We start from the raw sequence: 54,740 nt of genomic DNA, 5'->3' as shown, positions 1-54,740 counted from the left end.
GCGCGGTCAGCACGCCCTGCTCGGTGTGGTCGGCGGTGACCGCCGACAGCGGCCACCACTCCTTGTCCGGATCGCCCAGGCAGCCCAGGTACAGCCGCTTGGCCGAGTACGGGCAGGTGGCCTCCACCGGGCAGTCGAGGCAGTTGGCCGTGGCGCCGGCCGGGGCCTGCTCCTCGCGGAAATAGACGAGATCGCCGAAGGAGGACACCCGTTGCGGCAGACTGCCCTTGATGTAGGCCATCCAGTCGAGGTCGTGGCAGGCCTTGGCCAGCAGCAGCGGAGCAGACTCGGCCTCGTTGCGCCAGTTCCCGCGGACGAAGGAGTGCGCCTGGTGCCACCAGCCGACCTGCTCCAGGTGCTGGATGTTCATGATCTGGCCGACGGCGCCCTCGTCGACGAGCGACTTGAGCGCGCGGGTGTAGTGCGTGTACCGCATGACGTGGCAGACCGCCAGGATGACCCCGTTGCGCTCGGCGGCCTCGGTGATGCGCCCGGCCTCCTCCTCGGTGGGGGCCATCGGCTTCTCCAGCAGGATGTGGTAGCCGAGGTCGGCCGCGGCGACCGCGGGCTCGACGTGCATGCGGTCCTGGGTGCCGATGATCATGGCGTCGGCCAGCCTGCCCGCGGCCAGGAGGTCGGTCCAGTCGGCGAAGACGTTGCCGGGCGCGATGCCGTGCTCGGCGGCGAAGGCGGCGCGGCGGCGCGGATCAGGTTCGGCGACGGCCACGACCCTCGCGCGGCCGGTCGCCAGGGCCCGGCGGGCGTACAGGGTGCTCCGCAGCCCAGCGCCCGCGACGGCGAGCGTGACGTCGGGTTCCGACATCGATGTCCTTCCGGTTTGCCACATAGTAATTAAAGCTGTTTTTATTAGTCCCTGTTTGTATTGGTCGCCAGGCAGCACTGTCAAGGGGGGTCCATGCGGAAGGTCGCGCTCCAGGGAAGCGACGCACATCGCTTGCGGCGGATCAACATGATCGCGACGCTGCGGGCGATCCGCGCGGCGGGCGTCGTCCCGCTCACCGACCTGGCCCGTCGTGCCGGGCTGTCCAGGCCGACCGTGGAGGGCCTGGTCGAGGAGCTGCACACGCACGGCTGGCTGGAGGAGGTCGCGCCCGAGGCCGGCCAGATGGGCAGGCCGGCCCGCCTCTACCGGTTCCGGGCCGCGACCGGCTACGTCGTCGGCGTCGACATCGGCTCCTCCAGCGTCCGCGCGCAGGTGACCGACCTGGAGGGCCACGCCGTCGGCCTCGGCTTCACCCGCGTCCAGGCCGATTACGGCAGGGCCGAGCGGCTGGCGGCCGTACGCGCGACGATGGCGGCCGCGCTGCGGGAGGCCGGCGTCACCGCGGACCAGGTGCTGTCGGTGGCGGTGGGCACCACCGGCGTGGTGAGCCCGTCCGGGACGGTCCGCCTGTGCGTGGGGCTGCCCGAGTGGACGGGCCTCGACCTGGCGGCGGAGGTGGGCCGCGACTACCCCTGCCGGATCCTGGTGGAGAACGACTGCAACCTCGCGGCCCTGGCCGAACGGTGGGCCGGGGTGGCCCGCGAGGTGGACGACGTGGTGTTCGTGCTGTCCGGCGTGCGCACCGGCGCGGGCATGCTGGTGCGCGGCGAGCTGCACCGCGGCGGGCGCGGCATGGCCGGGGAGATCGGCGCGCTGCACCTGGTCGGCTGGCACCGCGCCCCCGACCACCTGGCGCGCTTCGCCCCCGAGGCCGCGCCGGAGGAGGTGGCCGGGCTGGTCTTCGCCGCGGCCAGGGAGGGCGACCCCGCCGCCCGGTGGGCCGTCGAGCAGTACGCGCACGACCTGGCCGAGGGCATCGCCGCCATCGTCCTGACCGTGGACCCCGACCTCGTGGTGGTGGGCGGCGGCGTCTCGCGCTCCGGCGACGTGCTCATGGAGCCGCTGCGGCGGCACCTGGACCCGCTCTGCCTCGAACCGCCCGCCCTCGCCATCTCCACGCTCGCCGACCAGGCCGTCGTGCTCGGCGCCGTACGGCACGCGCTCAACCACGTGGACGAGCTTCTCTACGACGTGGATCTCCCTCTTGACCTGACCCTCTTCAGGCAAGATATTAAAGCTTGATTAATTAGTAACTCGGGCGCCCGACCGTCATCTCCCAAGGAGTTGCCGTGTTCCGAGTTCTCTTACCGTGCGCCGCACTGGTCCTGACCTTCGTGGCCGCGCCCACCCCCGCCTATGCCGCCACCTCCTACTACGTCGACCCCGCCGGCGACGACTCCGCCGACGGGCACTCCCCGTCCACCGCCTGGCGCACCCTGGACAAGGTCAACGCCCAGACGTTCCAGCCCGGCGACACCGTCCGCTTCAAGGCCGGCGGCCAGTGGACCGGCCGTCTCGCGCCGCGCGGCTCGGGCACGGCCGGCAGCCCGGTCACCTTCACCTCCTACGGCGCCGGATCCCGGCCGTCCATCGCGGGCGGCGGCGTCGTGGACGCGGCCGTCAAGCTCGCCGACCTGCACGACGTCGTCCTCGACGGGTTCGAGGTGACCAACACCGGATCGGGAAGCACGCCGCGCATCGGCATCGCGGTCACCGCGACCGACCTCGGCGCCGTCCCCCGGATCACCGTGCGCGGCAACTACGTGCACGCGATCCAGGGCGCCGCCTCCGGCTCGCAGTCCTCCAACCCGTCCGCGGGCGGCATCATCGTCAGCGCCCTGGGCAAGAACACCGCCACCTACTACCAGGACCTGCTCATCGAGGGCAACGAGGTCGCCGACTCCCGCTCGTACGGGATCGTCACCTGGTCGCAGTGGATGCAGCGCGAAGGCTGGACGTCCCTGTGGAGCGACCTCATGGGCATCCCCGCCGCCGACTACCGGCCCTGGACGCCGAGCACGGGCGTGGTCGTCCGCGGCAACGACGTGCACGACATCTCGGCGGGCGGCATCACCGTCATGCAGGCCCAGGGCGCGCTCATCGAGCGCAACCGGGTCGCCAGGACCGCGCAGAACCACGGCAACGTCGGCATCTGGTGGGCCGGGGCCGACGACACCGTGGTCCAGTTCAACGAGGTGTCCGGGACGGAGTACTGGGGCCTGTCCAGCGACGGCAACGCCTTCGACGCCGACGCCTCCGTCCACCGCAGCCTGGTCCAGTACAACTTCAGCCACGACAACGAGGGCGGCTTCTTCATCGCCGTCTCGACCGGCACCGGACCGGCCGAGGCGACCATCCGCTACAACGTCAGCCAGAACGACGCCAACCAGGTCTTCGCCTTCTCCACCAACACCAGGAACATCGACGCCCACAACAACACCATCTGGGTGCCGCTGACGCCGTTCATCCAGAACCACCCGGACCGGGCGTCGTTCAGCCTGGTCAAGGTGTGGAGCAGCTCGGTGAGCAACATCCGGCTGCGCAACAACGTCATCCACAACGGCGCCAACCTCCCCTACAACGACAGCGGCGTCGTGCAGTACGACCGCAACCTCTACCACTCCGGCCCGGTCCCCGGCGGCGACAAGGCCGCCCTGTCCGGCAACCCGCAGCTGACCGCCCCCGGCACCGCCAGCTCACTGTCCGACCTGTCCGGATACCTTCCGTCCGCGTCGTCCCCGGTCCTGCGGCAGGGCCTGGAGATCGCCTCCGACGGCGGCCGTGACGTCTCGGGCACGGCCCTGCCCTCGGGCATGCCCGACCTCGGCGCCGTCCAGCGGACGGCGGGCGCGGGCCTGTCGGAGCCGGCCGCCACCGCGACCACCTCCTTCGGCAACGGCCAGAGCACCATGCCCGCCGCCCTCACCGACGGCTGGGACTACGCGACCTGGGCCAGCCCGTCCTCCGGCGTCACCTATCCGGGCACCATCACCCTCACCTTCCCCAACCCCAGAACGGTCGGCGAGGTCGTGCTGGCCACCCACTTCGGCCAGGGCCAGGGCATCACCTCCCTCGACGTCCAGACCTGGAACGGCTCGGCCTGGGTGACCCAGGCGGCCGGCGCGGCGATCACCTGGGCGAGCAACACCGCCACGGTCGAACGCCGCCCGGTGCCGCTGCCCGCCCCGGTCACGACCACCCAGGTGCGCCTGGTCGTCAAGGCCGCCAACCACACCTGGGGCAACCTGTCCGTCAGCGAGATCACGACCCGCTGAGCCCGCCGCTCACGAAGGTGGGGGGGGGGGGGGGGGGGGGGGGGGGGGGGGCGCCGGGGGCGCCCGCGGCGGGGGGGGGGGGGGGGGGCGCGGGGGGCGGGCGCGCCGGGGGGCGGCGTCGTGGCCCCGGGCCCCCCCCCCCCCGGCCGCCCGCGGGGGGGGGGGGGCCCCCGGGCCGGGGCGCCCCCCCCCCCCGCCCCCCCCCCCCCCCCCCCCCCCCCCCCCCCCCCCCGCCCGGTTGACCTCAACCGCGGTTGAGAATGCACGATGTCCTGGACCCCTATGATTTCCCGACCTGGGCAGGACGTTCATGAAGCTTGAGATCTACGCCGATGTGCTGTGTCCCTGGTGCTACATCGGCAAAAGACGCCTGTCCCGCGCGCTGGCCGGGCACCCCGCCCGCGACGGCGTCGAGGTGATCTGGCGCGGCCACGAACTCGCGCCCGAGGAAGGCCGGACCCCGGGCCCGACCGCCGCCGAGGCCATGGCGGGCTGGTGGGGCGAGCAGGCCCCCGCCCGCGTCGCCCACATCCGGGCGCTGGGCGCGGCGGAGGGCCTGGAGCTGAACCTGCACCTGGCCCGCCCGGTGAACACCTTCGACGCCCACCGGCTGGTCAAGCTGGCCGCCGACCACGGCCGGGCCGACGAGGTGATGGAGGCTCTGCTGTACGCCTACCACACCGAAGGGCTCAACGTGGCCGACGAGCAGGTCCTGCGACGCGTGGGCGGCGCGGCCGGCCTGGACGACGACGAGGTGTCCGCCGTCCTGGCCGGTGACGCGTACGCCGACCAGGTGCGCGCCGACCGCCGCCGCGGGGCCGAGAACGGCGTCACCGGCGTGCCCAGCCTGGTGATCGACGGGCGCCCGCCGGTCTCCGGGGTCCAGCCGGTCGCCGACCTGCGACGGCTGCTCGACCCGACCGGCTGAGGCCGTCCCTGCCCTCAGCGACTGGGTTCCATGGCCGGTTCGTTCTCCTTGTGGCGAGTCGCCCAGAGGAAGACCAGCGCGCCGGCGAACAGCACGATCGAGGTCCACTGGTTGATCCGCAGGCCGAGCAGGGTCACCGCGTGGTCCACCCCGCCGACCGGGTCGATCCGCAGGCCCTCGATCCAGAACCGTCCCGTGGTGTAACCGGCGACGTAGAGGGCGAACAGCCGTCCGTGGGTCAGCTTCAGCCGCCGGCCGGCCAGGATCAGGGCGAAGCCCAGAGCCACGTCCCACAGGGATTCGTACAGGAACGTCGGGTGGTAGAGCGTGCCGGGCTGCCCGCCGTGCGCCTGGTCGATCTCCAGGCCCCACGGCAGGGTGGTCGGGCTGCCGTACAGCTCCTGGTTGAACCAGTTGCCCCAACGGGCGATGGCCTGCCCGAACGCGATGCCCGGTGCGATCGTGTCGGCCACGGCGCCGAGGGGCAGCCCCCGCCGGCGGCAGGCCAGCCACACGCCGACGCCGCCCAGGGCGACCGCGCCCCAGATGCCGAGCCCGCCCTCCCAGACGAACAACGCCTGGTACGGCTCCTTGATCGCACGCGGGCCGAAGTAGGTCTGCCAGTCGACGGCGACGTGGTAGAGGCGGCCGCCGATCAGCCCGAAGATCACCGCGGGCATCGCGATGTCGCCGATCGCGCCCCGCTCGCCGCCCCGGGCGCGCCAGCGGCGCTCGCTCAGCCAGATGCCGAAACCGATGGCGACGATGAAGCACAACGCGTAGGCCCGGATCGGGACGAATCCGAGATACCAGACTCCTTGGGAAGGGCTGGGTATCGAGGCGAGGGGCATGGCGGTGAGGCTAGCCAACGCAAAGCCGCCTGGCGGGCATCGTGACCTGATCGCGAGACTCCGGCCGAATTCGTGATCCGATCGCCTCGACGTCCGCGGCGGCCAGAACTATCTGCCTCGTCGGACCGTGAGGCCGGCGCTAGGGTGTCGCGAAAAACGGAGATCATTCGTGTCACGATTAACCCTGTTCGCCTGGCTGGCCTCGCTCACCGCCGCCGCGTATCCCACCTGGGACATGCACCAGGCCGAGGGCGGGGCCTCCGCCGTTCTCGGCTGTATCGGCATGCCCCTCTGGTTCCGCTTCGAGCTCATCGACCTGGTCTCGCCTCCGCTGTCGGACGCCTCCGCTCTCGCCCGTTCGGCCCTCCAGTGGGGGGTGCCCGCGATCATCGTCCTCACCGGGCTGCTCGCGTCGGTCGGGACCGGCAACGGGGGCGTGATCGGCCGCCGCGTGGCCGGGCTGCTCACCCTGCTCGCGGTCGCGGGGCCGCTCACCCCGTTGTACATGTCCGACGACGGATGCTCGATGATCCCCGTCCTCAGCAACAGATGGTTCGCGAGCGTGCTGAACGCCTACGGACCGTACGAATCGGCCCTTCTGCTCTCCGCGCTGCTGGTCCTGCTGGCCACCAGGACCGGTGGGCATCCCGGTCCCGGCGGGTTCACCGGTCGCCGGGCGGCGGCCTTCGCGATCGACTACCTGTTCCTCGTGACCTTCCTGGCCGCCTTCGAGCCCGGGCTGAGCCGCCTGGACTTCGGGCTGCTGAACTGGCTCCGCCTCGACGAGCCGACACCCCTGCTCGCCGTCGTGGTCATGTTCCTGTACGTCCTGCCCGGGCGGACGTTCGGCAAGCAGTTGATGCGCCTCCGCGTCGTCTCCGACGTCACGGGGCACTGGCCGGGCGGCCGCGGGGCCGCCGTCCGGGCACTCGTGTTCCCCGTGCTTGTCTGTCTGCCGGAGTTCGGGCTGATCGTCCTGCTGGTGGACGGTCTGTGGGCGGTGTGCGATCCGGCCGCCCGCACCCTGCGCGACCGTCTGGCGGGCACCAGGGTCGCCGTCGATCTCGTCCGAATGAATGAATCTACATTGTAAAGGCGTCGGGCCGTATCAAGCACCGTCCGGCGCGTCTCCAGGACAGGGCAGGGCACCCGAGCAGGGTGCGGGCACCAGGAGGAGACGCCCCATGCCGATCGACTACACGTTCGTGAGACTGCAGGGACTGCGACTGCCGCAGCCCCTGAACGCCGACGTCGCCGCGTCCATGGTCAAGACGAGCGGCCTCGCCTCGACGGACGTCACCTTCCCGGACGGCGCCCTGACCGAACCGGAACGGCACGCCCTGACGTGGCTGCTCGCCGCGTACGCCCCACAGCCGTACAGCAAGCAGACCAATCACCAGATCATGCCCCTCACGGCCACCACCGTCGGACAGGTGATCCTCACCTACGGCGACAACGGCCACGCGACCGCGACCCTGGCCGGGCGCGGCATGCCGGCCGGTGTCGAGCCGCCGAGCCGCGATCCGGCCCAGTTGAAGCAGTCGCTCAAGGACACCTACGGCCTCGCCGCGATCACCGGCGTCTGGACCGCCGAACAGCTGGTCAGGCTGTACGACGCGCTGCGGCTCGTCCCCGTCGCCGACCGTCCGGCGCTGCAGGGCGTCGAGATCCAGCGAGTGGGGACGCTCACGGGCCCGGACGGTCACAACAAGGGCAGGTTCTCCTACGAAAGAGGCCCGTGGACCGGGTCGCTCGGCACGCTCAAGCTGGCGGACGCGATCTTCCAGGAGGACGAGATCGGCTTCTACGGCGGTGTCACCTCGCGCGCCTGCCCGCCGAGCGTGCGCGACATCCTGCACGAGGTCGGTCACGCCGTGGAGAGCGCCCCGTGCCGGACCGACTCCCGGAACAACGCGGCCTGGGCCGTCGAGAGCACCGGCGGGCAGCGGTACCGCTCGCCCGAACGCGTCCCGCAGGATTTGGTGACGGAGGCCGTCCAGCTCCGCACGGACAACGACGCGCTGAACCGGCTCGGCACCCAGCTCCCGAACTCCGCCGCCACGGCCGAGTACAACGCCCTGTGCGATGCGATCGAGAAGGTCCAGGAGTGGATCGTGGACGGTGAGAAGGGGACGTACCAGCAGGAGGACGCGCTCGTCCGGTTCAAGAACGACGTGACGAGCAAGGTGGCCCAGGCGACCTGGCGGAGCTTCCGGGAGGAGGTCGTCCGGTGGTGCGACGCGCAGATCCTGGAGGTCCGCTGGCGGGCGAAGTACAAGACGCCGCAGGGGCGCGACATCACGCCGTGCCTGCGGAACTTCGTCACGTTCGTGAGCAAGGAGAACGTGGGCACGGACCTCACCCCGTACTCGCGGACGTCGTACGGGGAGCTGTTCGCGGAGGCGTACGCGTTCTGGATCGTCGATCCGGGTGCCGTGGAGAGGCACGATCCGCGGCTTCGTGCCTTCTTCGACGATTCCCGGTACCGCCGCGGAGACTGACTCCGCCCGCCGCCGGCCTCCTTCCTCGACCCGGGGCGACCCGGCGGACTCGCAGTCGCCGACCGGGCCGATGCCTGTCTGCCCGTGACGTGTACCCGTGGCAAGGGCGCCGCCAGCGACCAGCGGCGGGCGACCGAGATCCGCACCCGACAAGGACGCTCACCGTCGAGCAACGCGCGGTCTTCTCGAAGGGGGCGGCGCCAGCCCCCTTCGAGAAGACCGCGTAGCCATGGAGGGGCGCCGCGACGGCAGGGGCGCTTCCTCCACCCGCGGTTCGTCGTGTTACGCCAGGTGCCGCGTTCGCGGCGGATCTTCGGGAGGGACGCGCATGGGGACCCTGACATCATGGGGATCATTTCCCGAAATATCACCCACTCGGAGACAAAAGCTGTGCGTATCGCGCTCGCCGGGCTCGCCACCAGCCATCCGTACACCGACGCCCGCACCCTGACCCGCCACGCCGAGCTGGCCGTCTGGGAGCCGGACCCCGATCGGTTGCGCCGCTTCACCGACGAGCACCCCGACGCGAAGGTGGCGAACGACCTCGACGAGCTCCTGGCGGCCGAGCCCGACGGAGTCGTGCTGACAGTGCCCAACCCGCAGGTGCCCGCCGTCCTCGAACGCGTGCTGGAGACCGGCGCGCCCTGTTTCGTCAACAAGCCCGCCGCCGCGACGAGGGAGCAGCTCGACGCCCTGCGCCGATTGCCGGTGCACGAGCGGGTGATGTCGGGTTCCGTACTGCGCTTCGCACCCGCCTTCGCCGCGCTCCGCCCCGACACGCAGGACGTGCTGTCGGTACGCGCGACGATCCGGCACGACGTGGGCCAGTGGGCCGACGGCTACAACGCCTGGCAGGACACGCCCGGCGAGGGCGGCGGCACGATGGTGACCATAGGCATCCACGGCGTGGAGTTGCTGGTCGCCCTGCTGGGCCCGGACGTCCGCCTGGTGGGCGCCGCCGGAACCAGAAGGCACTACCGGACGTTGCGCTCGGAGGACACCGGCGTGCTGGCGCTGCAGTGGGCGAACGGGATCGTCGGCACGGTCGAGATCCTGGGAGTGTCGGAGGACGACGCGTACACGGTGACGCTGCACAGGCGGCACGGCAGCGAGTCAGTGGTGATCCAAGGCGGCCCCGACCCGGCCCAGACCCTCGGGTACACCGGCACGATCGAGGCATTCCTCAACATGGTGCACGGCGGCCCCAACCCGGTGCCATGGGCCCAAACCCTGGCAATCCTGGAAATCCTGGTCTCCGCCCGAGAACACACCACCACCAACTGACCCCCACCCAACAGCCCCGCCCCAGATCGACGCGACAGCCAAGGCCACACCCCCGGCTGAGAACGGGTGCGGTGGCCGTGGCAAGGCCACCCGGCTCAGGCGCGATGCGCAGCCGAGGCGACGTCGGCGCGGCGTACGTCACCGCCGCAGCGGCTCCGCGCCGCCGCCCCTACACAAGCCGCGAGGACGGACGGCGGGAGAGGCGGTGGTGTGTCGCCCACGCCGAGGAGCGCCCGCACCCCACCCGCATCTCCACCACCGCCATCACCTAGCCCCCGAGCAGGTCAGGCCACCGCAGCAGGATCAGCCAGCCTCCCGGACGGCCGCCGCAGCCGGCTTCCCGGACAGCCGTCCGAGCAGCCTCCCCAGCAGAATCAAACCGCCATCCCGACAACCGCCCCCAGCAGGTTCAAGCTGCCATCCCGACAGATACCCCAGCGGGTTCAGGCCGCCATCCAAACAGCCGCATGAGCGGGTTCAGGCCGCCTCCCAACAGCCGCCCGGCCGGGCTCAGGGCGCCATCCAACAGACCCCTGGGCCAGTCGAGGCGGCCACTCGGCACAAATCCGCCAGCACCGCCACGACCGCGTCCCTCCACCATCGGCTCCAGGTATCAGCAGTCCCGGAACGTCGGTACCGACACCCCCAAGACGTGGCTCTGTCGTGGTTTGTCGGCGAACACCCACCGGTTGGTGGCCAAGGCGTCGTCCGGTTCGGGGAGGGGGCCTCGGCCGTGCCGGCGGGCGAAGTCGTAGGGAGTGTGCACGGTGGCGGACCACCCCCGTGCCCTCAGCAGCCCGATGGAGTCAGGCCGCGGATTCCCGTCGAACAACGCGAGCAGATCCACGCCGATCTGCGCCTTGGCCGCCGCATAGATCGGGCCGACGCGCACCGCCGGTGTCCCCAGCCCGAGCTTGGCCTCGAAGGCCAGGACGCTGCCTTCGGCGCTCAGGACGTCGATGGTCCGCAGGAGCCGCCGTTCGACCTCCGGGTGCAGGTAGAGCAGAAGCCCCTCGGCCAGCCAGGCGGCCGGGACGGTCGGGTCGAAGCCCGCGGCCACCAGCGACCTGGCCCAGTCGTCGCCCACGTCGGCCGCGACCACCCGGCGCCGGGCCGCCGGGACGACCGGAACCGGGGGAGACGGCTCCATGGCGAGGCAGGCGAGCACGTCCTCCTTGAACGCCAGGACGCCCGCCCGGTCGATCTCGTGCACGACCTGTCCCGGCGGCCACCCGAGCCGGAAGGCCCGCGTGTCGAGCCCCGCGCCGAGCAGGACCACCTGCCGGATGCCCGCCTTGGCCGCGCGCGACAGGAAGTCGTCGAGCACCCGGGTACGCAGACCGAAGTAGCGCCCCAGCCTTCCCCAAAGGGGGTTGGCGTCACCATCGGGCACGTCCTGCGGACGGGTCGGCCAGGCGGCCGACGACGCGGCGGCGCGTACGAAGTGCTCGGCGTAGGGATCGGCGGCCAGGGAGTCGGGACGATGGGTCTCGATCGCGCGCGCGGCGGCGACCATGAGAGCGGTCAGGCCGACGCCGTGCTCGATTTCGAGCTGTCGGTTGTCCGGCACGTGCTCTCCTCTCGGGCCGTTCGACCGGCGGCTGGCACCGCGGCGGTCTCCTGTTCCGGGATCCACGAGCCGGGGGCGTCGTGGGAGGTGAGGTGGGCGCCGTAGAGGGCCGCCATGAAGCGCAGGATCTCCGCGTCGGGCAGGTAGCGGCCGGTGGTGCAGTCGGTCAGCACCGTGATGTGGAAGCCCTTCTGGAAGGCGGTGCGGGCGGTGGTGTCCACGCAGACGTCGGTGTAGAGACCGGCGAACACCAGGCGGGCGATGCCGCGCCCGCGCAGGTGCCGTTCGAAGCCCTCGCTGAGGAAGGCGTCGAAGCAGGCCCACTTGGTGAAGACCGGCTCCCCGGGCGCGGGCGCGACCTTGTGGAACTGCGCGCCCCAGGTGCCCTCCAGGCATTTGAGGGCCTTGCCCTGCTCAAGGTCGCGCCGCCGCCAGCTCGGCCCCTGATGCTCGACGTCACCGACGAACCGGACGAAGACCACGTCCATGCCGCAGGCTCGGGCCGATTCGAGGGCTTTGGCGGTGTTCGTCACGGCGGCTTCCAGGGTCGCCAGGTCACCGGCGTACCGGGCGCGGGCGGTCGGGCCGGTGCAGAAGTCGTTCTGCAGGTCGACGACGACCAGGGCCGCGCGCTCGGGGGCGCTGCGGTGCTCGTCGGCCACCGGGGCGGGTAGATGCTCGTCGGCCACCGGGGTGGGCCGGTGCTGCCCGACGGTCATGAGTCCGCCATCAGGACCGGCCGGGCCACCGGCTCCAGCGCGTCGAGCAGGGCGTCGACCACGGCGGTGGTGGAGTGTCGTCCGCCGGCGTCGGGGGTGGCGATGCCGTGGTGGTCGAGCGTCGTCAGGCCGCGTTCGACCATCCGGACCGCTCCGGCGCACCCCGCGTGCCGCTCGGCGATGGCCGCCGCGGCACGGATGGTGGCCATCGGGTTGACCCTGCCGGTGCCCGCCAGGTCGTCGGCGGAGCCGTGCACGGTCTGGTACTCGACCAGGCCGCACGCGTCGGGATGCAGGTAGACGTTCTCGGTGCAGCGGTTCTCCTGCCGCTCGGAGCCGAAGCGGTCGAGCAGCACCACGTGCATGATGTCGGCCCACTCGTTGCTCGCGATGATCACCGTGCGGGGGCGGGGGCCGCGTTCGATGAGGTTGCGGTTGACCGTGTCCGGCTGGAACAGGCCGATCTGCACGCCGTGCCGCGCGGCGCTCTCGGCCACCCACCCGTCGAGCGCCCCGTCGAGCAGGTGGAACTTGTAGGCCATGACGATCTCGTCGATGTGGCCGTCGGGCCACTCCTGCCGCGCCCGCCGCACGGCCAGGGCGATGACCTTCTCGGTGATCTCCTTGCTGAAGGTCATCGTACGGACGAGCGCGCCGGGAAGATGCACGTTCTCGCCCGTGTAGAAGCCCTGGGCCTGGTCCCTGACCATCAGCAGCGACGCCCCGGGCGCGGTGATGGTGTCGATCTTCACCGCCTGGAGGCGCTGGCGGACCAGGTAGAGCGACTGGGCGTTGATCGCCGTGCGGAAGACGGCGCGGACGCCGGAGGCCGCCAGTGTGCGGCAGAACTGCGTGTAGTGGTCGGCGTCCTCTCGCGTGCTCTCGCGGATCCTCTCGGCCTCGGCACCGGCCTTCAGGGACACGTAGGAGTGATAGATCCGCTCCGAGCGCGTGAGGGCGACCTTCGCCCCGCAGACGTCGGCGATGCCGCCCAGCACCCGCTCGAAGACGGCCGCGAGCTCGGGGCCCGTTCCCCGGCCGATGGCAAGTCCGATGACTGGTTCCACTACTGCTCCCTTTTCGTCGTCGAAGGCCGGACGCATCGGCTCGTGTCGGTCGTCAGCTCGACTCGCCGAGCAGGAGGTCGCCCGCGATGTCCGCCTTCTCGGGGCTGTAGTACTCCTTGATGCCCTCGGCCCAGACCGGGACCTTGACCTGGTCGTCCTGCGACGGGCCGAACGCGTCGAAGAGGGTGTCGACGTTGCGCCGCTTGAAGCCGATGGCGGTCATGAGCGCCATGAAGTCGGTGCGGTGGATGAGGCCGTCGCCGTCGGGGTCACCCAGCTCGGCCAGCGCGTCGGCGAAGTCGGTCAGCGCGTCGTCGAAACGCTCGGGGGACAGCACGCACGCGCAGTACTCCTCGAAACTGATGCGCCCGTCCTTGTCCTGGTCCAGCTCCTCGACAAGGGTCGTCCAGTAACGGCGGAAAGCATCACTGATTGCGCTTTTGGCGGCTTCGGTGGAACGTGGGGAAGCCGCCAATACGCGGTTGGCCATACGATCGAAGTCTTCGACCTCAAGGTAACCGGTGCCGTCGGCGTCGAACAGGGTGAAGATCAGTTTTACTCGGTCGAGGGCCGCGTCTTGCATGCCTGTCACCTTTCTTCCGCGGGTACGGGTGCAGACTCTATAACGGAACCTGACTCGCGAGTGACCAGGTCTTGGGCGACCAGAGAAACGCAAAAACCATCATCTGGAATAAGTCGCCAGAAAGCCTCGTTGGGCGACAAAGGCGGAGAACTCAGGTGATTTCTACGCCCGTCGCCCTCGAAGGGTGTCGGTAAGTTGGGGATATTTCCGGTTATGAGGGGATTTGTGACTCCCGATTCGGGGGCGCCAGCTTTTCCTATCTCGGTGGCTACTTTTTTATTGCTTGGCGTGATGGCGGGGGGAGGAGCGTCCCGATTGGGGGTACCCTTTGCGCCTTTGTGATCGTCAGGCGCCGGGACGTCGTCGTCAGCGTCGCGTCGAGGGGTTGGCACGTTCCCGCTCGGCGGACATCGTCGAGCGACCGCTTCTCGCCGAGCGGGGCCCGACGGCTCGTCCCGGGCCTCCGCGGTGGCCTCGCACGTGGTCCAGGACGAAGTCCGCGGTGCGCAGGCCGCCCGTCGTCTCGACGGGACGGGCGGCGACGTGCCGCCTCAGCCGGCTCCGAACAGCTTGGCCGCCTCCCGCCCGTGCCGCTGGTTGACGGTGACGTACGGACGGACCTGGCGCTCGTAGGCGGCGAAGGCGGCGGCGTGGTCGCCGTCCGACTCGGCCAGCCGCAGGGCGAGCGCGCGGGCGCCGATGAGGGCCTGGGAGGTGCCCATGCCGGACGTCGGCGCGGCGCAGTAGCCGGCGTCGCCGACCAGCACGACGCGGCCCGCGGACCAGCGGTCCATCTCGACCTGGCAGGACGACGACAACAGCAGGTCCGGCGCGGCCGACATCTTCTTCAGCAGTCGTGGCACCTCCCAGCCGCGCCGTCGAAGGCCACCCGGACGATGTCCTCCTGCCGATCGCGGCCCAGCAGGTCCAGCTCCGCGGAGTCGGTGGAGAACGACAGGCTGACGGTCACCCGCCCGGCGTCGGCGGCGCTGAACGCGTACACGGCCCGGCCCGGCGCGCTCTGCAGGACGCCGCGGCGGTCCAGGCCCAGGTAGTTGTCCGTGGTGAAGCCGACGCCGGACATGCCCAGGTGCCGGATGAAATGCTCGTCGGGCCGAAGGCGAGCCGCCGGACGGTCGAGTAGCTGCCGTCCGCGCCGACGACCAGGTCGAAGGTGGCGTCGGGCCCTGTTCGAAGGTCACGCGCACTCCTGTCCGGTCCTGGTCCAGGGTGCGGATGGAATCGCCGAAGACGTACCGGACGTCGTGCTCGGTCAGGCGGTGCAGGATGGCCGTCAGGTCGCGCTTGGGCACCTCCAGGTCGCCCCTCCGGACGCCGTCGCCGTCCACCAGGTCGGTGCCGCGCATGCGGGTGTCGCAGGCGCGGACCTCGTCCAGGAGCCCATGTCGGCCAGGACGTCGAAGGCGTCACCGCGGAAGCCGACCGCGTACCCGCTGTCGCGCAGGGCGGGCGCTCGCGTCCAAGGCGCGGTGGGTACGGGCGTCGCCCGGCGGCGGCACCGAGGAGGGGCCGGTCGAGGCCGAGCGACGGGCGCGGCGGGCTCTGACGGATGCCCAGGTGGTACGGCTGGTGCGGTTGGGCCGCCGGATCGTGGCGCACCGCACGCCCCTCAAGGCCGTCCCGTGCCTCGCGGCCCGCGTGAAGGAGGGGCCGACCCCTGAAGAGAACGTTCGCCGGGGGACCCCCTCAGTTTCACTTTATATCTGATCCGCGCGCCTCATGAGACCTCGGAAAGTCCTTCATACTGCCCGGTGCGAACCAACTCCGACGAAGGATGGAGCGACGGAAATTGGGCTACGTCATGGGCTTCGGGCAGATCGACTCGACGAATCTCGCGGACGTCGGCGGCAAGGGGGTGGCTCTGGGCGAGCTCGCGCGGATCGACGGCGTCCGCGTCCCGGACGGCTTCTGCGTCACGACGGACGCCTTCCAGCGGGTCGTGTCCGCGGCGCCGTCGTTCGACGCCGAACTCGACCTGCTGTCCCGGGTGGACCCGGACGACCACGCGGCGGTCCGTGCGCTGAGCGCGGACATCCGTGCCGTCATCGAGGGCGCGGCGGTGCCTGACGAGCTGGTGGCGGCGATCGGGGAGGCGCTGGGCCGGCTCGGGGAGCAGGCTGCCTGCGCGGTGCGGTCCAGCGCGACGGCCGAGGATCTGCCGACCGCGTCCTTCGCCGGTCAGCAGGACTCGTACCTGAACGTCGTGGGCCTGGCGGAGGTGGTCAGGCATGTGCGGCGGTGCTGGGCCTCGCTGTTCACCGAGCGGGCGGTGGTCTACCGGCGTCGTAACGGGTTCGATCACCGCAGGGTGCGCATGGCCGTGGTCGTGCAGCGGATGGTGTTCCCGGACGCGGCGGGGATCCTGTTCACGGCCGATCCGGTGACGTCGAACCGGAAGCTCGCCGCCGTGGAGGCGGGCTGGGGGCTGGGGGAGGCGCTGGTCTCGGGCGTGGTGTCGGGGGACGTCTACACGGTCCGTGACGACCAGGTCGTGAGCGTGTCGGTGGGGTCCAAGGCGCGGTGGGTACGGGCGTCGCCCGGCGGCGGCACCGAGGAGGGGCCGGTCGAGGCCGAGCGGCGGGCGCGGCGGGCTCTGACGGATGCCCAGGTGGTACGGCTGGCCCGGTTGGGCCGCCGGATCGAGGCGCATTTCGGCTGTCCGCAGGACATCGAGTGGTGTCTGACGGGCGAGGACTTCCATATTGTCCAGAGCCGGCCGATCACCACGCTGTTCCCGGTTCCGGTGGCCGGCGACGAGGAGAACCACGTCTACGTCTCCGTCGGCCATCAGCAGATGATGACGGACGCGATGAAGCCGCTGGGTCTGTCCATGTGGCAGTTGACGACGCCGCGGCCGATGGCGGAGGCGGGCGGGCGGTTGTTCGTGGACGTGGCTCCGGTCCTGGCGACGTCGGCCGGCCGGGCGAACCTCATCGGGACCCTGGGGAAGTCCGATCCGCTCATCCGGGACGCGCTGCAGACGCTGGTGGACCGCGGTGACTTCCTGCGCCTGGTTCCGGAGGAGGAGTCCGGTGTCGCGCCCGCCGGCGCCGCGCGGGTGCCGATCGAGACCGATCCGGAGGTGGTCGCCGAGCTCGTCCGGGACGGTCAGGCGTCCGTGGCCACTTTGCGGCGCACAATCGAGGGTTTGTCCGGGCCCGCGTTGTTCGAGTTCATTCTCGCCGACATCGAGGAGCTGAGGCGGCTGCTGTTCGGTCCGCGCAGCTTCCAGGCGATCATGGCGGGGATGGAGGCGGCCTGGTGGCTGAACGATCACCTGGAGACGTGGCTGGGGGAGAAGAACGCGGCCGACGTGCTCACGCAGTCCGTCCCGGACAATGTCACGTCGGAGATGGGGCTGGCGCTCCTGGACGTGGCCGACGCGATCCGTCCGCATCCGGAGGTGGTGGCGTTCCTGCGTCGGGTGGCGGAGGAGGGCCGGGAGGGCGACGGCTTCCTGGAGGAGCTGGGCGAGCTGCCCGGCGGGCGGGAGGCGGCCGAGGCCGTCCGGGGCTATCTCGATCGGTACGGCATGCGTTGCGCGGGGGAGATCGACATCACCAGGACGCGGTGGAGCGAGCGGCCCGCCATGCTCGTGCCCGCCATCCTCGGAAATGTCAGAAACTTCGAGCCGGGGGCCGGTGGGCGGCGTTTCGAGCAGGGACGTCAGGAGTCGCTGCGCAAGGAGCGGGAGCTGCTGACGCGCCTGCGTGCCCTGCCCGACGGGGAGAGCAAGGCCGAGGAGACCCGGCGGATGATCGAGCGGGTGCGGACTTTCGCGGGATATCGGGAGTATCCCAAGTACGGCATGGTCTGCCGCTATTTCGCGTACAAGCAGGCGTTGTTGCGGGAGGCCGACCGGCTCGTCAGGTCGGGCACGTTGCGGGACAGGGAGGACGTCTTCTTCCTGCGGTTCGAGGAGCTGCGGGAGGTCGTGCGCACGGGCGAGGCCGACGGTGAGCTCGTTCTACGCAGACGGGAGGCTTTCCGGACTTATGAGACGCTCACGCCGCCGCGGGTGCTGACGTCGGACGGCGAGGTGCTCGCCGGCCAGTACCGGAACGCGGACGCGCCGCCCGGCGCGCTGGCCGGTCTGGCGGTCTCGGCCGGGACGGTCGAGGGCCGTGCCCGGGTGGTGACGGACATGGCGCGGGCCGACCTGGCGGCGGGAGACGTCCTGGTCACGGCTTACACGGACCCGAGCTGGACCCCCTTGTTCGTGGGCATCGCCGGACTGGTGACGGAGGTGGGCGGCCTGATGACGCACGGAGCGGTGATCGCGCGTGAGTACGGGCTGCCGGCGGTGGTGGGGGTGGAGGGGGCCACCCGGCTGATCCGGGACGGGCAGCGGATCCGCGTTCACGGGACCGACGGGTACGTGGAGATCCTCGGCTGAACGACCGGCCGTCCGACCTCGACGCGGCCTCGGCGCTCCGGGGTCAGAGTGCCGGTACGCTCTCGGGCTGCCGTACGCTCCCGGCCTGTTCGGCGGGAACCTGGATGCGGGGCGGCGGTGCGGGGGCGGGGCAGCGGCCCTGGCAGTAGCCGTTGACGACGACGAGGCGGCCGCGGGCGGCCGTGTAGTCGCTGCGCTGCCGTCCGGGGAGGACCCCCTTGCAGGTGGGGCAGCAGATGGGCTGGTCGGCTGTCATCAGGGCCTTCCGACGTCGTGGATGTCGTGGCGCTGGTGCTCCGGGCCGATGGCGGTGCCGGAGCATCAGGCCGGCGCGGGTGCCGGATGAATCTTCATCTCTTCACCGCGCGCCTCCTGCAGTATGGCGAGCGTGCGTGGCGAGCGGCGCGCCGGGGCGGCGGGACGGGCTGAGGATCGTTCCTCGCGGGGTTGTTTCCTTCATCCTGCTTGGAAGGGGGTTCGCCCGTGGCGTAGGTGTTCACGCGGTCGGCTCTCCGCAGACGGTGGACGAGAGAGGCAGCAATGGAACAAGGCACCCGTGGCGAGCTCATCAGCCGGCTGGCCGAGGCGGTCAGCTCCGTCACGATCGCGCACCCGCTGCGGGTCGCCATCGACGGGCCGCCGGCCGCCGGCAAGACCACCCTGGCCGACGAGCTCGCCGTCGTCCTGCGTGCGCAGGACCGCGACGTCGTCCGCGCGTGCATCGACGACTTCCTCTTCCCCAGTGCACAGCGTTACCGGCGCGGCCGGTACTCGGCCGAAGCCTGCTACTTCGACGCCCATGACAACGCCGCGCTGTGCCGGGTCCTGCTCGATCCGCTGGGCCCGGGCGGAGACCGGAGGTTCCGGCACGCGGTCTACGACAGGGACAGCGACACTCAGTCGCTACCGCCGGCCATGACCGCCGCCGCGGACGCCGTACTGCTCTTCGACGGCGTCTTCCTCCTGCGTCCGGAACTCGTCGACCGGTGGGACCTGCGCATCTTCGTGTCCGTCCCCTTCGAGCAGACGGTGGATCGTGCCCGGGACCGAGCCGCGGCGCTGACCGGCTCCTCCGCCGACACCGCCGAGATCGAACGGTCCTGGCACAACCGGTACATCCCCTCCCAGCAGCTCTACTTCGCCACAGCCCGCCCGACCGACCACGCCGACATCATCGTGTACAACGATCAGATCCAACGGCCGGCCTGGGACGTCCGACCACACTGAGATCGGCCTGGAGGGCGCTGCGATGGGGGCAAAAGCCTACCGGCCGGCGTGGACGACGTTCGCCTTGCGCGCGTCGCACGTCCAGGCCGGAGGCCCCATCGACAGGGGCGCCACCTCAGTGGGGTGGCGCCCCTGTTCCGTTGTCATGGTCGGCCTGATGTGACGTCGAGCGGCGGTGTGTGGTCCGCTCATGACCGTCCTGGCCGTGTCCGTGTGCCAGGAGGCTTCAGGTCGTCGGGGTCACGGGGATGCATATGGCGTACACCGTGTAGGTGCCCGTGGTGCTCGCCGAGTTGTTGAAGGACACAGTCCACGTGTTCTCGGCGGAGGGGAAGGACTCGTGCACCTGGACGGTGAGGTTGTTGCCGCCGAGGGGCGTCACCAGTCCGCCGCCTGTGATGGCGGTTCCCGCCGGGCAGGTCGAGGTGCCGGTGTTGAGGCCGGACGTCAGCGTGTGCGGGGTCCGGATGATCTGGGTCGGCTCGGGCGGTCCGGGAGGGCCGGGGCGTCCCGGTGGGCAGGCGTGCGGGCAGGGGCCCTTTCCGCCGCCGTCGCCGCCGGTCGCCGCCTGGGCCGCCGAAGCGGCTCCCATCAGCAGTGCCGTGGCCAGCATCGGTATGGCGGCACCTCGTAGAAGGGCTGCGCGTCTCATGGTGTCCTCCGTGAACTGTTCGCCTCCTGGCGCCTGCTGCACGTCAAAGGCCAGGAAGGCTGCGGCAGCGTCGACCGCAAAGACTTGACCATGGCGAATCGCCCAAGGGCCGGGATGGCTCAGTGGACGGCGCTTCGCGAAGCACCGTCCAGCGAAAGTGGCCCGATCGGCTGATCCATACCGTACGGCGCAGACTGCACGATTATCACGGAGAGTAATGAATTGTTTGCGCGTGTGACGTGGTGCAGGTCGGCGAATCCGATGGCATCGCCGCCGGCGATCGGATGATCACGAGTCGTCACTTATTGTGAGATCTTTCATAACTACCGCATAACAGAGATCATTTCTGACTAGGGTGATCTTGTGATTCTGACTAGATCAACAAGTCGTCCGAGGCGAGTCATGTCCGGGCTCGCCGCCACAGCCGTGCTCCTGGGTGGCCTCGTCGTGTCGAACCCTGCGAATGCGGAGGCGGACAACAGCTCAGGAAGCGTGCTGGCGCACTTCCTGCAACAGGCGCTCGGCCGTCAGCAGTTCGAGCAGGTCCTGGATACCAGCCCGCCGACGAGTGCGACGGACCTGAACGCGCTGCGGCGGGAGGGTGCCGCCAAGGAGGCGAAGCAGGTCCCGCAGAAGGCGGACCTTCGCGCGGCCGCCGCGGCCGCCGCGCCGATCACGCAGCAGCCGCAGATCGACCTGACCGTCATCGAGCTGGACAGGCTCGGCCGCCCCCTGTCCTCCGGCACCGTGCTGATGAGCCCGCAGTACCCGGAGGGCAAGATCGTCCCGATGGACGACAAGTTGCGTACTTCGGCCGTCCGCTGGAGGCAGTGGGACGACGCCGGCTGGTACGCCAACCGCGGCCAAGGCAGCATCGACATCGTGCCGGGCCGCGAGAACGCCGCCATCGACTTCATGAGCCCCTACCCCGCCTCCGTCCTGAAGCTGATGGTGGGCTTCGGGGTGCTGCGACTGGTGGACGCGGGCCAGATCTCGCTCGACGACACCTACGCCTACCAGCCGGTCACGGTCAGCTCGTTGTGCGGCCCCGCCCGCAGCGACACGGTCCGTAACTTCCTCGACGCCGCGCTCACCTGGTCGTCCAACGCCTCCGCCTGCGCCATGGTCAAGCTGCTGCACGACAAGGGCGCGGTGAACGGCCTCAACCAGACCTTCCAGGACCTCGGCCTGGAGACGCTCCAGCTCAAGAACACCAACCCCGACAACGGCGCGCGATGGGGCAACCCCGTCACCATGACGTCGCTCGACACGGCGAAGCTGCTGACGCTGGTCAACGGCGGGGCGGGCACCTTGTGGAAGACCCCGGGCGGCACCGCGGTCACGGCCGACGTCCTGAGCGACGCCTCCCGCACGTTCTTCAGGAGCAGGCTGGCCGAGCAGGGCATGAACGTCACCCTCTCCACCACGAACTGGTGCGGCGCGGACTATCCCGCCCCCGGCATCCCGCAGCTCACGCCCTCGCGGTGGCTCGGCGCCGACGGCACCGTGACGATTCCCGGCCAGGGCATCTCCTATGGCCGCGACGTGCGACCGTGCGACCAGAAGGCCGAGGTGACCTACGCCCACAAGAACGGCTGGGTGAACAACTCCGGCGCCGACGCGGGGATCGTGAAGGCCCTGCCCGGCAAGGGCGGCCGCACGTACGTCGTCGCCCTGTTCTCCAACCTCGGCTACCAGTACGTCGACCCGAACCGGCCCGCGACAGGCGCGGAGAACGTCTGGTTCACTGAGCGCCTGGCGAAGCTGGGCAAGGCCATCGACGAGTACGAGAAGCGCCGCTTCGGCTGACCCCGCGGCAAGCCGAGCCGGTCAGGTCGCCGTGGTACCCGGCAGCCTGACCGGCGACGACCTCTGATCACACGCCTGTCCCGGCCGGGCCCCCGCGCGGCGGCTGTCAGCTCGCCGCCCACCGCCCGCTTCGCAGAGCGGCCGCGACCGAGCGCTCATGTTCGTCGGTCCATTCCACCTCGGGGTCGGCTTCCAGCAGGCCGAGCACCACGGACGTGATCGCCAGCGCGGGCTCCGACCATTCGGCGGGCTCGGGCGCCCCGAACGGATTGGCCTGGAACCGCCGGGTGACGATCTCCGGATTGCCGGGGGCCATCAGGATCAGCCCGCGCAATGTGGCGACGGCCAGGCGGGCCACCGTCTCGAACGTGACGCCGGCGCACGGACGCAGGCCGATCAGTCTCGCCCCCCAGGAGTAGGCGGTCGCCACGCCTGCGACCATCGAGCGTTCCGACTCGGTGAGAGCCTGCTGGACCTCGGCGCGCAGGTCACCGTCCGGCAGGCTGCGGAAGGTGGCCTGCAACGCGAGATAGGTACGCCAGGCCGATGACCGGTGGAAGATCCCGAACTCGCCGAGCGCGCCCTCCCGCAGCACCTCCGCGGCCAGCGCGCGGCGCAGACCCGGCCTGCGGGCCCAGCCGAGATGGGCGAGCACGGTGCGGGCCGCCGCCTGCGACGCGCCGGGGTTGGCCTCGGTGATGGCCGGGCTGGCGCCTTTGGCCAGCTCGCGCAGCAGATCGCTGAAGAACAGATCCTTGTACGGCCAGCGGCGGTAGACGGCGCTGCGGGCGACGCCGGCGTCCCGGATGATCTCTTCGAAGCTGATGTGCTCCAGGCTCACCGTCAGCCCGGCCTCTTCGACCGTGGCGGTCGCGGCGTCGAGCATCCGCCGTGCGGTCTCTTCGTCGGACAGTCGCTTGCGGCGTCGCGCCAGGCCGCTCTCCGGGGTCTCTCGTGTCACCATCGTAGTCTATGGTACTTGGGATATCGTGTCTCAACTTGTGATGGTGAATCCATGAGAATGTCGGCGACCAGCAGTCCACCGCGCGACCGGACCGGACACCCGGTGCGGTTCTTCGTCCTCGTCACCGTGTTGTCGGTGCCGTTCTACGTCCTGGGGGCGGTGTCGCCCGCCGTCCGCATCGGAGCCCTCGACCTGCCCGCGAGCGCGACCATGTTCGTGCTGCCGGTGCTGGCCGCCGCGATCCTGGCCCGCCGTTACGGCGGCCGGGGCGCCGTCACGGCGCTGCTGGCCCGCGTCGTCGACCGGCCCGCGGGACGAACCCGCTGGTATGCCGCCGCGGCATTGCTGCCGGCCGCGATCGGCGCCCTCTCGTGGATCTTCGGGTGGCTCGGCGGCCAAGCGGGCTCGACCCTTCCTACGTCGCCGGCGGCCTTGCCGCTGCTGCTCGCCGCGGCGCTGGCGGCGGCCGCGTGCGAGGAGCTGGGCTGGACCGGTTACGCCTCCGACCCGCTGCAACGCCGGTTCGGTACGGCCGGAGCCGGGCTGCTCCTCGGGCTCTTCTGCGGTGCGTGGCATGTGATCCCGCTTGTGCAGGCCGGTCATGGTGCGGCTTGGATCGGAGGCTGGTTCCTCGGTACGGTCGCGGGCCGCGTGGTCATCCTCGGCCTGCGCAACGCCTCCGGAGGTGTGTCGGCGGCGATCCTGGCGCACGCGATGGTCAATGTCACCGCCGCCTACGTCCCCGACTACGACGACCCCGTCGTCTCGACGGCGTCCGGCCTGCTCACCGCCGCGGCCGCCGCGGGCATCCTGTTCATCGCATCATGCCGGGCCACCGCGACTCAGCCCGAGGGCCGGCGAGGTTGAGCCCCACGTACGCGACGCACCGTCGTCGAGCGCTCAGTCGTCAGCGGCGACCAGGAGCGACAGGACCTTGGCGGGGCGGTCGACGAGGACGAGCTCGTGAAAGTCGCTGTGAACCCGGCCCCAGTCGTGAAAGGCCTCGTGGCCGAGGTCTGCGAGCCGGTATCTGTCGGTGGCTCCTGTGATCAGCGGATGAACGTCGTGGTCCAGCTGGGCGGACAGAGCCGCAGGAAGAGGGCCGAACTGTGCCGCCCAGTCGCGCAGAAGGGCGCTCGCGGTCATCTCGTCCACGTGCCCGTATGTGGTCGGGGTCACGTTCCGCAGCCAGTAGGGGCCGTGGCGAAGCCCGTCGACCTCGACTCCCCCTCCGGCGTAGTCGTCCCGGAACTGCTCGTGGCCAATCAGCTCGGTCAGTAGGCAGGCGTCGCCGACGTCCGGGTGAGACACGCCGAAGCGCTTGATGTCGACCCAGCGATATGCGTGATCACCGAAGGGGAACTCACGGAAGTTGATGAATGTCTGATCCAGATACGTGAGCGCCTTCTGCACCTCTCAACGGTAAGGGCATGCTTCGGCGACGCATCCATCCACGATGCTCATTTCGAGCTCGCCGGCGGTCGCCAAGTCGGGCGCGAGTGGGTGTTAAGAGCAGCCCAAGTGGTGGCCTGTTTCATCAGCGGCATGAGAAACCTCTTCGCGGCCCGGGGCATGCGCCGGGCGATGGCCCTGGTCCTGCTGTCCGTCTCCACCGTGTTCACGATCAGCATGACGAGCACTCCCGCCTACGCGTGGAATCCTGCGAACGACGGCTGGTACAAGTGCTACATCGAAGGCAAGTGGATGTGGTGCAAGGACCTGTAGACCAAGCAGAAAGCCGCCCCCTCTGTGCGAGGAGGGCGGCTTCATCGTGTGGCTGTGATCGTCGTCGAGGTGAGGACGTAGATCTGGTCGGCCGCTCTGGCCGGAGTGAGGTCCGGACGCAGGGCCCCGAGCGCGTGCAGGTGGTGGGCCGGCCCCTGGCTGCCCTTCAGCCTTTCACGTTCGATGTCGGCCAGAACCTCCTGGAGCCCCGCGTCGGTCGGAGAGGCAGCGGCGGCCGCGCGCAGGACGCGGTGCACGGGCTGGACGCGCCGGAGGATCGCGGTGGCCATGGCGGCGTACCGGGCCAGCTTGCGGGCGGGGTCGGGCTCGTCGAGGATCGACTGGACCTCGGGGCGGTCGCTCCGCGGCACGGGCCGGGCGTCGCCGGCCAGCGTGATGTCGTAGACGAGCTTGGCCAGGGCGGGTTTGCCGCCGGGGGAGGACGGGTACAGCGTCTGGAGCGCCACGCCGGCCTCGCGGGCGACCTCGGCTCTGATCGTCGTGACCGCCCTGATCCTGGTGATCCTCACCGTCGTCCTCACGCTGGCGGGCCTGGAGCCCCTCAACCGGATGGCGGACGCCTGGGATCCCGACCTCCTGCCCGCCGACTGGCAGGAGATCCGTGGTCGATGGCAGAACCTGCACCTGGTCCGGACCGGGCTCGCGCTCGCGGCGTTCGCCTGCCTGCTCATCGTCCAGACCTTCGACCGCGTCTGAACAATGGCCGTTCGGGAGCGGCCCGATTCCTTTGCGCGGTGGCCGGGGTCTACATGAGAGATCGGCCCGCACGCCGGGCCGGTCTCTCATGTACGCCGACGAAGAAGAGCCGATCGCCAATGAGCATCCCCGCGACCATGCGCGCGCTGCAGCAGACCTCACTCAACGGACCGCAGGACATGCGCCTGATCACCGACGCGCCGGTGCCGAGCCCCGGCCGGGGCGAGGTCCTGGTCCGTGTCGCCGCCGCCGGGGTCAACTTCGCCGACGTCTCCAAGGCGCACGGCACGTTCGCGGGCGGCCCCCGACCGCCGTACCTGGCGGGTTTCGAGGCCGCCGGTGAGGTCGTCGCGGTGGGCGAGGGGGTGACCGACCTCCGGCCGGGGGACCGGGTCGCCGGCATCGGGGACGGCGCTTTCGCCGAGTACATGGTGCTGCCTGCCGCTGCCGCGGTGCCGGTGCCTTCGGGCTGGACGGAGCGGCAGGCGCTGGGGCTGGTCGTGAACTGGCCCACCGCGCTGGCCGCGCTCAGGCCTCTGGGCGGCGTCGCCGCCGGGCACGTCGTGCTGATCCAGGCCGCGGCGGGTGCGACCGGCCAGGCCGCGGTGAGGATGGCCAAGCACTACGGCGCGACGGTCATCGCCACCGCATCGCCGGGCAAGCACGAGACGGTGCTGGCACTGGGAGCCGACCACGTCCTGGACTCCCGCGGCGGGAACCTCGCCGCCGAGGTGCTGCGGCTGACCAGTGGTTCCGGTGCCGACCTCGTGCTGGAGTCGGCCGGCGGCGCCGCCTTCGAGGACGGCCTGGCCGCGGCCAAGCGGGTCACCGGCCGGGTCGTCGTCTACGGCGTCGCGGGCGGCGAGGCTCCGATCACGAACTGGGACCTGGTGTACAGGCACCAGGTCCACGTCATCGGCCTCAATGTCAGGGTGCTGATCCAGGCGGCACCGCAGATCTTCGGCGAGATCATGGGGGAGCTGTCCACGCTGATCGCGGCCGGCGTGCTCGTCCCCGGCCTGCCCACCGCGTACGAGCTGGCCGACGGCCCGAAGGCGCTCACGGAACTGGAGGCCAGGGCCACCGTCGGCAAGCTGGCCCTGCTGCCCTGAGCCGGCATGACCCTGCGACTGGACGAGGTGTGATCATGGGAGCGTGCCCGCGCCGCCCCTGGAACGTGGGCCATGACACCCGTAGGCTCGCGGCGTGACGGCGCATCCGCGGGCCGCGCCGGATCAGGACCGGTTCACCGCCGAGACCGAGGGGTTCCGCCGGGAGCTGCTGGCACACTGCTACCGCATGGCCGGCTCGGCGCACGACGCCGAGGACCTGGTGCAGGAGACGTACCTGCGGGCGTGGCGGTCCTACTCCGGGTTCGAGGGCCGGGCGTCGATCCGGTCGTGGCTGTACACGATCGCCACCAACGTCTGCCTGACGGCGTTGAAGTCGCGCCCGATCAGGGTGCTGCCCTCAGGTCTGACGGGTCCGTACGACGGAGCCGACCGCCCGCCGAGCCCCGTCGCGCCGGGCGAGGTCTCGTGGCTGGAACCGCTGCCGGACGCCTGGATCGCCCCGGCCGCCGACGATCCGGCCGCGGTGGCGGTCGAACGCGAGTCGCTGCGGTTGGCGCTCATCGCCAGCCTCCAGCACCTGCCCGCCCGCCAGCGCGCGATCCTCATCCTGCGCGAGGTGCTGGCGTTCTCGGCGGCCGAGACCGCGGAGATCCTCGACACCACCATCGCGGCGGTCAAGAGTGGTCTCCAGCGTGCCCGCGCCCGGCTCGACGAGCTGGAACCCGAGCCCGCGGAACTGCTCGAACCGACCGACCGGCGGGCCCGCGCGCTGCTCGACGGCTACATCGCGGCCTTCGAACGCTCCGACGTCGGCCTGCTGGAACAGGTGCTGCGCGCGGACGCCACGCTGGAGGCGACGCCGTTCCGCGACTGGCGGTCGGGCCGGAGGAGGTGCCTCCACCTGCTCGACGCGTACGTGCTGGGCTCGCCGGGCGACTGGCGGATGATCGCGACCACCGCCAACGGCCAGCCCTCCGCCGTCGTCTACCACCGGGACGCGGACGGCGCGCTGCGGGCCGACGGCGTCGTGGTGCTGGCCTCCATCGCCACCGGCGTCTCCCGCGTGATCAAGTTCCACGATCCCGCCCTGGTCACGACGTTCGGATACCCGGACGTGCTCACGCACTGACCCGCCGGCGGCGGACGCGCGGTCAGCCGGCGGCGGGACGGTCGGCGGACTCGCGGGCGAGGGCGACGATCCGCTCCAGGGCCGCCGCGTGCCGCTGGAAGGCCAGCCGTCCCTGCGGGGTGAGCTGCACGTACGTCCGCCGCGCCCGCTTGTCCTGGTCCTTGCGGACGGTGACGTACCCGGCGGCGGCCAGCGCCGAGACCTGCTTGGACAGCGCCGAGTCGCTGGTGCCGACCGAGTCCCTGAGAAAGCCGAAGTCCACCCATTCGGCCGGAGCCAGCAGCGCCACGACCGACAGCCGCGCCGGGACGTGCAGGAACTCGTCGAAGAGCGGATCCATCAGGCGGCCCCGCCGCTCCGCCGGACGATCGACGTCAGGACGGAGCGGTTCACGGGCGTGGCCGCGACGTACGCCACGGCCGCCACGACCGCGCCCACGACGGACTGTGACAGCAGCCCGTGAGACGGCAGGTCGAACAGTGCGAACGCGACGATCCGGCCGATGGTGAAGGCCACCATGACGTAGGCCAGCAGCCCGCCGTGGAACAGGACCTCCATGCTGGTGGCCTTCCGGCGGACCGAGGCCCGGTGCTCGTAGACGATACCCACGCCCACGTACACGAGCATCCCGAGCGCCGCGACGACGAAGTGCCAGGGACTGGGGAGATCGATGGCCGCCAGGGTGCCGAAGAGGCCGAGCGCGGAGACGGCCACGCGCGGAGGCGCGAAGCTCTGCTGGACGATCTGCTTCCGGGTCCTGTCCTGGAGGCGGTGGATGTCGTCGAGTGAGAACTGGGCGTCGTGCTGGTTCATGGGGTCTTCCCGGAGGTCGATTGCTGCTTTCCTGTAAGGAAAGTACCATCTGTTTTCCTCGCGGGAAAATGGTAGCTGCGTCACATGCCGGCCGGACCGCACGGGCCGGGAGGCGCGCGATCGCCTGCCGGTGGACATGCGTCCCTGGGGTACCGGGGGCACGAACCTCGACTTCGCCGTGGCGGTCAGGAGGCCGGGTCGCCCAGTGGCCTCGCGTCCTGGTTCGCCTGCGCGTTGGACTGCCGCATCAGCAGATCGGTCGCCAGCTCCACCTCCACCTCGACCTGCCGCAACGCGCGCAGCGCGGCGCCCAGGTCGGGGAAGTCCGCTCCCAGGGCCGCGGCGGCGTCCCTGACGGGCCGGAGAACGTCGGGGATGCTCTGGCGGTGCTCGTCCATGATGTGACGGTATGACACCCGCGGCCGGGTCGTCACCAGGGCCCCTGGCCCAGCCCGGCGCGCCGGGGTCAGGGCATCGCCTTCAGGGCGCGTTCGATCTTCTCGCCCGGGTACGCCGTCGTCCGGCTGGTGCCGTAGAAGTCCCAGTGGAAGTCGTTCATGGCCGTCGCCACGGGGGCGTACCGGCGGATCATCGTGGCCACCGCCGGCGGCGCACCGGTGGGGTCGGCGCCCTCCGCGCACGCGCGGATGTACGCGTTGCGCTCCTCCGGCACGCCGTCCGGCGGCACCTTCACCCCGCAGATGTCGGTGACGAGCCAGTTGACCAGCCGTGCCATCGCGTACGCGGTGTCGTGGGTCCGGTTGTGCTCCAGGAACTCGATCTCCGGCCCGGACAGGTCGAACCGGGAGGAGGTCGCCAGCCCGAGGTCGGCGATGTACAGGCGTTCGCCGTCGGTGAGCATGTTGCCGAAGTGCCCGTCGAAGTGCGTCAGGTGGCGGCTGTTCATGAAGGCCACGGCGGGGAGCAGGCGCGATTCGAGCAGGACGGCCGCCGTCGTCGCGGCGTCCTGACCGGCGGCGACCTGGGCGGCCAGCCAGTGGTCGAGGTCGTGCGGGATGTACTCCTGGAACAGCACGACGGAGGCCGAGGCGCGGGCCAGGGCGCGCAGCCGCTCGCCCACCGCCGGGGAGCCCTCCCAGTACTCCATGGCCGCCTCGACGTCGGCGTGCTCGTCGGCGGGCGGTGGCGCGCCCGGCAGCACCCGCCAGTGGTAGAGCAGCGGGAAGGCCGGGCTGTGTCCGGCCAGCACCCAGTTGGTCGTCATGACGGCGGCCGCGAGCTCGCGCCACGCGCCGAAGCCGGGGGCGCCGATGGCGGCGATCCCGTACTGGCAGAACGGCGGCAGCTCGAACAGGTTCGCGGTGGACAGCGCGTTGGCCGGGCCGCGTTCCAGATCGGTCAGCGGGATGCGCTTGGCGAAGACCGGCACGCCGTCGACGTCCAGCAGCGCCGAGGTGCCGCCGATGCCGGAGCCCAGCACCCGGGCCTGCTCCAGCGCCTGGCCGAGCCGCCTGTCGCTGTGCAGCGCCAGCGCGGTCGCGACGTCGCCGTACCTGCCGGCCCGCGCGTTCCTGGACATGTCCGACCGTTCCGCCACTGGGCCCCCTTGATCGACTTCGTGGGTCAGACGCTACCCCGCCGCGTCGGTTCCGGGGCGTCGCTCCCGGTAGCCGGCCAGCATCCGGCCTCCGACGTCGACATAGCCGGCGAACAACCCGATCACCTCCTGGAGCCGCTCCTGCGCCGGGCCGGGGTTCACCAGGGTCTCGCCCTCGCGCAGGGCGGCGATCAGGGTTCTGGCCCGCGCCTGGCTCGCCTCCAGCAGCGACTCGATCCCCCCGGTGGCCTCGACCAGCAGCCGCCGGCTGCCGGGCTGCGGGATCACCCTGGCCAGTCCCCATGAATCGAGCTGCCGTACCGCGGTGCTCACCGCGCCCTTGCTCAGTTCGAGCTCGGCGGCGATGGTGTCGAGCGAGATCGGCTCCTCGGTGAGGAGCAGCAGCCCGTAGGTGCGCCCGGTCGCGTGCGGGAGGTTCCAGGAGGCCAGCAGGTCACCCACGGAGGTGACGAACGCGTGCCGCTCGCTCATCGCCGTGCCTGCCTCGGCGCCGGGATCGTCCGCAGGAACGTGTCGATCGCCTCGCTGACCGCCTGCGGGGCGTCCTGGTTGGCGATGTGACCCGCGCCGGGGACGACGATCTCATCGACGCCTTCGAGCCGGGCCCAGCCGGGCATGGCCGAGGCGATGTTGCCGGTGGTGTCCCGCTCGCCGCGGATCAGGAGCAGGGGGACCGGCGTGCGGTAGCCGGGGTCGGGGGAGAGGAACCCGACGGTCGCCCGCCACACCTGCACGAACTCCTTCTTCGGCATCTGGCCGAAGGCCCGCCGGGCGTCGTCCCTGGCGGCCTGGGTGGTCGCGGAGGCGTCAGACATCAGGCGCGGAAGCCTTCTGGCCGGGATCGTCCGCAGCATCGGCGCGGCCGCCCGCAGCAGCAGGCGGTCCCGCCAGGACAGCGGCGCCGTGTTCGGCGTGGCGCCGATGACGACCAGCGCGCGGGCCAGGCCGGGATGCCGCCGGACGACGGCCTGGCCGAGGTTGCCGCCGAGGGACTGGCCCACGAGCACCGGCCGTTCCAGCGCCAGGTGCTCGATCAGCGCGCACAGGTCGGCGATCGCGCGCTCGGCGGTGAAGCGGACGCCGGACGGGCGCGAGAGGCCGTGGCCGCGCAGGTCCCAGGTGACGACGCGGTACCCGCGCGCCCGCAGGTACCGGGACTGGGCGTCGAACATCACGTGGTCGGCCCCCGCGCCGTGCGAGAACACCACCGGCACGCCGTCGCCACCGCTGTCGGCGTAACGCAGGTCGCAACCGTGGAGGGACAGGACCGACGGTAGATTCACCATATTCTGAATATAGCGAACATCAGGGCGTACGGGCGACGTACAGGATGCGGTCGTGGGCGTCCTCGTCGGCCACATCGTGCACCGACGTCCCCACCAGCCCGTGAGCGGCCACCACGCGCAGCCCGGCCTGCTCGGCGACCAGGCGCACCGTACGGTCGGAGTGATGGCGCTGCACGTGCCGCATCGACAGCCGCTCCCAGCCCGCGCCCGCGCGCTCGAACAGGTCGAACTGCGTGATCACCACCTCGTCCGCCTCGATCCGCGGCGAGTGGGCGAACCAGGCCACGTACCGGTCACCGCGGTCGGCGACGACCGGGACGCCGAACGTCCGCCGGTAGTAACCGATGGTGTTCAGGTCGAAGAGCAGCACCCCGCCGGCGGCGAGCTGGGCGCGCGCGGCCGACAGCGCCTGGCGCAGCTCGTCGGCCGTCGTCAGGTACGTCAGCGGCACGTCCACGCAGGCGACCACGTCGAAACCGGCCAGCCCGGACGGAGGCCGCAGAAGTGAGCCCACCAGGAACGGGATGCCTTCGGCGGACGTCCGCCGCCGCGCGGCCGCCACCATCGCGGGCGACAGGTCGTAGCCGGTCACCTCGTAGCCCAGCGCCTTGAAGGCCGCGCTGCTGCCGCCCGTGCCGCAACCGGCGTCCAGCAGCCGCTTCCCCCGGCTCCCGTGCCGCTGCGCCGCCTCGGCGAACCGGCCCACCAGGGCCGCGGTGTCCGTCTGCGCGTTCAGCTCGTCGTAGCGGGCGGCGACGCCTTCGTAGGCGGCCAGCGTCTCCTGGACGTGCGACATGCGATGCCTCCTGGGACCGCGCCGGGCCCGGGGCCCGGCGCGGCCGGTCGAGCGGGGTTACCAGACGAACCAGGCCTGCCGGTTGACCCGGCGGCCGGTGACGCGGCGCAGCAGCTTCCTCATGGTGAATCACCTCCCTCCTCGACGAACCGACGAACCGATGAACCGGTGGTGGTCAGGTCCGGCGTGCCGTGCGGCGCACCAGGAAGGGCGGGGGCGTGATGATGCCCTCGACGTGGGGACGCCCGGGGCCGGCACGCACCTCCAGGCGGGCGCCGTCGGTGAGGGCGGCGAGCAGGTCGGTGGCCAGCGTCTGGGCGACGGCCGCCCCGGCGCAGGTGAACGGGCCGCCGCCGAAGGGCAGGTAGGGGCCGCGCGGCTCGGAGCCGTCCCAGCGCTCCGGCCGGAACGCGGCGGCCTGGGGCCAGTGCCGTTCGTCGCGGTGCAGCAGGTAGGGGCAGACGGACACGCTCTCGCCCGGCTCCAGCGGCACACCGCCGACCTGGTGGGCCCGGCGTACCGGGCGGCCGAGCAGCCAGGCCACCGGCCAGAGCCGCAGCGACTCGCGTACGGCCGACCCGGCGGGCACGGCGGCCAGGTCGACGTCGTCGGCCGCCGCCGACAGCAGCGCCCAGGCCACCACGTGGCCCACCGGCGCGATCGAGGTGCGGAACAGCAGCAGGTACACCTGCGCGACGTGCTCGGCGGGCGTCTCGGGCGGGGTGGCGCCGATGACGGCGTCCAGCAGGTCGCCGGGGCCGGGCGGGGAGGCGTCCGGGAGGGCGGGGTCGGGTGGGGTGGCGTCCAAGAGGGTCCCGGGTCGTGATCGGGGTCGCCGGTGGCGGACCTCGGCGGCGATCGTCCGCACCACGCGGGCCCACAGGGCGCGCCGCGACACCCGCGCCAGCCGGCCGCTGGGGCGGATCAGCACCTCGCGCCGCACGACGTGCGCCATCAGCTCCCGCAGGGCGGGCGGGCTGTCCGGCCGCAGCAGGGCGCCGGCCAGGAACCGGTGCACGGCGTCCCGTCCGGCCGAGGGCCACTGGCTGACCTCGCCCAGCTCCGCCACGACGGCGGGCAGCCGCTCGCGATGGGCGGCCACATGGGCGCGCAACGTCGTACGGGCCGCCCGGCCGATCGCCGCCTGCGTCGCCCGCGGCCCCAGCAGCCCGCCGCCGACATGGAAGAACCCGGACACCTCGTCGTAGTCGCCCGCCTCGTCGTGCAGGATCCGCAGGGCCTCCACGGGGTCGGCCACGCACAGCGACCCGTCGTCGGGCAGGCGGAACACCGGTCCGCGCGCGCGAGCCGCCTGTTCCACGAACCCCAGCGGGTCACGCCGGTAGTGCCGCGCCGCGCCGCGCGGCCACGGCCGCGCCTCGTCGGGCACCACCTGATCCGGTTCCCCAACCGTCGTCATCCCACCTGCTCCATGCCATCCGTGAATCGGGTGTACACGCAGGCGGCGCAGGTGCGCCCCGCCAGGAGAACGGTGTCGCACGGCCTCAGCGGCTCGGCGCCACAAAACCAGGAACAGCGGCAGCATACAAGGCGTGCCGCCGCCCGCTGGGGGTCAAGTGATCAGTGTGATCAGCGTGATCATTCAGCACCAATGTCACCGAGGTGCCGGGCCTGTCGTGGTGAGGGGGCCGGGCTCAGATCCAGCCGAGCTTGGCGGCGCGGACGCCCGCCTGGAAGCGGCTGTCGGCGCCGAGCTGGGCGGTCAGTTCCCCCACGACCCTGGTCACCGTACGGTTCGAGACGCCCAGGGCGCGGGCGATGGCGTCGTCCTTGGCGCCCGTGGCCAGCAGGCGCAGCACGGCGCGCTGCTGCTCGCCCAGGTCCTCGCCGTCGGCCGCCCTGGGCACCTCGCCCGGTTCGGAGGCCGTCATCCAGCAGTAGTCGAACAGCGCGGCGTAGGAGGCGACCAGTCCGCGGCCCTCGATGATCATCGCGCCCGCCATGAGGTCGCCGGGCGTCACCTCGACCACGGCCAGCTCCCGGTCCAGCATGATCAGCCGTACCGGGACGAACGGCATGGTACGTACCTCGACGCCGCCCTCCAGCATGCCCTGGACGTGGTCACGCAGGGCAGGCTGGGCCAGCTGGCTCTGGGCGTGCATGATGCGCACCCGCACCCCGCGCGCCACCGCGCCCACGTCCTCGGCGCGGGAGGCCCTCAGCCGGTCCGGCTCCCAGGCGTGCGGCATGTGCATGCCCATGATCTCCTCGCGCGCCCGCGCCGTCGCCGCCCGCAGCCTCTCGCGCAGGAGCTCCACCTGCGACCGGGGGAAGAACTCGACATGGGCGTCCTGGGGGTCGCCGTCCAGCCGCAGGTAGTGCTCGGTGAGCTCCTTGGACGCCGCCCGCTGCTCGGCGAGCATCCCGAGCAGCTCCTCGCCGCCCACCAGCATGCGGCTGAGCGCGGCCATCGCGTCGACGGCGATCTCGGCGCCGGGGTTGAGCAGGCCCAGCCTGGTCAGCCGCTCCCGTGCGCGCTGGAGCTCGGTTCCGCGCAGCCCCAGCCCGGTGGCGGCTTCGCCGAACGACTCCCGGTGCCGGCGCATGCGTGTGTACACCCGCCTGGCGGTGGCCTCCTCGCTCACATCCCTCTCCTGTCCGCTTTCCGCCATGGCGGGAAGCGGAAGCCGTATCCGCTGTCGTCGTGGCCCGCCGTACGGCAAGCTCAGAAAAGGGTACGGCGTGGTGAAACAGACCCCATACCCAACCCCTGTACCGCACTTCGGAGGACCTTATGATCACGCTTGTCCACAGTCTCGTCACGTACGGCATCCCCGACCTGAACAGCGGAAGCTGCGTCAAGTGCGTGGAGGCGGTGAAGCGGGAGCTGGCCCTGATCCCGGGGGTGGTGGGCGTGGACGTGAGCCTGGAGTCCGGCCGGGTGAGCGTGCTCACCGAGGGGCCGGTCGAGGAGAGCTTCATCGTGGCGGCGATCGAGGACGCCGGTTGCGAGTCCGACCGGCTGCCGGACTGGCGTTCCTAGATCGGCCGGCCTCTTGACCCCACGGAAACGCGGCGGACAGGGTGATCGGGCGAGACCGGCGACGCGGCTCGCCCGACCTGGTCGCCGACTACGCCTCACCGCTGTCGGCCCGCCTCAGCTGCACGGTGATCGGCCTGCCCGGCACCGACCACGAACGTTTCAAGCAGTGGTCCGAGGCGTTCCTGGGGGCGTCGGCGGCCGGCGCGGAGGCGCGCCTGGCGGCCTTCACCGAGCTGGTGCCGGGGCGGTGCTGCGCGCCGGCACCGTCGTGCTGCCGAACTCGCACACGGCCAACCACGACCCGGCGGCCTTCCCCGACCCGGAACGCTTCGACGTGCGCCGTTACGCGCCGGGCGGCTCGGCCCGCCCGCACCTGGCCTTCAGCCACGGCCCGCACTTCTGCCTGGGCAACCACCTGGCCTGGCCCTCCGGTCAGGGGGCGGCGACGACGGACTGGGTCTGGCGGCCCAGGCCGTCGATGCCGAGCTCCATCCGGTCGCCCGGCCGCAGGTAGACCGGCGGGTCGAAGCCCATGCCGACGCCCGCGGGCGTGCCGGTGTTGATCAGGTCGCCGGGTTCGAGTGCCATGAACCGGCTCAGGTAGCGGACGACGAAGACCGGGTCGAACAGCATGTCGGCGGTCGAGCCGGTCTGGCGGCGCTGCCCGTTGACGTCGAGCCACATGCCCAGGCCGTTCACCTCACCCAGCTCGTCCGGGGTGACCAGCCAGGGCCCGCACGGGTTGAACGTCGGGGCCGACTTGCCCTTGACCCACTGGCCGCCGTGGCGCAGCTGGAAGTCGCGCTCGCTGACGTCGTTGACGAGCACGTACCCCGCGATCGCGGCGCGCGCCTCGTCGTCGCTCTGCAGGTGGTGGGCCCGGGCGCCGATCACGACGCCGAGCTCCACCTCCCAGTCGGTGGCCGAGGACCCGCGCGGGATGTGCACGTCGTCGTCGGGGCCGACCAGCGTGTTCGGCGCCTTGGTGAAGATGATCGGCTCGGCCGGCGGTTCCGCGCCCGACTCGGCGGCGTGGTCGGCGTAGTTGAGGCCGACGCACAGGATCTGGTGGGGACGGGCGATCGGCGCGCCGACACGCTCACCGGCGAAGCGGGCGACCGCGCCCGCGGCCACCCGGTCGGCGACGGTCGCGGCCAGCGCGTCCAGGCCGCCGGCGAAGAAGGAGCCGTCGAAGTCGGTGACCACGTCGGAGACGTCGACGTAGGTCTCGTCGTCGATCGCGACGATCGGACGTTCGGCGCCCGCGGCGCCGATCCGCATGAGTCTCATGGAGAAGTCCAGCTTCCGGTGTCGGGGTGGATCAGAGCTGCGCGCCGGCCGGGACGGTGACGGTCTTCCCGGACTGGATGGATTCGTAGGCGGCCTCGACGACGCGCATGGCGTACACGGTGTCGCCGGAGTCGATCAGCGGAGGGCGTCCCTCCACCAGGGAGCGCACGTAGTCGGTGACCTCGGTGATCACGGACTCGTAGTGCCAGCCCCCGGGGTGCCAGGCGTCGGGGCCGAAGGGGACGTCGGCGACGGCCTCGCCGCGGTAGTCGTGCTGGCCGCGGAAGATCTTGACCACCGGGTCGGACATCTGGTCCACCAGGATGCCGCCCTCGGTGCCGTACAGCTCAAGGCGCTCGCTGTGGGGGACCTCCGACACGGAGGTGAAGCCGCAGGAGAAGTGGGCGCCGCTGCGCATGCGGCCGTACACCTCGGCGGTGTCCTCGATCTCGTTGTCGAGCGGGAACACCTTCCTGGAGACGCCGGTCAGCTCCTCGAACTCGCCGAGCAGCCACTTGAGCAGGTAGAAGGAGTGGGCGCCGGTGTCCATGACCAGGCCGCCGCCGAGCTTGTACTGGGTCCGCCAGTAGCCCGGCATCGACAGGTGGGCCTTCTCGTTGGAGCGCAGGTACGTCCTGGCGTGGATGACCTCGCCGATGGCGCCCTCGCGCACCAGCCGGTGCACGGCCTGGTAGGCGGCGATGTAGCGGCTGTTCTCGGCGACCATGAAGTGCACGCCGGCCTCGGCCGCCCGGCGCTGGATGGCCACCGACTGCTCGTATGTCGGCGCGACCGGCTTCTCCAGGATCAGGTGCTTGCCGGCGTCCAGCACCGCCATCGCGGCGTCGTAGTGCAGGTGGTGCGGCAGGATCAGGTCCACCACGTCGACCCGCGGGTCGTCGATCAGGTCCTGGAGGTTCGCATGGGTCTGGGCGCCGAACTCGCCGGTGAAGGCCGCCGCCGCCTCGGGGTCGACGTCGCAGCCGGCCACGAGGTCGACCACGTCGGACATGCGCTTGTAGGCCGCCGCGTGCGTCTTCGAGATCAGCCCGAGACCCGCGATGCCGATCCCCGGCTTCGACACTGACATGTGATTCTCCTGTACAGGATGTGACGAATGGATGGTTGGTGGGCGCCGGGCCTCAGCCCTTGAGCGAACCGGCGAGCACGTCGGCGCCGTACCGGCGCTGGAGGAGGTAGTAGACGATCATCACCGGCAGCGCGACCATGATCGCGGCCGCGCAGGTGATCTGGTAGTTGCTGCCGTACTGCAGCCCGACGAAGAAGTTGAGCGCGGCGGGCACCATCCGCAGCTCCGGCTGAGAGATCATCACGACCGCGAGCAGCAGGTTGTTCCAGGTCCAGATGAACAGGATGGTGGCCAGGGCGAAGATCGGCGAACTGGCCGTGGGCACGACCACCCGCCACAGCGTCTGCCACCGGTTCGACCCGTCCGTCCGCGCCGCCTCCAGCAGCTCGCGGGGGAAGGACTTGAAGAACGACGTCATCCAGTACGTGCCGAAGGCCATCGAGCCGCCGATGCACGGCAGCATCATCGACCAGTAGGTGTCGATGAGGTCGAAGGCCCGGAACTGGTAGTAGAGCGGGATGACGGTCGCCTCGTACGGCACGATCAGCCCGAGGACGAACAGCGGGAACAGCAGCGACGAGCCGCGGAACCGCATCGTCCCGAACGCGTAGCCGGTCAGGATCGAGAAGAAGACCGACACGCTCACCACCACCCCGGACAGCAGGACGCTGTTGAGCAGCGAGCGTCCGATGCCCGCGTCCGGGTTCTCCCAGGCGCTGACGAAGCTGTCCAGCGACCACTGGCTCGGCCAGGCCAGCCCGCTCACGGACGCGTCCGGCGGGTTGAAGGCGACGAGCGTCGTGGAGATGAAGGGATAGATCGCGAAGGCCGCGAACAGGAGCAGGACCACGTACGACATGGTGTTGCTGCGGCGTGAGATCATCGTGTTATTCCGATCTGACGAGCCGGTTGACCAGGCCGACGCCGATGAAGATGACCAGGGTGAGGAGCACGGCGATGGCCGCTCCCGGCCCGATCTGCCCGTTGACGAAGACGTCGCGGTACATCATCAGCGACGGCGTGGTGGTGGCGTAGCCGGGGCCGCCCTGCGTCGCCATCAGGGGCAGGTCGAAGATGCGCAGGGACAAGGTGAGGGTCATCACCAGCGACACGCGCAGCTCGTGGCGGATGCCCGGCAGGGTCACGGTGAAGAACTCGCGCACCGGTCCGGCGCCGTCGATGCGCGCGGCCTCGTACAGCTCCTTGGGGATGTGCTGGGTGCCGGACAGCAGCATGACCACGACGAAGCCGAACGTCGCCCACAGCGCCACGACGCCCAGGGCGGGCAGCGCCAGACCGGCGTCGCCGAGGAACGGCCGCACCAGGTCGGGGCCGAGGACGGCCTCGATGATCGCGTTGAGCGAGCCGTCCAGCGAGTAGAGCCAGCGCCAGGCGATCGCGACGACCGCCAGGGCGATCGTGTACGGCAGGAAGAACACGAACCGGAAGAAGCTCAGCCCGCGGATCCTGGTCCGCGCGATGATGCCCACGAGCAGCAGGGCGAGCGTCACCGGCAGCACGCAGCCGAAGACGACGAAGACGAGCGAGACCCGCAACGAGGTCCAGGTGTTCGGATCGGTCAGCACCTGGAGGTAGTTGTCGAGCCCGACCCACGTCTGCGGGGAGAGCCCGTCCCATTCGAGGAACGACAGGCGGACCGTGTCGGCGATGGGGACGAGGACGAACAGCGCGTAGAAGATGAATCCGGGCAGGATGAGCAGGTACGGCATCCCGCGGACCTCGCCCCGCCGGACTCCCCGGCGGGGGCGCCTGCCGGCCGGCGTCGCCGGGCCGGCGTCTGTGGTGACCGTGACGGCCATGGTGCGATCAACTTCCCTACGTGGCGCGACCGGTGCGGTGCGGTCCCCCGCACCGCACCCGCCGGCGTGTCCTGACGGATTCCTAGGCGCTCTGGCCGGCGGCCGCGGCCTCCGGCCGGGCCACGCCCGGCGCGGCGGGCAGGCCGATGATCTCGCGGGCCTCCTCGGGGCTCGCCACCTCGCGGCCCATGAGGTGCGCGATCTTGACGATCTCGTCCACGAGCTCGGCGTTGGAGCGCGACGGCGACCCGTCCGGCAGGTACGGGTTGTCCTCCCAGCCGACCCGCACGTGACCGCCCAGGCTCATGGCCATGGCCAGCAGGCGCCACTGCATCTTCGGGTTCATCACGCTGACGTTCCAGTTGACCCGGGGCGGCAGGTGCCTGACCAGGTACAGCAGGGAGTCCTCGGTGGGAGGCGTCCACGCGCCGCCGGGCCAGCCCAGGAACAGGGTCGTCCAGACCGGGTCGTCGAGCAGGCCCTGGTCGCGGATGAACTCCAGGTTCCAGAACGCGCCGGTGTAGAAGGACTCGACCTCGGGCTTGACGCCGTGCTCCTTGGCCGCCTTGCAGAAGGCCTCCAGCTCGGGGCGGGTGTGGATGGCGTACTGCTCGTTGGCCGGGTAGGCGGGGTCGGGCCGGAAGTACTCGTCGTGCACGTTGAAGGCGTAGGACATCATGTCCGGGCGCAGCTTCATCAGCGCGACCTTCTCCTCCAGCCGGGCGCTGGCGATGCCGAACTGGATGATCGAGTCGCGCTCGGCGCGGATGCGGTCGGTGAGGTCGGCCCAGCCGTCGAAGTCGGTGCGGGAGAGCTGGCGGCCGTCTTCCTGGATCGAGTCCTCCAGGTAGTGCACGCCGTGGTGGTGGACGAGCGACGCGCCGGAGTCGATCGCCCGTACGTACTCGGCGGCGACGGCGGGCACGTCGTCGATCCGCGGCATGCCCTTGAAGCCGGGATACGACATGGAACAGTCGACGGTTACGGTGATGACTACCTTGTCCACGAATGGCCTTTCTCGCATGGGGTCGGGGCAGGCGCCTCGTGCGCCGCCCCGCGGATCAGGAACGGGTCTTCATGTAGTCGGCCCAGTTCTTCTGGACCGACTCGTTGAACTGCTTGGGCGTGACCTCGCCCGACAGCAGCCGCTGCGCCTCGGCGCCCTGGAACGTCAGCATCGTCGGCGTGGGCCAGTCCTCCCACGTGAACAGGCCGTTCTCCGACGACAGCCGCTCGTAGGCGGTGACCATCTGCTTGAGCAGCGGGTCGTCGATCTTGGCGTTGACGCCCGCCTTGGTCGCGGAGGGGCGGCCGGCCGCGATCTGCGCCGCGACGGCCTCGTCGCCGGCGGTCACGTAGTCGATGAACGCCGCCGCGCAGTCGGGGTACTTGGTCTTGGCGGAGATGCTGAAGGGGAGGCTGTAGCCGCCGACGGCCGCGTGCTTGCCGCTGTCGCCGGCGGGGAAGAGCATGAAGCCGGCGTCGTCGCCCAGGGCCTTGCCGACGTCGCCGAGGGCCCAGGAGCCGGTGACGAAGAAGGCGGACTGTCCCTTGCCGAAGCGGTTGGTGGCGTCGGTGAAGCTGGTCGCCAGCGCGTCGGAGTTGAAGTAGCCCTTCTCCATCCAGGAGCGGAAGTCGGTCGAGCCCTTCAGGTGGCCGTCGTCGTCATAGGTGCTGCCGGGCTTGTTGTAGACCCAGTTGTTGATCGTGTCCGGGGCCACGTACCAGCCGTTGAACAGCGACAGGTTGTGCAGCGCCGGCCACTTCTCCGAGTCGCCGAGCATGACGGGGGTGACACCGGCCGCCTTGGCCTTGTCCAGCGCCTGGACGAAGGCCGCCTTGTCGTCGAGGGTGGCGGGGTCGATGCCCAGCTTGCTCAGGACGGCCTTGTTGTAGAACACGCCGACGTACTGGATGGCCGGCGGCACGGCGACCAGGTTGCCCTCGCCCAGCGCCTTGCCGTCGGCGGTGAACCGGTTGACCGTCAGCGCGGACTCGGGGAACTTCTCGGTCCACCCGAACGCCTTGGCGTACGGGTCCAGGTTCAGCAGCAGGCCCGCCTTCCACAGGGCGCCGTTGATGGCCCAGCCGGAGTTGCCCTGCATGACGTCGGGCGGGTTGTTGCCGGACATCACCAGCTTGATGGTGCTGGCCGAGGAGGCCCAGTCCTTGATCTGCAGGTCGACGGTGACGTTCTTGTTGGCCGCCTGGAAGGACTTCACCTGCTCCTTGAATCCGTTGGCGATGGCCTCGCCCGCCTCGGACATGCCGACGGTCAGCTTGACGGTGCCGTACTTGGCGCACGACGTGCCCACGTCGGTCGGCGCGGCGGCCGGCTTCGTGGTGATCGAGGAGCCCGCGCAACCTGTGGCGCCGATGGCGGCGGCGGTGGCGACAGCGGTCAGAGCTCGTGCGGAGCGATGGTGTCGGAGCATCCTGTCCTCCTTGAAATGAGCCATGAAGCCTCCGCAAAAGGGGGATGTCGGAGGGATTTCGATGGCGGTGACTCCTCGCGTCCTGAAGTCTCATCCACAAGGTCGGCGACGAAGAGCACTTGCGGGCGGCCGTGGGGGGCTCGACCTCTCGCTGTGATCAGTAGCGAGGTGTTGCGTCAGACGAACTGTGTTGCACCAAGGGACGTTAGTGGTGCCCGACGCTATGGCGGACAATCAGGGCATGTCAACCCCTGTGATCGGGGTGTTTCTTGTGAAATTTCCACCCTTTCCCGGCAAGTCATGTGTTGCGTGCGGCGTTAGGGGGTTGCATCTGCCGCAACACTTGTGGATGCTGTGTGCACACCGAACCTGCCCCCCGGAAGAAGGCGACCAGTGGGAGCAACGTCAGCCACGGACACCATGCAGGCCGCCGTGGCCCCCTCGATCCCGAGCGAACGGCTCGAAGTCACCCGCGTGCCGCGTCCGGTGCCCGAGGCCGACGACCACGTCGTCCTGCGTGTGCACGCCTGCGGCATCTGCGGCACCGACCTGCACGTCCTGGCCGGGCACTCCTACCGGCCCGAGACGCCCTTCGTGCTCGGCCACGAGCCGGCCGGGGTCGTCGTGGACGCCGGAGCCGGAGCGCGGCAGTGGATGGGCCGCCGGGCCGTCATCACCCTGTTCACCGGCGAGGGCTCGTGCGCGGCGTGCCGGGCCGGCGACGAGCGGCTGTGCCCGGAGCTGGTGTCGATCACCGGCGTGCTCGGCGCCTGGGGCGGCTACGCCGACTACCTGCGCGTACGGGCGGGTCAGCTCGTCGAGGTGCCGCCGCCGCTGTCGTGGGAGGACGCCGCCTCGCTGGTCGACGGCGGGGCGACCGCCGCCAACAGCGTCCGGGTCGCCCTGGAACGCCGTCCGCGCCGCGTGCTCGTCCTCGGGGCGGGGCCCATCGGTCACCTGTGCGCCGAGTTGCTGCGCGTGCACGGCGTGCCCGTCCAGGCGGTCGAGCCCAACCCGGTACGCCGCCGCGCGCTGCGGGCCGTCGGGCACGACGTCGTCGCCTCGGTCGAGGCGGCCGCCGCGCCCGTCGACGTCGTCATCGACTGCACGGGGGCGCCCGCCGTCCTGGCGCCGGGCCTGGACGCGCTCGACCCGCACGGCACGTACCTGCTCGCCGGGTACGCTCGCGTCCCGGACGTGGACTTCGCGGTCGTCGCGCGCAAGGAGGCCGACATCCGCGGCATCCGGTCGGGCCGTCGCGAGGACCTGGAATCGATCCTCGCGCTGGCCGCCGACGGGAAACTCCGACTTCCCCCGACCGCCCGCTGGCGGCTCTCCGCGGTGAACGACGCGCTCGACGCGCTTCGCGCCCAGCGGGTCCCCGGCAAGGCGGTCATCGTCCCTGACAGCGTTTGGAAGGATGAAGTGGCATGAAGATCGCTCTGGACCCGGCGATGCTCCAGGGGAAACCGGTCGAGCACGCCGCCCGCGCCACCGCCGAGGCCGGCTACCGCTACCTGGAGATGGGCAACCGGGACGACTTCATCCCGGCGTTCGGCCCCATGCACGCCTCGCCGGCCGAGCTGCGCGGCTTCCGCGACGCGGCGGACGGCTCAGGCGTCGAGATCGCCTCGGTCGCCGTGATCCAGGCGTGGTCCAGCCCCGACGAGGACGTCCGCAAGCAGGCCGTCGCGTGGTGGCGGGACGGCATCGCCGCCGCCGTGGAGCTCGGCTGCCGGCGCGTCAACACCGAGCTGTCCGGCCGCCCCGACCAGCCAGACGCCTGCCGGGAGGCGTTCCTGCGCTCGATCGACGACCTCCTGCCCGTGCTCGAACGCGAGGACGTCGAGCTCGTCGTCGAGCCGCATCCCTGGGACTTCATCGAGACGACCGCCGGGGCCGTCGACCTGATCAAGGAGATCGACAGCCCGCGGCTGCGCTACCTGCACTGCGTGCCCCACGCCTACCACCTCCAGGGCGGCGTCACCGAGCAGGTCGAGTACGCCCGCGGCTGGTTCGACCACGTCCACGTCGCCGACACCTTCCGGCCCGGTCGCACCATCGTCAACCCGCCCGGCGTCTCGTGCCGCATCCACCAGCACTTCGACCTCGGCCGCGGCGAGATCGACTGGGCCGAGGTCCGCACGGCACTGGAGGCGGTCGGGTTCGACGGCATCCTCACCGTGCAGGTCTTCGGCTGGGAGGACCAGGCCGAGAAGTCCTTCAGGACGAACCGCGAAGCAGTTGATCACCTCTTCGGCCTGAACGGCGGACAATCCTTGTCATGACCACGAACCAGAGCCCCGGTGCGAACGAACCCTCCGACGGCCGCACCGCCTCTCCCATCCAGCGCGCGCTGCGCGCGCTGGAGCTTCTCTCCACCGAACCGCTCACCGCCGCCGAGCTCGCCCGCGAGCTGGACGTCAACCGCAGCACCGCCCTGCGGCTGCTCGCGGAGCTGGTCGCCACGGGCTACGTGGCCCGCAACGAGGCGACGAAGCGCTACACGATCGTCCCGGCCAAGTTCTACGGCCTCATCCAGGCGCCGGAGACCGACTGGAGCCAGATCATCGACCCCGTCCTCGCCTCGATCCGCGACGAGTGCGGCGACGCCACGATCCTCGCGGTGCCGGCCAAGGACACGATGGTCTATCTCGCGTTCTTCCCCACCCGGCACGTCGTGGCCGTCTCCGAGCAGTTAGGGACGATCCGGCCGATGCACTGCTCGGCGCTGGGGAAGGCCTACCTGTCGGCCCTCGATCCCGAGGCCCTCGACACGCACCTGGCCCGCCTGTCCTACGCGGGCGGCACGGAGAACGCCGCCAAGGGGCCCATCGAGTTGCGGCGCCGGGTGGAGGAGTCGCGCGAGGTCCGCTACGCGGTCGACAGGGACGAGACCTTCGACGGCGTCAGGTGCGTCGCGGTGCCGGTGCGGATCCGCGGCTCCCTGATCGGCGCGGCCGGCATCTCCGGCCCGTCCAGCCGCCTGTCCGACGCGCGCATCCCGCAGCTCGGGCAGTACCTGGCGGCGTCCATGTCGGGCTTGTGACACCTGGTCAGGCACGGAACGCGGACAGAGCGGCGAGGTGCAGGGACCGGGCGTTCGCGGTCCGGGTCACGAGCACGACAGGCTGGTCGGGGAGTTCGCCGGCCGCGGCGCGCAGCACGGCCGTCGCGGCCTCGAAGGCGAACCCGCTCCCCATGCGCCGCGCCGCAGGACGTGGCCCAGCTCCAGTTCCCCTCCGTCCTCGGGGGAGCGGCGGGCGAGCATCAACGTCCCGATGAGCCGGTCCGTCGCGTGGTCGGCGACGACGTAGTTGCCGAGGCCCGACGTCGCAAGGCGCGGGCAGGTGGTTCATCAGCGCCTGATCCTAGGACACGGCCGCCGGCATCGCGGGAACCGCAGCCTGGAAGGCTGTAAACGATATTTCTCACTACGATGTCCGGATGCTTCCTGCTTCCCCCTCGGTCGTGGAGCCGGTCTCGCCGCGTGCCAGGCGGCTGGCCTGGCTGGACGCGTTACGCGGACTGGCCGCGATGGTGGTGGTCTTCGAGCACGCGCTCGAACCGCTGTGGCCGGAGGCGCGAACGTCGGTCAAGGCCGTCTTCGATCCCGGCTGGTACGGCGTGCTGGTGTTCTTCCTGGTCAGCGGCTACATCGTGCCCGCGTCCCTGGAACGCCTGGGCAGCGTGCGGGCCTTCTGGATCTCGCGGTTCTTCCGGCTGTGGCCGCTGTTCACCGTGTGCGTGGCCGGGATGCTGCTGCTGGCGGCGCTCGGCTGGGACGACCTGCACATCTGGTGGGACACCCGCCCGGCGACCATGGCCCTGGGTCACGCCGGCATGCTCCAGAACCTGCTGTACGTGCCGAACGTGGCCAACGTGCTGTGGACGCTGTCGTACGAGATGGCCTTCTACCTGCTGCTGACGGCGATGTTCACCCTCGGGGTGCACCGGCGCAGCACCGCGACCGCGCTGGCGTTCGCGGCGGCCGCCGTGCTCGGCGCGGGGCTGCTGCCGGTGACGCTCCTGTCGGCCGGCGGCGCGAGCCGGATGCTCACGGTGGTGGTCGTGGTGACCGCCGTGGTGGCCGCCGGGCTGGCCGCGATGCTGCGCGGCGGCAGGCGCGTACGGCAGGCGGGCGCCGTGGCCGTCGCGGGCACCATCCTGCTGCTGCTGGCGGTCAACCAGAGCTACCCCGGGCCGTGGCAGGGACTGTTCATCCTGGCGACCATGTTCGCCGGCACCGCGCTCCACCGGGTGGAGACCGGGGAGCTCGGTCGCGGTCACCTCGTGTGGGTGGCGCTGATACCGCTGGCGGGGTTGTGGCCGGCGCGTGACGAACCCGGCGTGCAGGTGGCGATCGTGGCGGCCTGGCTGACCTTCGCCGCCGGGACGGCCCTGCGCCACCGGACGATGCCCTCGTGGCTCACCTGGCTGGGCCTGGTGTCGTACTCGATCTACCTGCTGCACCCGCTGCTGCTGGAGAGCGTCGAGTTCTTCCTGCCCGAGCCGTCGGACGTGCCGCTGCCGGCGCGCCTGGCGCTCCTGGCCGCGGTGTGCGCGGCGCTGCTCGGCCTGTGCGCGCTGACCTGGCGATGGGTGGAGATGCCCGCGCAACGGCTGGGCAGGCGCCTGATCCACCGGACCGACCCTTCCTGACCTCGAAGCGCCTCGGAGCGCCTCGGAGTACGTCGGAGCGCCCGTCGGTCAGCGGCTCACGGCGGTCTCCTGCCCGATCCGCGAGAGCTTCTCCGGATTGCGCACGTGGTAGGCGCCGGTCACGTAGCCGTTCTCCATGCGCACCGCCACCACTCCGTCGACGTCGCCGCCGATCCGGACGAGCAGCCCCGGCCCGCCGTTGATCTGCACCATCTCCACCGACCTGCCCCCTCGCGCCCCCTCGCGCCTCCACCAGCCGACGGCCAGCAGGCGGGCGACGTTGCCGGCCCCCACGAGCGGCCGCAGCAGGGCGTGCCGGACACCGCCGCCGTCGCTCAGGGCGACGACGTCCGGCGCGAGGATGTCGAGCAGGCCCTGCAACTCGCCGGTCTCGACCGCCCGCTGGAAAGCCTCCAGCGCGGCCCGCGTCTCTGCCGGGGACGCGGTGCCGCGCGGCCGGCGCGCGGCGACGTGCGCGCGCGCCCGGTGGGCGATCTGGCGCACGGTGGCCGGGCTCTTGCCGACCGCCCCGGCGATCTCGTCGTAGTCCAGGACGAACACCTCCCGCAGCACGAACACCGCCCGCTCGGTCGGCCCGAGCGTCTCCAGCACCAGCAGCATGGCCATCGAGACGCTGTCGGCCAGTTCGACGTCGTCGGCCACGTCGGGCGCGGTCAGCAGCGGCTCGGGCAGCCACGGCCCGACGTAGGACTCTCTGCGCCGGCCCAGCGTGCGCAGCCGCTTCAGCGCCTGCCTGGTGGCGATCCTGATCAGGTACGCGCGCCGGTCCAGGACCGTCCCGAGGTCGACGCCCGCCCACAGCAGCCACGTCTCCTGCAGGACGTCCTCGGCGTCGGTGGCCGAGCCGAGGATCTCGTAGACGAGGGTGAAGAGTAGGTTGCGGTGGGCGACGAACGCCTCGGTGGCCGCGTCCAGGCGACCGTCGTCCGCCGGGGACGTCGGTCGTTCGGTCCGTCCGCTCATCGGTGGTTCCTGCCTGTTCGCTGGTGACCGGGCCATGGTCATACGATCCCGGGCCCCGCCGCCGCGTGACATCGGCGGGCGGTGGTCTATGTCACACGGGCGCTCCTGTCACAAGGGACGGGCCGCCGGGATCTCTTGCGCGTCACGACGCCACACCACGGATAAGGAAGTCCGACATGCACAACACCACCACTGTCGCGGTGGCCGGAGCGACCGGCCGCCTGGGACGCCACGTCGTCGACGTCCTCACCGAACGGGGACACCGGGTCGTGCCGATGTCCCGGGCCACCGGCGTGGACGTCATCACCGGGGAGGGACTGGCCGAGGCGCTCACCGGGGCCGAGATCGTCATTGACGTCGCCTCGTGGCACGCCTCCGAGCAGCGGGCCGCGACGGAGTTCTTCCGCACGTCGGCCCGCAACCTGCACGACCACGGTCGTAAGGCCGGGGTCGCCCGGATCGCCGTCGCCTCGATCATCGGCGTCGACCGGGCCACCGCCGGGTTCCTCGCCGCCAAGAAGGCGCACGAGGAACTGCTCCGGTCCGGCCCGCTGCCCGTGCGGGTCCTGCGGGCCGCGCAGTTCCACGAGTTCGTCGGGCAGCTCCTGGACTGGCGGCAGGGCGACGTCGCCCACGTCCCGGCGCTGCCCTCCCAGCTCGTGGCCTGCCGTACCGTCGCCGAGGAACTGGCCGACCTGGCCCTCGGCGAAGCCGTTCCGGGGACGCCGGTCCCCGAGATCGCCGGCCCCCGGAAGGAGATCCTGGCGGAGGCGGCCGCACTGCTCGGCGCCCGCCGGGGCGTCCAGGTCGTGGGTGTGGACGGCTCGGGCATGCCCGACGCCGCGCTCGCCGCCGAGGGGGCGTTCCTGCCCGGCCCGCACGCCGTGCTGGCCGGGCCCACCTTCCAGGAATGGCTCGACGCCCGACCCTGAGCGAGGGCCGGGGCGGCCGCCCCGGCCCTCGCTCATCGTCCGGCGGCCTTCAGGTCGATCACCACCTGGGTGCCCTTGCCGGTCCGGTACCAGATCACTCCCTCGTGGGTGTACAAGGTGGGCGGCGCCTTGTCGCCCCTGCGCGTCGGCACGGGGAAGAGCAGGCCCGTGCGCTTCGTGGCGACGTCGTGCACGGCCAGGCTCTGCCCGCCGCCGGGGTCCCTCTGGTCGAGCAGGACGAATCGGCCGGACAGGAGGGTTCCCCTGGCCGTGCCGGGCAGGTCGCGGCGGTGCGTTCCGTCGCGCTGCCAGGCTGCGGTCCCGTTGAAGCACCACGTCGGGCCGCAGTCGCTCCACGACGAGCGTCCCTTCTGCGCGACCGCGTTCCTGGACCTGCCGGTCAGCACGTCCTTCAACTGCTGAAAGGGACGGGTGATGGGATAGTCGACGGTCGTGTCGTGCGCCGGCCAGCCGGCCCAGGGCCATTCGACCAGGTAGAAGCCCTTCGTCCCCGGGATCAGGGAGACGTTCCCGCCCTTGAGCGGCACCCGGTAGACGCCGCCGTCGGGGGGCGACCACACGGCCATACCGCCGGCGATGGCCAGCTTCTTGATCCCGGAGTAGGCGTTGTCGCTGGACATCACGGCCGTCAGCGTCGCGATCGCCCGCGGGACGCCCCCGGTGACGGGAACCGCCCAGATCTCCGACTTGCCGTCCCGGTACGACGACCACGCGACGTACCCGTCGCCGACGACCACCGCGTCGTTCGCCACCCCGAGGTCCGTCAGCGGCGCGACCTGGGTGAACAGCCGCTTGTCGAGCTCGTACGACCAGATGCCGTCGAGCCGGTTCGCCGTGAGCGTCCGGCCCACCAGCACGCGGTCGGTGACGAAGGCGTCCGGCTTGAAGACCCGGCCGCCGGGGCCCGTCGCCGGGATCTCGTGCACCGCCCCCGGCCACACCTGCCCGACCGGCGGCGACAGGCGGCCGGAGTACGGCGTCGGCCGGGCCGCGGGGGAGGGCGGCGCGGAGCCGATCGTCCGGGTTCCCAGGACGGTGACGCCCACCACGGCGGCGGTCGCGGCGGCCACCGCCACCGGCGTCCACCACCACCGCGCGGCGACCCTCGCCCGGCGCGGCGACGGCACGACCCGGGGCCGCCCGTCGTCGCCGACCGTCCCGGCCCTGGCCGCCAGCGCGTCCCTGAGCCGATCCTCGATCGTGGTCATGCTCCGCCTCCCAGCTCGCGCTCAAGCCGCTCCAGAGCCCTGGAAGCGGTGGACCGTACCGTGCTCTGCCGCAGGCGCGTGGCCTGGGCGATGTCGGCGTCGGACAGGTCGAGGTAGTAACGCAGGACGAGAACCTCGCGCTGCCGCCGGGGCAACCGGCCGAGCGCCGTCAGCATCTCCTGCCGCGACTCGCCCAGGAGTGCGATGGTCTCCGCCGAGTCCACCGGTTCGTCCCGCCGCCGCACCAGCGCCCTGGCGGCGACGGCACGCCTGCGCAGGAGCGAGCGCGAGGCGTTCAGCACGCAGACGCGCACGTACGACAGTGTGAGGACGTCAGGACTCTTCCCGTGCAACCGGGAGAAGACGTCCTGGACGATGTCCTCCGCGCTCTCCCGATCGCCGACGAGCAGCACGGCCAGGCGTACGAGGGCGAGCCGATGCTCGCGATACAGGCCGGTCACCACCGCGTCGCCGGCGGTGACCGGCGGGGACGCGCGAGCGACAATCTCAGCGTTCATGACTCAGGAACGCGCGCCTGCCGCGATCCGCTGCTTCGGCGCCGGGGCCGTTTTCACGCCGCCGGGCCGTGCGCGCGGCCGCTCCCCGCCGCGACGGGGGCCGCCACGGCCTCCGCGGGCAGGCGGAGCGACAGCCGCGGCAGCCCCGCGCAGGCCACGGCCAGCAGGGCGGCCGGCGCGGCCCACATCAGCGGCGGGGCCGCGCCGGCGAGGGCCGAGAACGCGACCGGCGCCACGACCTGGCCCACCGACCAGGTCATCTGGTGGACCGCCAGGTAGCGGCCGCGCAGCGCCGGAGGGGCCGTCCCGGCGGCCAGTGTGGCGGCCGGGGCGGTGTGCAGGAGTTCGGCGAGGGTGAAGACAAGGATGGCGGCCAGCAGGCCGCCGATCCGCGGCGGGCCGGCGGGCAGCAGCGCCGTCGCGGCGTACAGGCCGCAGGCCAGCACGAACACGGCTCCGGCCAGCGCCATCGCGTGCGTACGCCGGGCGCGCCGCTGCCACCGGCGTACGGGAAGCTGCCCCGCGGCGACGAGCAGCGTGTTGACGGTGTAGAGAAGGCCCAGCAGGGCGGGCGAGGCGCCGAGCACCGGGACGACGTACAGCGGCATGCCCACCGGCAGCAGCAGGTGCGTCAGCGTGAACGCCCCCTCGGCCGTCACCAGCCCCATGAACGGCCGATCGGCCAGCACCCGCCGGTAGCCGCCCCGTTCGCGCGGCTTGCCGGGTTCCAGCGCGCCCGTCCCGCGCGGATTCTCGGTGCGGCGGGGCAACAGCAGGCAGGCGGCGGCCGTCGCGAAGCTGACCGCGTTGAGCCCCGCGATCAGCGCGAAACCGGTCTGACCGGCCAGCGACACGGCGGCCGCGGACAGCAGACCGCCCAGCCCGAAGGCGACGTTGCGGGCCGTGGCCTGCATCGCGTACAGCCGGTCCCTGCCCTCGCCCCTGGCGAGCACGGCCACGTGGCTGCTCGCGGCCGGGTAGTACGCGCGGTCGGCGGCCGCGATGACGGCGGCGACCGCGACCAGCGGGCCGAAGCCGTCCACGAGCGGGTAGAGCGCGAAGCCCAGCGCGCGGACCACGTACGTGCCCACCAGCACCGTACGGGTGCCGAACCGGTCGATGAGCACCCCGGCGACCGGGTTCGCGGCCAGCGCGACCGTGGCCGCCAGCGTCATGCCCAGACCGACCACGGGCATGGGCAGGCCGGTGACCCGCTGGATGAACAGCAGGGTCAGCGGCACGTACAGGCCGTTGCCGAGGGCGTCGACGAACATGCCCACGAGGAAGAGACGTACGGCGCGATCGCGCGGTGGGGAGACGAGCACGCGTCACAGTGTGACCTTCGGCCCGCGGACGGCGGATCGGGCGATGGTCCTAGGACTTGAGACGGTCGGCCGCGCGCTCAGACCGGGCCGGAACGGCCTCCCGCCAGGTACGGCCTGATCCGGTCGGCGAGGCCGGCGGACTGGCGGAGCCCGGACTCGTACACCTGACCCCACCGGCTCCGGTCACCGACGTCCGGCCCGAACGCCTCCAGCGCCGCCTCGTCCGGCACGATCCGCACCCCCGCCTCGATCCGGGGACCCGGGAACATGTGACCGAGCGGTTCGACCAGGACCGTCGTGCCCGCGCCGTCGGCGAGGTGGACGTTGGACCCGCCGCCCAGCGCGCCGTCCATGTACCGGTGCGCGCCGATGGTGACGGGGGCGGCGTGGCCGGGCGCGGCGCTGCTGGCGGCGACGGCGAGGTGCAGCGGCACGCCGCTGTCGCGGGTCCAGACCATGTGCTCGCCGCTCCCGGCGTCCACGGCGGTGATCAGCAGCGGGCGGTCGGGCCAGGTGGTGGTGCCCACGAGCCGTTCCATGGCGGCCACATGCCGTTCCTCAGGCAGCGCGTCCGCCCGCAGGGCGAGCTCGCCGACCTGGCGCAGCGCCTCGTGCGGGTCGGCGCCGGGCGTGTTGAGCATCCGAAGGACGCGCGGCATCACGGTCGGGTCCCCGATCCGGCCTTCCGGCGGCGCGGGTGGCAGCTCGGCGAGCTCGTCCAGGTCGCGCCCGACGGCCAGGGCGGCTCCGGCGATCGCGCCCGCCGAGGTGCCGACGAGCAGATCGGCCTCCGACAGCTCCACGCCCGCCTCGCGCAGGCCCGCCGCCAGGCCGAGGAGCCAGGCGGTGCCCACAGGGCCGCCCGGACCCAGGACGACGGCGACGTCGGCCTCTCCCGCAGTGAAGATCATGTTGCGATGCTACGCCCATCGGGACGCCCGGTCATGGACCGGGCCGCCGACATGAGCGGCCTGTCCGGGACGCCGCCCAGCTCTGCGCGGCCGGCTTCCACTCCCGGACGAGGAGCCCGAGCCCAGTTGGAGGAGCGCAGCACCCCCTCGCGGACGAAGCCGTTGCGCGGCAGCGGCCCCGGCCCGATGTGCGCGGACCGGTGGTGGGTGTCGATGCCCCACAGCGTCGCGGTGCCGACCAGCGTGCCGCCGTCCAGTTCCACCACCGAGAACGGGACGTTCCTCTCGACGGTGTCGTGCCGCCTCTTGGCACCCGAGCTTCCTGTCCGTCCGAACCGGTCAGCCGCAAGTGGACTTGCGCGGGGTCAGGCGTCCGCGTCCCACCAGCCGCGGCGCGCCGCGAGCAGGCCGGCCTGGAAGCGGGTACGGGCGCCGAGCCGGTCCATCAGCTCGCTGACCCGGCGGTGCACGGTGCGCAGGCTCACCCCCAACTGGCGCGCGACGGCCTCGTCCTTGAGCCCGGCCGCGAGCAGCGCGAACAGCTCGGGGTCCGGCAGGTCGACCGGGCGGGAGTGCGCGTCGAAGAGCGGCAGCGGCAGCGCCGACCGCCACAGCACCTCGAACAGGGTGACCAGCGCGTCGAGCAGCGACGAGGAGTGCACGATGACCGCGCTGTCGGAGTGGGCGGACGCGTGGGTGCTCAGCGGCAGGATGGCGGTCCGCCGGTCGGCGATGGCCAGCTTCATGGGCACCTCGGGGCTGACCCTGGCCTGCTCGCCGGCCGCCGCCGACTCCTGGGCCAGCCGCAGCTTGCCGGGGATCTCCAGGGCCGAGGCGTCGTAGATACCGCGTACCAGGACGCCGTGCGCGAGACGTTCCATCTCGGGCGCGTTCTGCTGGGACGGGTCCTGCGCGTACGGCGGCCGGTCGAGCACCAGGAGCTCCTCGGTCGCGGTCTGCTGCAACTGGGTGAACCGCTGCACCACGGCCGCCTGCCCCTGCACCACCTCGACCAGTTCCTCGGGGGCCAGGTTCTCCGTGCGCGGCGTCTCGGCCAGCAGCGCGAGCGCGGCCAGCCTGGCCTGGGCCAGCCCCTCCTCGCGGCGGGAGATGAGGGCGGCGACGGCCACGTCCGGCCTGGTCGGCACGTACCGGACCGGGCGGCCCGCCATGCGGCTGACCAGGCCGAGCGCTTCGAGCCGCGAGCACGCGCGGCGCAGGGCCACCGTGGTGCGGCCGGTGTGCGCGGCCAGCTCGGGCAGCGTGGCGCGCGGCCGGTGCAGCAGGGCTCGGTAGATCAGCTCGTCCTCGGCGTCCACCCCGACGGCCGCGAGGGCGTTGTCGTGCGCGTTCATGATCAAAGAGTGTGTCAGATACCTGCCATGGCCTGAACCTGCCTCCGTCAGGGCTGGCCTGAGTGCCGTGTTCACCGATAGAACCGGACATCTAAGACATTCCTGTCGGGGAGGCAGTGTTGAAGAAGGCGTTCACCATCGGAATCGCGACCGCGCTGACGGTCCTGTCGGCCGCCGCGCCGGCCATGGCGAGCAACTCAGGCGATGGCTTCGACGGCGCGGGCTGGAGCCGGCCGTCCTGCCAGACGGTCGCCGGTGACGGTTCCGTGACGTACGCGTGGAACGACGGCAAGAAGATCGCGTCCACCAGCAAGGTGCTGGGGCCGATCGTCTACACCACGGGACTCGTCGCGCTCGACAACCCGAACCAGTTGCTGGCCATGTCCAACAGGCAGCTGCTGGCCTCGAAGGACGCGGGCTGCACCTGGAACGTGGCCGGCGAGATGAAGGGCTGGTACATCGAGCTGGTCGCGGCCCGCGGCGGCCGGGCCTACGCCTGGGACCGCGACGGCAACGTCGCGCTCGCCACGCCCGAGGGCGTCACGCCGCTCACCGCGCCCGGCGGCGACCTGATCGGGCTCGGCGTGGACCGGGGCAACGGCGACCGCCTGCGGACGTCCGACCTCGAAGGCCAGCTGCGCGAGTCGCTGGACGGCGGGCGCACGTGGCAGCCCGTCGGGGTGCCGGCCTGGACGCCGAGCAATACCCGCATGTCCTACACGGCGGTGTTCGACCCGCGCGACCTGGACCACGTGGTGCTGGGCGCCTCGGACCTCGGCGCCCGCGTCACCTTCGACGGCGGCCGCACCTGGACCTCGGCCGAGGGGCTGACCGAGCCCGGCGGCCGGGTCAACGTGTTCAGCGCCGCGATCTCCCCGGCCGCCGGGAACGTCGTCTGGGCGATGGGGCTCGACATGGCGGAGACGGAGGGCGGCGCGCCGTCGGACGGCCGGCACATCTACCGCTCCGACGACGGAGGCAGGAACTTCACCTCCGTCGTGGACCAGAGCGCCACGGTGACCATTCCCAACGGGCCCCTGCTCGCCCCGCACCCGAAGGACGCCGACGTCCTCTACTTCGACTTCGGCACCGGCTGGTCCGGGATCGGCACCGACATCTACAAGTACGAGACCCGTAAGAACCGCGTCACCATCAACCACAACCCGTACGACCGGGTCACCTCCATCGCCTTCAACCCGGCGCACCCGAACGTGATGTACCTGGGCGTGTCCGAAGAGGCGTAACCCCGCCGCCGCGGGGGGGGGGGGCGGGGGGGGGGGGGGGGGGGGGGGGGGGGGGGGGGCGGTTTGGGGGGGGGGGGGGGGGGTGATAATTTCGTAGAGTTGTGGGTGTTGTGGTGGTTTTGTATAGATTGA

At 71.4% G+C, this 54,740-nt stretch carries 59 protein-coding genes (1 of these 59 cut by a window edge); 23 read left to right on the top strand and 36 right to left on the bottom strand.

What is annotated here, in order from left to right; translation table 11 throughout:
• Window positions 1–823: the 5' portion of a Gfo/Idh/MocA family protein gene (locus ACIA8R_RS31655; RefSeq protein ID WP_397041697.1), read on the bottom strand. It extends 455 nt beyond the left edge of the window; the window shows 823 of its 1,278 coding nt (coding positions 1–823); the start codon lies at window positions 821–823; its stop codon lies beyond the left edge, outside the window.
• Between the two features lie 93 nt (window positions 824–916).
• On the opposite strand from ACIA8R_RS31655, the gene ACIA8R_RS31650 reads away from it, so the two are divergent.
• The 3 genes from ACIA8R_RS31650 to ACIA8R_RS31640 all read left to right on the top strand — a co-directional run bounded on the left by ACIA8R_RS31650 (window position 917) and on the right by ACIA8R_RS31640 (window position 5,047).
• Window positions 917–2,086, top strand: a complete 1,170-nt coding sequence (locus ACIA8R_RS31650; RefSeq protein WP_357708517.1) for an ROK family transcriptional regulator — start codon at window positions 917–919, stop codon at window positions 2,084–2,086.
• 47 nt (window positions 2,087–2,133) lie between these two features.
• Window positions 2,134–4,119: a right-handed parallel beta-helix repeat-containing protein gene (locus ACIA8R_RS31645; protein WP_397041696.1), complete on the top strand. Its 1,986-nt coding sequence runs from the start codon at window positions 2,134–2,136 to the stop codon at window positions 4,117–4,119.
• A gap of 310 nt (window positions 4,120–4,429) precedes the next feature.
• Complete coding sequence (locus ACIA8R_RS31640) at window positions 4,430–5,047, top strand: DsbA family oxidoreductase (RefSeq protein ID WP_397041695.1); 618 nt, start codon at window positions 4,430–4,432, stop codon at window positions 5,045–5,047.
• Window positions 5,048–5,061: 14 nt separating this feature from the next.
• Here ACIA8R_RS31640 and lgt read toward each other — a convergent pair whose 3' ends face one another.
• Complete coding sequence (lgt, locus tag ACIA8R_RS31635) at window positions 5,062–5,898, bottom strand: prolipoprotein diacylglyceryl transferase (protein WP_397041694.1); 837 nt, start codon at window positions 5,896–5,898, stop codon at window positions 5,062–5,064.
• 169 nt (window positions 5,899–6,067) lie between these two features.
• On the opposite strand from lgt, the gene ACIA8R_RS31630 reads away from it, so the two are divergent.
• From ACIA8R_RS31630 to ACIA8R_RS31615, 4 genes are all read left to right on the top strand, one after another.
• Window positions 6,068–6,991 (top strand): RDD family protein, encoded by a 924-nt coding sequence (locus ACIA8R_RS31630; RefSeq protein WP_397041693.1) that lies wholly within the window; start codon window positions 6,068–6,070, stop codon window positions 6,989–6,991.
• A 91-nt stretch (window positions 6,992–7,082) separates the two neighbouring features.
• The gene (locus ACIA8R_RS31625) at window positions 7,083–8,399 is read left to right on the top strand and encodes a hypothetical protein (protein WP_397041692.1); all 1,317 of its coding nucleotides are present in this window, start codon (window positions 7,083–7,085) and stop codon (window positions 8,397–8,399) included.
• 390 nt (window positions 8,400–8,789) lie between these two features.
• A complete protein-coding gene (locus ACIA8R_RS31620; protein WP_357709019.1) occupies window positions 8,790–9,683 on the top strand; it encodes a Gfo/Idh/MocA family oxidoreductase in 894 nt (297 codons plus the stop codon).
• Window positions 9,684–9,787: 104 nt separating this feature from the next.
• A complete protein-coding gene (locus ACIA8R_RS31615; protein ID WP_364092782.1) occupies window positions 9,788–9,955 on the top strand; it encodes a hypothetical protein in 168 nt (55 codons plus the stop codon).
• A gap of 341 nt (window positions 9,956–10,296) precedes the next feature.
• On the opposite strand, the gene ACIA8R_RS31610 is transcribed toward ACIA8R_RS31615, so the two are convergent.
• From ACIA8R_RS31610 to ACIA8R_RS31585, 6 genes are all read right to left on the bottom strand, one after another.
• A complete protein-coding gene (locus ACIA8R_RS31610) occupies window positions 10,297–11,253 on the bottom strand; it encodes an SAM-dependent methyltransferase (RefSeq protein ID WP_364092784.1) in 957 nt (318 codons plus the stop codon).
• Window positions 11,208–11,972 (bottom strand): isochorismatase family cysteine hydrolase, encoded by a 765-nt coding sequence (locus tag ACIA8R_RS31605; protein ID WP_364092786.1) that lies wholly within the window; start codon window positions 11,970–11,972, stop codon window positions 11,208–11,210. The genes ACIA8R_RS31610 and ACIA8R_RS31605 overlap by 46 nt, the downstream gene beginning before the upstream one ends.
• Entirely contained in the window at window positions 11,969–13,039 is a 1,071-nt protein-coding gene (locus ACIA8R_RS31600; protein WP_397041691.1) for an isocitrate/isopropylmalate family dehydrogenase, read from the bottom strand. Before ACIA8R_RS31600 ends, ACIA8R_RS31605 begins: the two co-directional genes overlap by 4 nt.
• Window positions 13,040–13,091: 52 nt before the next feature.
• The gene (locus tag ACIA8R_RS31595) at window positions 13,092–13,622 is read right to left on the bottom strand and encodes an EF-hand domain-containing protein (protein ID WP_357709027.1); all 531 of its coding nucleotides are present in this window, start codon (window positions 13,620–13,622) and stop codon (window positions 13,092–13,094) included.
• A 551-nt stretch (window positions 13,623–14,173) separates the two neighbouring features.
• Window positions 14,174–14,485: an FAD-dependent monooxygenase gene (locus ACIA8R_RS31590; RefSeq protein WP_397041690.1), complete on the bottom strand. Its 312-nt coding sequence runs from the start codon at window positions 14,483–14,485 to the stop codon at window positions 14,174–14,176.
• On the bottom strand, window positions 14,470–14,706 hold the full coding sequence (locus ACIA8R_RS31585) for a hypothetical protein (protein ID WP_397041689.1): 237 nt from the start codon (window positions 14,704–14,706) through the stop codon (window positions 14,470–14,472). The genes ACIA8R_RS31590 and ACIA8R_RS31585 overlap by 16 nt, the downstream gene beginning before the upstream one ends.
• A gap of 726 nt (window positions 14,707–15,432) precedes the next feature.
• Between ACIA8R_RS31585 and rph the strand changes: the two genes are divergently transcribed.
• Complete coding sequence (gene rph, locus ACIA8R_RS31580) at window positions 15,433–18,039, top strand: rifamycin-inactivating phosphotransferase (protein WP_397041688.1); 2,607 nt, start codon at window positions 15,433–15,435, stop codon at window positions 18,037–18,039.
• A gap of 43 nt (window positions 18,040–18,082) precedes the next feature.
• On the opposite strand, the gene ACIA8R_RS31575 is transcribed toward rph, so the two are convergent.
• A complete protein-coding gene (locus ACIA8R_RS31575) occupies window positions 18,083–18,295 on the bottom strand; it encodes a hypothetical protein (protein ID WP_397041687.1) in 213 nt (70 codons plus the stop codon).
• A gap of 284 nt (window positions 18,296–18,579) precedes the next feature.
• Here ACIA8R_RS31575 and ACIA8R_RS31570 point away from each other — a divergent pair, with 284 nt between their 5' ends.
• Window positions 18,580–19,266 (top strand): cytidylate kinase family protein, encoded by a 687-nt coding sequence (locus tag ACIA8R_RS31570; protein WP_397041686.1) that lies wholly within the window; start codon window positions 18,580–18,582, stop codon window positions 19,264–19,266.
• A gap of 226 nt (window positions 19,267–19,492) precedes the next feature.
• On the opposite strand, the gene ACIA8R_RS31565 is transcribed toward ACIA8R_RS31570, so the two are convergent.
• Window positions 19,493–19,879 carry a hypothetical protein gene (locus ACIA8R_RS31565; RefSeq protein WP_397041685.1) on the bottom strand — a complete coding sequence of 129 codons (387 nt, stop codon included), beginning with the start codon at window positions 19,877–19,879 and terminating at the stop codon, window positions 19,493–19,495.
• 486 nt (window positions 19,880–20,365) lie between these two features.
• Between ACIA8R_RS31565 and ACIA8R_RS31560 the strand changes: the two genes are divergently transcribed.
• Entirely contained in the window at window positions 20,366–21,727 is a 1,362-nt protein-coding gene (locus ACIA8R_RS31560; protein ID WP_397041684.1) for a serine hydrolase, read from the top strand.
• A gap of 106 nt (window positions 21,728–21,833) precedes the next feature.
• Here the strand turns inward: ACIA8R_RS31560 and ACIA8R_RS31555 are convergent, their stop codons facing one another.
• Window positions 21,834–22,691, bottom strand: coding sequence for a TetR/AcrR family transcriptional regulator (locus ACIA8R_RS31555; RefSeq protein ID WP_397041683.1), 858 nt, complete (start codon window positions 22,689–22,691; stop codon window positions 21,834–21,836).
• A 51-nt stretch (window positions 22,692–22,742) separates the two neighbouring features.
• Here ACIA8R_RS31555 and ACIA8R_RS31550 point away from each other — a divergent pair, with 51 nt between their 5' ends.
• Window positions 22,743–23,558, top strand: a complete 816-nt coding sequence (locus ACIA8R_RS31550) for a CPBP family intramembrane glutamic endopeptidase (protein ID WP_397041682.1) — start codon at window positions 22,743–22,745, stop codon at window positions 23,556–23,558.
• Between the two features lie 33 nt (window positions 23,559–23,591).
• On the opposite strand, the gene ACIA8R_RS31545 is transcribed toward ACIA8R_RS31550, so the two are convergent.
• The gene (locus tag ACIA8R_RS31545; RefSeq protein WP_397041681.1) at window positions 23,592–24,104 is read right to left on the bottom strand and encodes a hypothetical protein; all 513 of its coding nucleotides are present in this window, start codon (window positions 24,102–24,104) and stop codon (window positions 23,592–23,594) included.
• A gap of 132 nt (window positions 24,105–24,236) precedes the next feature.
• Here ACIA8R_RS31545 and ACIA8R_RS31540 point away from each other — a divergent pair, with 132 nt between their 5' ends.
• The gene (locus ACIA8R_RS31540; protein WP_357709051.1) at window positions 24,237–24,416 is read left to right on the top strand and encodes a hypothetical protein; all 180 of its coding nucleotides are present in this window, start codon (window positions 24,237–24,239) and stop codon (window positions 24,414–24,416) included.
• Window positions 24,417–24,457: 41 nt separating this feature from the next.
• On the opposite strand, the gene ACIA8R_RS31535 is transcribed toward ACIA8R_RS31540, so the two are convergent.
• Window positions 24,458–24,946 carry a hypothetical protein gene (locus tag ACIA8R_RS31535; RefSeq protein WP_397041680.1) on the bottom strand — a complete coding sequence of 163 codons (489 nt, stop codon included), beginning with the start codon at window positions 24,944–24,946 and terminating at the stop codon, window positions 24,458–24,460.
• Between ACIA8R_RS31535 and ACIA8R_RS31530 the strand changes: the two genes are divergently transcribed.
• From ACIA8R_RS31530 to ACIA8R_RS31520, 3 genes are all read left to right on the top strand, one after another.
• Window positions 24,918–25,133, top strand: a complete 216-nt coding sequence (locus ACIA8R_RS31530) for an anthrone oxygenase family protein (RefSeq protein WP_397041679.1) — start codon at window positions 24,918–24,920, stop codon at window positions 25,131–25,133. The genes ACIA8R_RS31535 and ACIA8R_RS31530 overlap by 29 nt on opposite strands.
• 119 nt (window positions 25,134–25,252) lie before the next feature.
• A complete protein-coding gene (locus ACIA8R_RS31525; protein ID WP_397041678.1) occupies window positions 25,253–26,245 on the top strand; it encodes an NADPH:quinone oxidoreductase family protein in 993 nt (330 codons plus the stop codon).
• Between the two features lie 94 nt (window positions 26,246–26,339).
• The gene (locus ACIA8R_RS31520; RefSeq protein WP_397041677.1) at window positions 26,340–27,335 is read left to right on the top strand and encodes an RNA polymerase subunit sigma-70; all 996 of its coding nucleotides are present in this window, start codon (window positions 26,340–26,342) and stop codon (window positions 27,333–27,335) included.
• Window positions 27,336–27,357: 22 nt separating this feature from the next.
• Here ACIA8R_RS31520 and ACIA8R_RS31515 read toward each other — a convergent pair whose 3' ends face one another.
• The 9 genes from ACIA8R_RS31515 to ACIA8R_RS31475 all read right to left on the bottom strand — a co-directional run bounded on the left by ACIA8R_RS31515 (window position 27,358) and on the right by ACIA8R_RS31475 (window position 34,415).
• Complete coding sequence (locus ACIA8R_RS31515; RefSeq protein ID WP_364092812.1) at window positions 27,358–27,675, bottom strand: transcriptional regulator; 318 nt, start codon at window positions 27,673–27,675, stop codon at window positions 27,358–27,360.
• Entirely contained in the window at window positions 27,675–28,148 is a 474-nt protein-coding gene (locus ACIA8R_RS31510) for a hypothetical protein (RefSeq protein ID WP_364092814.1), read from the bottom strand. Before ACIA8R_RS31510 ends, ACIA8R_RS31515 begins: the two co-directional genes overlap by 1 nt.
• Before the next feature lie 185 nt (window positions 28,149–28,333).
• A complete protein-coding gene (locus ACIA8R_RS31505; protein WP_357709071.1) occupies window positions 28,334–28,546 on the bottom strand; it encodes a hypothetical protein in 213 nt (70 codons plus the stop codon).
• Between the two features lie 68 nt (window positions 28,547–28,614).
• A complete protein-coding gene (locus tag ACIA8R_RS31500; RefSeq protein ID WP_397041676.1) occupies window positions 28,615–29,706 on the bottom strand; it encodes a serine/threonine protein phosphatase in 1,092 nt (363 codons plus the stop codon).
• 33 nt (window positions 29,707–29,739) lie between these two features.
• Window positions 29,740–30,198 carry an HTH domain-containing protein gene (locus tag ACIA8R_RS31495; RefSeq protein ID WP_364092818.1) on the bottom strand — a complete coding sequence of 153 codons (459 nt, stop codon included), beginning with the start codon at window positions 30,196–30,198 and terminating at the stop codon, window positions 29,740–29,742.
• Window positions 30,195–31,013 carry an alpha/beta hydrolase gene (locus tag ACIA8R_RS31490; protein ID WP_364092820.1) on the bottom strand — a complete coding sequence of 273 codons (819 nt, stop codon included), beginning with the start codon at window positions 31,011–31,013 and terminating at the stop codon, window positions 30,195–30,197. Before ACIA8R_RS31490 ends, ACIA8R_RS31495 begins: the two co-directional genes overlap by 4 nt.
• Before the next feature lie 19 nt (window positions 31,014–31,032).
• Window positions 31,033–31,809, bottom strand: coding sequence for a class I SAM-dependent methyltransferase (locus ACIA8R_RS31485; protein WP_397041675.1), 777 nt, complete (start codon window positions 31,807–31,809; stop codon window positions 31,033–31,035).
• A gap of 175 nt (window positions 31,810–31,984) precedes the next feature.
• Window positions 31,985–33,229, bottom strand: coding sequence for a cytochrome P450 (locus ACIA8R_RS31480; protein WP_364092824.1), 1,245 nt, complete (start codon window positions 33,227–33,229; stop codon window positions 31,985–31,987).
• Between the two features lie 235 nt (window positions 33,230–33,464).
• Window positions 33,465–34,415, bottom strand: coding sequence for a helix-turn-helix transcriptional regulator (locus ACIA8R_RS31475; protein ID WP_357709089.1), 951 nt, complete (start codon window positions 34,413–34,415; stop codon window positions 33,465–33,467).
• 149 nt (window positions 34,416–34,564) lie between these two features.
• On the opposite strand from ACIA8R_RS31475, the gene ACIA8R_RS31470 reads away from it, so the two are divergent.
• Window positions 34,565–34,813, top strand: a complete 249-nt coding sequence (locus tag ACIA8R_RS31470) for a heavy metal-associated domain-containing protein (RefSeq protein ID WP_357709091.1) — start codon at window positions 34,565–34,567, stop codon at window positions 34,811–34,813.
• A gap of 247 nt (window positions 34,814–35,060) precedes the next feature.
• Window positions 35,061–35,327 (top strand): cytochrome P450, encoded by a 267-nt coding sequence (locus ACIA8R_RS31465; RefSeq protein WP_397041674.1) that lies wholly within the window; start codon window positions 35,061–35,063, stop codon window positions 35,325–35,327.
• Here ACIA8R_RS31465 and ACIA8R_RS31460 read toward each other — a convergent pair.
• The 6 genes from ACIA8R_RS31460 to ACIA8R_RS31435 form a co-directional block, all read right to left on the bottom strand.
• Window positions 35,246–36,103, bottom strand: coding sequence for a fumarylacetoacetate hydrolase family protein (locus ACIA8R_RS31460; RefSeq protein WP_397041673.1), 858 nt, complete (start codon window positions 36,101–36,103; stop codon window positions 35,246–35,248). The two genes, ACIA8R_RS31465 and ACIA8R_RS31460, sit on opposite strands and share 82 nt — an antisense overlap.
• A gap of 31 nt (window positions 36,104–36,134) precedes the next feature.
• Window positions 36,135–37,193 (bottom strand): Gfo/Idh/MocA family oxidoreductase, encoded by a 1,059-nt coding sequence (locus ACIA8R_RS31455; RefSeq protein WP_364092830.1) that lies wholly within the window; start codon window positions 37,191–37,193, stop codon window positions 36,135–36,137.
• 52 nt (window positions 37,194–37,245) lie between these two features.
• Complete coding sequence (locus ACIA8R_RS31450; RefSeq protein ID WP_357709104.1) at window positions 37,246–38,076, bottom strand: carbohydrate ABC transporter permease; 831 nt, start codon at window positions 38,074–38,076, stop codon at window positions 37,246–37,248.
• A gap of 4 nt (window positions 38,077–38,080) precedes the next feature.
• Window positions 38,081–38,923, bottom strand: a complete 843-nt coding sequence (locus tag ACIA8R_RS31445) for a sugar ABC transporter permease (protein WP_364092832.1) — start codon at window positions 38,921–38,923, stop codon at window positions 38,081–38,083.
• Between the two features lie 172 nt (window positions 38,924–39,095).
• A complete protein-coding gene (locus ACIA8R_RS31440; protein ID WP_397041672.1) occupies window positions 39,096–40,019 on the bottom strand; it encodes a 3-keto-5-aminohexanoate cleavage protein in 924 nt (307 codons plus the stop codon).
• A gap of 55 nt (window positions 40,020–40,074) precedes the next feature.
• On the bottom strand, window positions 40,075–41,448 hold the full coding sequence (locus tag ACIA8R_RS31435) for an ABC transporter substrate-binding protein (protein WP_397041671.1): 1,374 nt from the start codon (window positions 41,446–41,448) through the stop codon (window positions 40,075–40,077).
• A 393-nt stretch (window positions 41,449–41,841) separates the two neighbouring features.
• On the opposite strand from ACIA8R_RS31435, the gene ACIA8R_RS31430 reads away from it, so the two are divergent.
• The 3 genes from ACIA8R_RS31430 to ACIA8R_RS31420 are packed head-to-tail and all read left to right on the top strand — an operon-like array spanning window position 41,842 to window position 44,497.
• Window positions 41,842–42,882 (top strand): alcohol dehydrogenase catalytic domain-containing protein, encoded by a 1,041-nt coding sequence (locus ACIA8R_RS31430; RefSeq protein ID WP_397041670.1) that lies wholly within the window; start codon window positions 41,842–41,844, stop codon window positions 42,880–42,882.
• Window positions 42,879–43,736 carry a sugar phosphate isomerase/epimerase family protein gene (locus ACIA8R_RS31425; RefSeq protein ID WP_397041669.1) on the top strand — a complete coding sequence of 286 codons (858 nt, stop codon included), beginning with the start codon at window positions 42,879–42,881 and terminating at the stop codon, window positions 43,734–43,736. The genes ACIA8R_RS31430 and ACIA8R_RS31425 overlap by 4 nt, the downstream gene beginning before the upstream one ends.
• Window positions 43,733–44,497, top strand: a complete 765-nt coding sequence (locus tag ACIA8R_RS31420) for an IclR family transcriptional regulator (RefSeq protein ID WP_357709122.1) — start codon at window positions 43,733–43,735, stop codon at window positions 44,495–44,497. Before ACIA8R_RS31425 ends, ACIA8R_RS31420 begins: the two co-directional genes overlap by 4 nt.
• Before the next feature lie 7 nt (window positions 44,498–44,504).
• Here the strand turns inward: ACIA8R_RS31420 and ACIA8R_RS31415 are convergent, their stop codons facing one another.
• The gene (locus ACIA8R_RS31415) at window positions 44,505–44,651 is read right to left on the bottom strand and encodes a hypothetical protein (RefSeq protein WP_364092842.1); all 147 of its coding nucleotides are present in this window, start codon (window positions 44,649–44,651) and stop codon (window positions 44,505–44,507) included.
• A 244-nt stretch (window positions 44,652–44,895) separates the two neighbouring features.
• Between ACIA8R_RS31415 and ACIA8R_RS31410 the strand changes: the two genes are divergently transcribed.
• Window positions 44,896–46,110 carry an acyltransferase family protein gene (locus ACIA8R_RS31410; protein ID WP_397041668.1) on the top strand — a complete coding sequence of 405 codons (1,215 nt, stop codon included), beginning with the start codon at window positions 44,896–44,898 and terminating at the stop codon, window positions 46,108–46,110.
• A gap of 48 nt (window positions 46,111–46,158) precedes the next feature.
• Here the strand turns inward: ACIA8R_RS31410 and ACIA8R_RS31405 are convergent, their stop codons facing one another.
• Window positions 46,159–47,094, bottom strand: coding sequence for an RNA polymerase sigma-70 factor (locus tag ACIA8R_RS31405; protein ID WP_397041667.1), 936 nt, complete (start codon window positions 47,092–47,094; stop codon window positions 46,159–46,161).
• A gap of 176 nt (window positions 47,095–47,270) precedes the next feature.
• Here ACIA8R_RS31405 and ACIA8R_RS31400 point away from each other — a divergent pair, with 176 nt between their 5' ends.
• A complete protein-coding gene (locus ACIA8R_RS31400) occupies window positions 47,271–48,026 on the top strand; it encodes an NAD(P)H-binding protein (protein ID WP_364092848.1) in 756 nt (251 codons plus the stop codon).
• Between the two features lie 32 nt (window positions 48,027–48,058).
• On the opposite strand, the gene ACIA8R_RS31395 is transcribed toward ACIA8R_RS31400, so the two are convergent.
• The 6 genes from ACIA8R_RS31395 to ACIA8R_RS31370 form a co-directional block, all read right to left on the bottom strand.
• The gene (locus ACIA8R_RS31395) at window positions 48,059–49,255 is read right to left on the bottom strand and encodes a hypothetical protein (RefSeq protein WP_397041666.1); all 1,197 of its coding nucleotides are present in this window, start codon (window positions 49,253–49,255) and stop codon (window positions 48,059–48,061) included.
• Complete coding sequence (locus ACIA8R_RS31390) at window positions 49,252–49,773, bottom strand: RNA polymerase sigma factor (RefSeq protein ID WP_397041665.1); 522 nt, start codon at window positions 49,771–49,773, stop codon at window positions 49,252–49,254. Before ACIA8R_RS31390 ends, ACIA8R_RS31395 begins: the two co-directional genes overlap by 4 nt.
• A 53-nt stretch (window positions 49,774–49,826) precedes the next feature.
• Window positions 49,827–51,098, bottom strand: a complete 1,272-nt coding sequence (locus tag ACIA8R_RS31385; RefSeq protein ID WP_397041664.1) for an MFS transporter — start codon at window positions 51,096–51,098, stop codon at window positions 49,827–49,829.
• A 77-nt stretch (window positions 51,099–51,175) separates the two neighbouring features.
• Window positions 51,176–52,009 (bottom strand): patatin-like phospholipase family protein, encoded by an 834-nt coding sequence (locus tag ACIA8R_RS31380; protein ID WP_397041663.1) that lies wholly within the window; start codon window positions 52,007–52,009, stop codon window positions 51,176–51,178.
• Window positions 52,006–52,275 carry a hypothetical protein gene (locus tag ACIA8R_RS31375; protein WP_397041662.1) on the bottom strand — a complete coding sequence of 90 codons (270 nt, stop codon included), beginning with the start codon at window positions 52,273–52,275 and terminating at the stop codon, window positions 52,006–52,008. The genes ACIA8R_RS31380 and ACIA8R_RS31375 overlap by 4 nt, the downstream gene beginning before the upstream one ends.
• Before the next feature lie 99 nt (window positions 52,276–52,374).
• Window positions 52,375–53,364 carry a helix-turn-helix transcriptional regulator gene (locus tag ACIA8R_RS31370; protein ID WP_357709152.1) on the bottom strand — a complete coding sequence of 330 codons (990 nt, stop codon included), beginning with the start codon at window positions 53,362–53,364 and terminating at the stop codon, window positions 52,375–52,377.
• 119 nt (window positions 53,365–53,483) lie between these two features.
• Between ACIA8R_RS31370 and ACIA8R_RS31365 the strand changes: the two genes are divergently transcribed.
• Window positions 53,484–54,608: a hypothetical protein gene (locus ACIA8R_RS31365; RefSeq protein ID WP_364092858.1), complete on the top strand. Its 1,125-nt coding sequence runs from the start codon at window positions 53,484–53,486 to the stop codon at window positions 54,606–54,608.
• Window positions 54,609–54,740 lie beyond the last annotated feature (132 nt).

It is taken from the genome of Nonomuraea sp. NPDC051191, assembly GCF_044455665.1.
Lineage (GTDB): Bacteria > Actinomycetota > Actinomycetes > Streptosporangiales > Streptosporangiaceae > Nonomuraea.
This window is presented reverse-complemented; position numbering and strand designations above follow the sequence as displayed.

Coding starts and splice junctions, on each gene's coding strand:
- ACIA8R_RS31450 (WP_357709104.1), bottom strand. CDS start 38,076: ATGATCTCACGCCGCAGCAACACCATGTCGTACGTGGTCCTGCTCCTG.
- ACIA8R_RS31615 (WP_364092782.1), top strand. CDS start 9,788: ATGCGCAGCCGAGGCGACGTCGGCGCGGCGTACGTCACCGCCGCAGCG.
- ACIA8R_RS31480 (WP_364092824.1), bottom strand. CDS start 33,229: ATGACGACGGTTGGGGAACCGGATCAGGTGGTGCCCGACGAGGCGCGG.
- ACIA8R_RS31515 (WP_364092812.1), bottom strand. CDS start 27,675: ATGGATCCGCTCTTCGACGAGTTCCTGCACGTCCCGGCGCGGCTGTCG.
- ACIA8R_RS31405 (WP_397041667.1), bottom strand. CDS start 47,094: ATGAGCGGACGGACCGAACGACCGACGTCCCCGGCGGACGACGGTCGC.
- ACIA8R_RS31505 (WP_357709071.1), bottom strand. CDS start 28,546: ATGGACGAGCACCGCCAGAGCATCCCCGACGTTCTCCGGCCCGTCAGG.
- ACIA8R_RS31400 (WP_364092848.1), top strand. CDS start 47,271: ATGCACAACACCACCACTGTCGCGGTGGCCGGAGCGACCGGCCGCCTG.
- ACIA8R_RS31595 (WP_357709027.1), bottom strand. CDS start 13,622: ATGCAAGACGCGGCCCTCGACCGAGTAAAACTGATCTTCACCCTGTTC.
- ACIA8R_RS31370 (WP_357709152.1), bottom strand. CDS start 53,364: ATGAACGCGCACGACAACGCCCTCGCGGCCGTCGGGGTGGACGCCGAG.
- ACIA8R_RS31415 (WP_364092842.1), bottom strand. CDS start 44,651: ATGGGGAGCGGGTTCGCCTTCGAGGCCGCGACGGCCGTGCTGCGCGCC.
- ACIA8R_RS31525 (WP_397041678.1), top strand. CDS start 25,253: ATGAGCATCCCCGCGACCATGCGCGCGCTGCAGCAGACCTCACTCAAC.
- ACIA8R_RS31555 (WP_397041683.1), bottom strand. CDS start 22,691: ATGGTGACACGAGAGACCCCGGAGAGCGGCCTGGCGCGACGCCGCAAG.
- ACIA8R_RS31575 (WP_397041687.1), bottom strand. CDS start 18,295: ATGACAGCCGACCAGCCCATCTGCTGCCCCACCTGCAAGGGGGTCCTC.
- ACIA8R_RS31640 (WP_397041695.1), top strand. CDS start 4,430: ATGAAGCTTGAGATCTACGCCGATGTGCTGTGTCCCTGGTGCTACATC.
- ACIA8R_RS31425 (WP_397041669.1), top strand. CDS start 42,879: ATGAAGATCGCTCTGGACCCGGCGATGCTCCAGGGGAAACCGGTCGAG.
- ACIA8R_RS31435 (WP_397041671.1), bottom strand. CDS start 41,448: ATGCTCCGACACCATCGCTCCGCACGAGCTCTGACCGCTGTCGCCACC.
- ACIA8R_RS31455 (WP_364092830.1), bottom strand. CDS start 37,193: ATGTCAGTGTCGAAGCCGGGGATCGGCATCGCGGGTCTCGGGCTGATC.
- ACIA8R_RS31490 (WP_364092820.1), bottom strand. CDS start 31,013: ATGGTGAATCTACCGTCGGTCCTGTCCCTCCACGGTTGCGACCTGCGT.
- ACIA8R_RS31625 (WP_397041692.1), top strand. CDS start 7,083: ATGCCGATCGACTACACGTTCGTGAGACTGCAGGGACTGCGACTGCCG.
- ACIA8R_RS31390 (WP_397041665.1), bottom strand. CDS start 49,773: ATGAACGCTGAGATTGTCGCTCGCGCGTCCCCGCCGGTCACCGCCGGC.
- ACIA8R_RS31540 (WP_357709051.1), top strand. CDS start 24,237: ATGAGAAACCTCTTCGCGGCCCGGGGCATGCGCCGGGCGATGGCCCTG.
- ACIA8R_RS31485 (WP_397041675.1), bottom strand. CDS start 31,809: ATGTCGCACGTCCAGGAGACGCTGGCCGCCTACGAAGGCGTCGCCGCC.
- ACIA8R_RS31460 (WP_397041673.1), bottom strand. CDS start 36,103: ATGAGACTCATGCGGATCGGCGCCGCGGGCGCCGAACGTCCGATCGTC.
- ACIA8R_RS31470 (WP_357709091.1), top strand. CDS start 34,565: ATGATCACGCTTGTCCACAGTCTCGTCACGTACGGCATCCCCGACCTG.
- ACIA8R_RS31550 (WP_397041682.1), top strand. CDS start 22,743: ATGAGAATGTCGGCGACCAGCAGTCCACCGCGCGACCGGACCGGACAC.
- ACIA8R_RS31410 (WP_397041668.1), top strand. CDS start 44,896: ATGCTTCCTGCTTCCCCCTCGGTCGTGGAGCCGGTCTCGCCGCGTGCC.
- ACIA8R_RS31495 (WP_364092818.1), bottom strand. CDS start 30,198: ATGAGCGAGCGGCACGCGTTCGTCACCTCCGTGGGTGACCTGCTGGCC.
- ACIA8R_RS31605 (WP_364092786.1), bottom strand. CDS start 11,972: ATGACCGTCGGGCAGCACCGGCCCACCCCGGTGGCCGACGAGCATCTA.
- ACIA8R_RS31445 (WP_364092832.1), bottom strand. CDS start 38,923: ATGCCGTACCTGCTCATCCTGCCCGGATTCATCTTCTACGCGCTGTTC.
- ACIA8R_RS31570 (WP_397041686.1), top strand. CDS start 18,580: ATGGAACAAGGCACCCGTGGCGAGCTCATCAGCCGGCTGGCCGAGGCG.
- ACIA8R_RS31650 (WP_357708517.1), top strand. CDS start 917: ATGCGGAAGGTCGCGCTCCAGGGAAGCGACGCACATCGCTTGCGGCGG.
- ACIA8R_RS31585 (WP_397041689.1), bottom strand. CDS start 14,706: ATGTCCGGCGTCGGCTTCACCACGGACAACTACCTGGGCCTGGACCGC.
- ACIA8R_RS31395 (WP_397041666.1), bottom strand. CDS start 49,255: ATGACCACGATCGAGGATCGGCTCAGGGACGCGCTGGCGGCCAGGGCC.
- ACIA8R_RS31565 (WP_397041685.1), bottom strand. CDS start 19,879: ATGCTGGCCACGGCACTGCTGATGGGAGCCGCTTCGGCGGCCCAGGCG.
- ACIA8R_RS31380 (WP_397041663.1), bottom strand. CDS start 52,009: ATGATCTTCACTGCGGGAGAGGCCGACGTCGCCGTCGTCCTGGGTCCG.
- ACIA8R_RS31510 (WP_364092814.1), bottom strand. CDS start 28,148: ATGAACCAGCACGACGCCCAGTTCTCACTCGACGACATCCACCGCCTC.
- lgt (WP_397041694.1), bottom strand. CDS start 5,898: ATGCCCCTCGCCTCGATACCCAGCCCTTCCCAAGGAGTCTGGTATCTC.
- ACIA8R_RS31420 (WP_357709122.1), top strand. CDS start 43,733: ATGACCACGAACCAGAGCCCCGGTGCGAACGAACCCTCCGACGGCCGC.